A 57,671-nucleotide genomic window follows, 5' to 3' on the forward strand; every position below is an offset into this window, starting at 1 on the left:
ATGAACGAATTTTGGCAGTCTTGCGTTCAGACGCTTGAACAGGAGCTCCCGCCGCAGCAAATTAGTGCTTGGATACGCCCTTTGGTTCCTTTGGAATACGATGAAGGGCAGGCAATCTTGCGCCTGTCAGCGCCGAACCGTTTTAAATTGGATTGGGTGCGTAAGAACTTTTCGCACCGCATACAGGACTTAGCCAGCGAATGGTTCGGTCGTCCTGTTGAGCTTGCGTTAGAGCTGGCTGCTAATGCACCTGCTGCACAACCTGCTGTGCCACGTCGTATGCCATCAGCGGCATCAGCATCGGGTGCAGTTGCACCGTCTGCGATGGGCGGCGTTGAACCGGCGGCTGAAGCCGCGGTTGTGAATCCCGCTGCCGTTGTGGCTGATGCGGTACACGAACGTTCGCGTTTGAATCCTGAGCTGACTTTCGATAATTTCGTGACTGGTAAAGCCAACCAGTTGGCACGTGCTGCCGCGTTACAAGTTGCTGAAAATCCAGGTGTGTCCTACAACCCGCTGTTTTTGTATGGTGGTGTGGGCCTGGGTAAGACTCACTTGATTCACGCTATTGGTAACGCCTTGTTGGCAAATGGCACAGGTATGCGTGTACGTTACGTGCACGCTGACCAATATGTGTCCGATGTGGTGAAAGCGTATCAACGTAAAGCCTTTGATGAGTTCAAACGCTACTACCACTCGCTGGATTTATTGTTAATTGACGATATTCAGTTTTTTGCTGGTAAGAACCGTACACAAGAAGAGTTTTTCTACGCGTTTGAAGCCATGGTGGCACAGCGCAAGCAGATCATTATCACGTCGGATACCTATCCAAAAGAACTGTCTAATATCGATAGCCGACTGATTTCTCGATTTGACTCTGGTTTGACGGTGGCTATTGAGCCGCCTGAACTAGAGATGCGAGTCGCCATTTTGCTGCGTAAAGCACAGACCGAAGGCATTGTGATGCCAGAGGAAGTCGCGTTCTTTATCGCCAAGCATTTGCGCAGTAACGTGCGTGAGCTGGAAGGCGCGCTGCGTAAGGTATCGGCCTACGCCCGTTTCCATGGCCGCGATGTGCTGAGTGTAGAAGTCTGTAAAGATGCCTTGAAGGATTTACTCTCTGTTTCCAATGGGCAGATTACGGTAGAAAACATTCAGAAAACGGTAGCAGATTTCTATAAAATCAAAGTAGCGGACATGTACTCAAAACGACGTCCTGCTAATATTGCCCTGCCCCGCCAAATTGCTATGTATTTGGCCAAAGAACTCACTCAAAAAAGTCTGCCAGAAATTGGCGAGTTGTTTGGTGGGCGGGATCACACGACGGTGCTGCATGCGGTGCGTAAAATTACTGAGGCACGCAGCAAGCAGACAGAGTTGAATCACTCTTTACACGTACTTGAACAAACCCTGAAAGGATGACCATGCAACTTGTACAAGCCTCTCGTGACGCATTGCTCAAGCCATTATCGACAGTAGTAGGGATTGTCGAGCGTCGCCACACCTTGCCTATTCTTGCCAACATTCTTTTGCGCAAAGAAGGCTCTAGGGTTTCGTTTATTGCCTCCGATATGGAAGTGCAAATCACCACTCATGCTGATTTTGGTGTGGGTGATGAGAATGTGGCAACCACGGTTGCTGCACGTAAATTACTGGATATTCTGCGCGCCTTGCCTGATGTGGGTGACGTAGTGCTGTCTCTGGTAGATGGCAAACTGATTGTGCAGTCTGGTCGTAGCCGTTTTGCGTTGCAAACCATGGATGCTAACGAGTTCCCTACTTTGGCTCAGCCAGAGCAGTGGGATGTATCGTTGGCATTGCCTCAGCGCACATTGAAGCACTTGTTCAACACGGCGCACTTCGCGATGGCTCAACAAGATATCCGTTACTACTTGAACGGTATGTTGTTTGTGTTTGAACCCGGTTGGGTACGTACCGTGGCAACAGATAGCCACCGTTTGGTACACAATGGTACCGAGATCGAAGGGTTAGAAAGCCGCCAAGACGTCATTGTTCCACGTAAAACAGTGCTGGAAATGCAGCGTCTGTTGGGTGAGATTGATGATGCTGTGCAAATTCAGGTGGCAGGCGGCCAGATTCGCTTCAGCTTTGACCAAGTTGAGCTGATCTCCAAGTTGGTGGAAGGGAAATTCCCTGATTTCACCCGCGTGATTCCATCTACCTATACACGCCATTTCACGGTCAACCGTGAAGCGCTGCAAGGTAGTTTGCAACGTGCGGCTATTTTGACCACCGACAAACTGCGTGGCGTACGTGTGAACTTGGCGAACCACCAGTTGCGTATTTCTGCTTCCAACGCGGAGCAAGAAGAAGCCAACGAAGAAATTGAAATTGACTACGAATTTGAGCCACTGGATGTAGGCTTTAACGTCAGCTACTTGCTGGATGTATTGGCGAACGTCAAAACCGAACAGGTACGCTGGTCGGTGCAGCCGGATTCCAATGCATCGGTGCTGATCACTCTGCCCGATGAGGATGCATTCAAATACGTTGTCATGCCAATGCGCATTTAAGCATTGGCTTACTAAGGGTATAAACAATACATGTCAGATCAAAGCACTCCAAACACCGAGTACGGCGCCGATTCAATTCGCATGCTCAAAGGCCTGGAAGCGGTTCGTAAACGCCCAGGCATGTACATTGGCGATACCTCGGACGGTACCGGTTTGCACCATATGGTATTCGAGGTGGTGGATAACGCCATTGACGAAGCGCTGGCCGGGCATTGTGATGAAATTCTTGTCACTATCCACGCAGACAACAGTATTTCTGTCTGCGATAACGGACGTGGTATTCCTACGGACATTCACAAAGACGACGAAGAGCAACGTAGTGCTGCTGAAATCGTTATGACAGAACTGCACGCCGGCGGTAAGTTTGACCAGAACTCCTACAAGGTGTCTGGCGGCTTGCACGGGGTAGGTGTGTCGTGTGTGAACGCGTTGTCCGAGTGGTTGGATCTGACAATCTGGCGTAATGGCCATGAACACTACCTGCGTTTTCAGCGTGGTGAGCGTGTAGAGCCGTTGAAAGTGGTTGGCGATGCCAACAAAACTGGTACGCAAGTACGTTACTTGGCTGACCACGAGATTTTCAACAACGTAGAGTACACCTACGAGATCTTGGCAAAACGCCTGCGCGAATTGTCCTTCTTGAATAATGGCGTCAAAGTTAAGCTGATTGACGAGCGCCAGAACAAAGAAGAAGACTTCGCTTTCTTAGGTGGCGTCAAAGGCTTTGTGGAATACATCAACCGCGGTAAAAGCGTGTTGCACCCTAACGTGTTCTCGGTAGAAACAGAATCCGAAGCCGGTGGTGTGTTGGTAGGCGTGGAAATCGCCATGCAGTGGAATGACAGCTACGCTGAAAACGTGCTGTGTTTCACCAATAACATTCCTCAGCGTGATGGTGGTAGTCACTTAACTGGCCTGCGTGCTGCAATGACTCGCGTGCTGAACAAATACATCAGCGATAACGAGTTAGCTAAACGCGCCAAGGTAGAAACCTCCGGCGACGATATGCGCGAAGGTTTAGCCTGCGTGTTGTCGGTGAAAGTGCCTGAGCCTAAGTTCAGTAGCCAGACTAAAGACAAATTGGTATCCAGTGAAGTGCGTCCTGCCGTTGAAGAAGCGGTAAGCCGTACCTTAGAAACCTGGTTGCAAGAAAACCCAACCGACGCACGCTCAGTCTGCAACAAGATTATTGAAGCAGCGCGCGCCCGTGAGGCCGCTCGTAAGGCGCGTGAAGTAACGCGTCGTAAGAGCGTGCTGGAAGGTGCTGGTTTGCCTGGCAAACTGGCTGACTGCCAAGAAAAAGACCCAGCGAAATCCGAACTGTACATTGTGGAGGGTGACTCCGCGGGTGGTTCGGCTAAGCAAGGCCGTGACCGTAAATTCCAAGCGATTTTGCCGCTGCGAGGCAAAATTCTGAACGTGGAAAAAGCACGTTTCGACAAACTGATCAGCAGCGAACAGGTCACTGTATTGATTACCGCTTTGGGTACCAGCATTGGCCCAGATTTCGACGTCAGCAAATTGCGGTACCACCGCATCATCATCATGACTGACGCGGACGTGGATGGTGCACACATTCGTACCCTGCTGCTGACGCTGATTTACCGTCAGATGCCAGAGTTGATCGAACGTGGATACATCTACATTGCGCAACCACCACTGTACAAAGTAAAAGTGGGCCGTGATGAGCGCTATCTGAAAGACGAAGCGGAAGAAGCTCAGTTTATGCTGACCATTGCCGTGAAAGATGCGCAATTGCTGCCACGTGAAGGTGCAGAGCCTATTACAGGTAATGCGCTGGAAAGCTTGGTGCGTCAGTACGTATTGGCTGACCAAGTGATTGATAGATTGTCCCGCTTAATGGATAGCGAAGTACTGTCAGCGATTGCTGAGGGTAGCGTTATCAAGCTGGATGACGAAGCCGCTGCACAGCAATCAGCTAAAGAGCTGCTAGAACGTTTGCAAGACCCCGCTAACCCACATCTGTTTACCGTCAGCGTAGAGCAAGACGATGCAGGTCAGTGGCGCTTGCTGGCAAACCGCCTGCACCACGGTAACGTACGTGTGAGTGTGTTTGATAAAGCCTTCTTGCGTGGCTCCGACTACCTGACACTAAGCCGTGCTGGTCAAACCTTCTTGGGTCTGATTGGTGAAGGCGCGATGGTAATGCGTGGCGAAGGTGATCGCCGTAAAGAGTCGCCAATTGACGACTTCCGTGACGCGATGCACTGGCTGCGTTCCGAAGCGGAACGTGGTGTGTCCAAACAGCGCTATAAAGGTCTGGGTGAGATGAACCCCGAGCAGTTGTGGGAAACCACCATGGACCCATCTGCCCGTCGTCTGCTGCAAGTACGTATCGAAGACGCTATCGCTGCGGATCAGGTATTCACTACCTTGATGGGTGATGAAGTTGAGCCACGTCGTGCGTTTATCGAAACTCACGCCTTGCAGGCTGGCAACATTGACGTGTAATTGCTGTGGGTTTCCACATCAATGTGATCAATGAGGTTTGAAAAAAAGCGGACTACTTTTTGTGGGTCCGCTTTTTCTTTATCTGTGTTGAGTTCAGGCCGTTGTTACGTTGAACACAGCTAAAAACAGAAAATTAGTTAACAACGCTTTGTTTGGAAATGGAATGCGCCTAGATAAGTTTCTTGGTGAGAGCACCGACCTCAGCCGCTCTGATGCACGTAAAGTGCTCAAAAGCGAGGAAATCACGGTTAACGGTGAGGTGGTCACCAAAGGCACCTACATAGTGCAAGAGGGCGACGTCGTTAAGTGGGAAGATGACGTGCTCGAATTGATTGGTTTGCGTTATCTGATGCTCAACAAACCCGCTGGCTATGAGTGCAGTCTTAAGAATAGTGCTTACCCTTCAGTCATGACGCTGTTGGACATAGAAAAGCGCGATCGTTTGCACACTGTAGGTAGGCTGGATGTAGATACCACAGGGTTGATTTTGATTACGGACGACGGCCAATGGACGCACCGTATTATTTCGCCCCGCCATCAGTGCGATAAGGTCTATGTAGCAACCTTGGCTGAGCCGTTGCCCGATAATGCCGAAGCTGTATTTCAAGCAGGTATTTTGTTGAATGGTGAAGACAAAGCCACCTTACCTGCTGTGTTAGAACGCATTGACGAGCGCACGGCACGACTCACTATCCAAGAAGGCAAATACCATCAGGTTAAACGCATGTTTGCCTCGTTGGGGAACTTGGTTCTGACCTTGCATCGTGAGCGTATTGGCTCGTTGGCGTTGGATGATACGTTGGAACTGGGCGAGTCTCGCTACTTAACCCCTGCCGAAGTGCAGCAGTTTGTAGAAGAAGGCTAACGTGGTTTTCCCACTCCTACGCCACCATTTGCGTAGAGATTGGGTAAAATGGTTTAGCAATCAACGGGGCCTACGGCCCATGATGTTGACCGATTTTTTATCTTTTGATGGCCCATTACTAGCATGAAAAAAGTTGTCCGCGCCAAGCTGCACGGTATCACCATTACCGGAGCGGATCTGAACTACCATGGTTCCATTACCTTGGATCCGGAAGTCTGCGAACAAGCAGGTATTTTTCCGATGGAGTTCGTGGAAATCTGGAATAAGCAAAGCGGTGCGCGGATTTCTACTTACGTGATTTATGGTGAGCCAGGCTCACGCTGCTGCATTTTGAACGGTGCCGCAGCACGTACGTGCCAGAAAGGCGATCAGGTCATTATTTGCGCATCCGAGTATGTGCAAACGGCTGAGTTGTACGATCTGCGCCCTACCGTGTTGACCTTCACACCTGATAATCAGATTGATGAAGTCATGCACTACGAAGTGCGTAAAACGCCTGAGCGCGATTTCGATTTCCGCATCGTGCGTGACGACCGCCCTACTTCTGATCAGCGTACGTTGGTGGATGTAGATGTGGCTGCCCTGACGGCCGATCTTAAGGCGCGCGGGTTAAGCGATCATGCGATTGCTGATGTGCTGTCTTGTCATCTGTCGCAGTTTGCGCGCTAAGGTGTTTATACCTCGGTAGATAGATGTATTGCTGTATAAGTTGAATAAGCCCCTGTAGAAATGCAGGGGTTTGTTTTTTGTGGGCGCTACGTTGAAGGTTTGTAGGCTGTGACGCTCTATTCATCGCACGCGTTGGGGAACTGCAGGAATACTTTTTGTGATTTGAGACACCAAATCAAAAAAGTTTCCTCTCCGTCCCCCCCCCTACAGTTTTGATCGGCGATAGATTTACTGCCCTTTCTTGTGTGCCGTTGGCCTGTTTTTAATGAGCCAATTGAATAGCGTAATCCTCAGGGAAAAGCGGGCATAGAACACAGGCATGTCTACATTTGTGCTTAAGACGTAGTATCTATCCATGTACTACAGGCACTTTTAGTCGCTTCTGATTCCTGGTTGTAGATAAGGTTTGGCCCTCTTGATTGCGTGTTGTTATGTAGCGTGACTGGCTAGAGCAAAGCCTAAGGCTACGGCAGCCCAGTGTAGGCACGTAGCAATGATGCCCAGCTACCACTGATACTTAAGAACAGCCTCCACAACCATAAAAAAAGCCCGACGCAAGCATCGGGCTTTTTCTACAGCTTGGTGAAGAACTTACACCAAACGTACTAACCAACCGTGTGGATCTGGAGCGCGACCGTATTGCAGGTCGGTCAATGCTTGACGCAGTTCCATGGTGATTTTGCCTGCTGGGGCATCTGGGTTGCCAATCGCGAAGTCATGGCCTTTCAGTTGACCAATAGGGGTCACGACAGCGGCTGTACCACAAGCAAAGGCTTCTACGATATCGCCGGAAGCAACGCCTTCGCGCCATTCTTCAACGGTGATACGACTCTCTTCCACTTCGTGGCCGCGATCGCGTGCCAGTTGGATGATGCTAGCGCGAGTGATACCTTCCAGGATGCTGCCAGACAGTGCTGGGGTCAGCAGGCTACCGTCTTTGCGTACTAGGAACAGGTTCATACCGCCTAGCTCTTCCAAGTATTTGCCTTCTACGGAATCTAAGAACAGTACTTGTGAACAGCCGTTGTCGCTGGCTTCTTGTTGTGGCACCAAGGATGCAGCGTAGTTACCGCCACACTTGGCTGCGCCGGTACCGCCGCGGCCTGCACGGTTCAGTTCGGTGGACAACCAGATAGACACAGGTGCTACGCCTTTGGCGAAGTAGGCACCGGCTGGGCTGGCAATCACGTAGTAAGCGGCACGTTGTGCAGCGCGTACGCCTAAGAAGCTTTCGTTAGCAATGCTGAATGGACGCAGGTACAGGCTGGTCTCTGGCGCAGAAGGTACCCAGTCAGCGTCTGTCTTGACCAGTTGTTTGATGGACTCTACGAACAAGTCTGTAGGCAACTGAGGTAAGGCCAAACGGCTGGCAGAACGCTGTAAGCGTGCGGCGTTGGCTTCTGGGCGGAATGTCCAGATAGAACCGTCAGCATGACGGTAGGCTTTTAGGCCTTCAAAAATTTCCTGACCGTAGTGCAGTACCGATGAAGCAGGATCCAGTTGCAGTGGGCCGTACGGCTGAATGCGGGCATCGTGCCAACCTTGCTCGACGCTCCAATCAATGGCAGCCATGTGATCGGTGAAATACTGACCAAAACCCGGTTTAGCCAGAATGGTGGCGCGCTCTTCCGCGGAACGTGGATGAGTAGAACGGTTGATACTAAAGGCCAGCGATGGCTGAGCGGATTCGGTATTCATGTCAAAGCTCTGCTAAGAGGAAATAAACAATCCTTTAGTGTATTCCAAACTGGGCCGAATGGTGACGGCCTTGCTGGTTCTCCACGATTTTTAGGTAGGATTATGTGGTTGGTGGTGAAAACGCAAGGTAAAACATGTGCCGTGACCATCTTCAACGGGGGAAGTCACTTCTAATTGCCACGATTGCATGTGGCAAACCCGTTTCGCAATGGCTAGGCCCAAGCCAGCTTGGTGCTCTAAGTCACTGCCTGTGTTGGAAGATACAGTGGCTTGCGGGTCTATAAGTTGATCTGTGCGTCTATGGCTGAAATAGCGCTCAAAGATAGAGGTGAGTTCGTCTGCGGCGATACCCGGGCCATCATCTGTGAATTGCAAGCCGTTTTCTATAGAGGTAACGGTTAATGTCGCAGGGGCGGCGTGGGCAATAGCGTTACGCAAAATATTGCGTATGACGGTCATTAAGGCATGCTGATTCAGCGATGGGCGCTGTGCTGTGTCCACCAAATTTTTAATGATGAGCTTAGCGTTTTCAGCGTCTTGTGCTTGCCCTGCCATTGCATCTTGCAGGCAGTCATACAGGGATATCTCAGCACGGGTTTCGGTATCACTCGCATGGCAAAGGCTGTAGGTGCTTTCTAGTGATTGTTTGATGTCTTGTACGGCATGCACAATGCGTTGCAGTCGTGGACGTTCAGACTCATTCACCATCTGATGGCGCAACATCAACTCGGCATCACTGCGAATAATGCTTAGCGGCGTACGAATTTCATGGTGCAGGTTAGCGGTGAATTCACGCTGGTTGGCAATGGTGGCGTCTACTTGATCTTGCGCACGGCTAAAGATCTCCATCAAACGAGCTTCTTCGTCGGTATGGGGAATAGCACTTTTATAGTCACTGGGTAACCAGCGCGTAAGCCGTTCTGTCATGGTATTGATAGGGGTGACTAACCAACGGGCAATGGCTCTACTGAAGAACAGTGCCAGCAAGGTACAGAGCAGCACAATCCCCGCCAAAGCCAGCGCAAACTGGCGCGATTGTTCTATCAGCACAACGGAGTCATACAACACGTAAAGACGGCCATCCATCACATTGGCTACTTGCACGTGCCAGCCGGTGTTGCCCTTATCTATGTAGTGCAAACCCAGCGGCAGTTCACGTAGTTCTTCTGGCATGCTGGGGGCGAGCAAGGTATCGGTTTCACCCCACGCATACATGGACGGCCCCATGTCGCGCTCGAACGGCTGTTGCCAATGATCACCAAAGCGGGATACTCGCACCGCGATGCGCTTGGACTCAGTTTGCACCAAGGTATCCAGCATGTTTTCTTCTAGCGTGGTGTAGATGGCATAAGTGACTACCGCCGATAAACTGACCGCCAGAAAAATTAATAGGGTGAGAACTAAGGTGATGCGTCCAGACAGCGAGCGACGTAGCTTCATGGTGTATCCAGCGTGAGTCGCCAACCTATGCCATGCACGGTTTCTATGCCTTCGTACTGATGTTGCTGTAGGGTTTTACGCAATAGGTGCAATTGACTACGTAGCGCTTCAGAGGATGGTGGCTCCCCTTGCCACAAGTACTCTTCCAGTTTTTGTCTAGGTACGATGCGGCCGGAATAGCGCATTAGCATTTCTAGAATCATCAAACATTTGCGCGGCAGTTTAATGGTTTCGCCATTAATGCTAAGGCTTTTGTCGGCCACCACGTAGCACAGCGGGCCGTATTGCAACGAGAAAGCGGTATCGCACAACTGCCGTGAACGACGTATGAGCGCTTGGGCGCGCACAACGACCTCTTCGAGTGCAAAGGGTTTAGTGAGATAGTCGTCGGCACCGCAGGCAAAGCCTTGCAGTTTGTCTTCCAGTGTCGCCCTTGCTGTGAGTAAGAGTACGGGCGTAGATAGACTGAGTTTGCGGCGCATTTTTTGCAGCATGCTCAAACCGTCCATACCGGGTAGCCCTATATCCAGCAGCACCAGATCGTAGTTGCCTTGTTCTAGGCGATGCAATGCCGATGGCGCATCTCTAGAGATATCGGCAGTAAAGCCTTCGGCCTCTAACGTGAGCAGAATGTTCTCGGCAATGACGGATTCGTCTTCGACGATCAGTACGGTGTAGGGGATAGGGTTTTGTTTCTCAGTCATGAGGATGATCTTCAAGCGGCATCCTGAATACGCTTCAGGCGGGCGCAGACATTTAGGGTAGCAGAGTCAGCGTGAAATTATCATCGAATTATAAATAAGATTGATTATTGTTTTGTTTTATTGCGTGTCAGAGTTTTATTGACGAAAACTTCACGTTCCACTCTTTATTCTGAAATAAGAACAAGTCTCATTTGTTTTGATTGGCGGCTTTTACTAGGGGCAACACCTCGGCTGTAAAGGTTGGCCCTTTTTTATTTCAGGAGAGAGGTACGTGTTAAGCAATTACGCGTCAGCGCAGCAGGACAAGGCGTTGGAGGGGACAACCGTTTTGTCCATGGACAGTTTCAAGCCGGCATTTGGTACGGTAGTGTTGGCAGGCGCAATGGTCGCCATGTCGCCAGTACAAGCAGAAGAAAACAATGCTACCGCAGCCGAAGCAACTGTTCTTAAAGAAATTCGAGTGATGGGTGACGTACCTAACGATACTTACCAAACACCTAGCTCACTTTCCAGCCCTAAATTTACCGCCCCCTTATTGGACACCCCCCGCACGGTGAACATCATCACCGAGCAGCAAATGAAAGACCGTGGTGCCACATCGTTGCAAGACGTGTTGCGTACTACACCCGGGGTGACATTGGGCTCGGGTGAAGGTGGTACCCCAGTGGGTGACCGTCCATTCATTCGCGGCTACGAAGCCAGTACCGATATTTTCATTGATGGTTTGCGTGACTACGCTCGTGGTTCACACGAAACCTTCAACTTGGAAGCGGTAGAAATCATCAAAGGTCCTAGCTCTGCCTACACAGGCCGTGGTGGTACCGGCGGTAGCATCAACTTGACCACTAAAGCACCAAGGCTAGAGCCATTTGTGGAATTGAGTGCAGGCTTTGGTAATGCCAGTCAGTGGCGAACCACGGCTGATGCCAACATGCCCATTGGTGATAGTACTGCCATCCGTTTGAACGTGATGAAAATGGGTGGCGATGTACCAGGCCGTGATGGCCCAGAGATTGACCGTTGGGGCGTAGCACCTTCAATCGCGTTTGGTTTGGGTACCCCTACCCGCCTGACGCTGTCGTACTCCGAGTTGAAAAACAAGGATACGCCAGACTTGGGTATTCCATTTGCGAATGCCGTGAATGATAGGGATACACCGCCCAATGTGGATAGAGAGAACTTTTATGGTCGTATGAACGCAGACTTCCGCGAGAACACCATGAAAACCTCGACGATGTTGTTCGAGCATGATTTCTCAGATCAAACGCACTTCCGCAATATCACGCGTCATTCCGAGTCGTTGAATAACTACTTGATGACTAGGCCCAGTTTTGATAACTGCACCCCTTCTAAAACTAATCCTAACCCTGCACCTAGCTGCTATACCGAAGGCCCTGATGCACAATTCAAACGCGATAACCGTGCTCGTTGGCGCTATAACACCGCAGTGCAGAACCAAACCGACTTGTACGGTACCTTCAATACAGGTTTCATGAAGCACTCGTATAGTGCTGGTGTGGAGTTCACCTACGAGAAAGTTTATAGCCGTGCTGTGACAGGTTTGCCTGCGATAGACACTGATTCTTTGTGGAACCCTAATCCTAATAGGCCTTACAACTTCCGTCTTCAGTACGGTGATAAAACCCAAGACGGTTACATCAAAACGCGCTCCATCTACTTCATGGACACCATCGCACTTAGCGAGCAGTTCTTGCTGAACTTGGGTCTGCGTCGTGAAAGCTTTACCGTTGATGATTTCAAGACAAAGAGCAAGGATAATTTCTGGAATTACCAATTAGGTGCTGTTTATAAGCCTGCCGAAAATGGCAGTATCTACGTGTCGTATGCAACATCCTCTAACCCAGCTGGCGAAAACTTAGGCCAAGGTGGAGGGGCGGACGGTGCAGCTGGTACCGCGACTGTGCGTGATATGAAACCCGAGAAAAGCTACAGTTGGGAAATTGGTACCAAGTGGGATGTATTCGACGAACGCTTGTCACTGACGGCCGCCTACTTTGAAACTCATAAAACGGATGCACGTTCCTCTGATCCGTTAACGGGAGATGTAACTCTTAACGGTAGTAACCGTGTGCGAGGGGTGGAGCTTGGTGCTTCGGGGGCGATTACACCACGTTGGAATGTGTGGGCAGGATATACCTATCTAGCACCTAAAATTAAGGAGTACCAAAACTGTAGTGGTGACGGCATTTTGAGACCTCGTGTATGCAGCGTGTATGACGGTAACCAAACCAAGTTTATCGCACGTCACAGCGCCAGCTTGTGGACTACCTACAAGATCTTGCCTGAGCTGACTTTGGGTGGCGGTGTGACCTACTTAGGCAAACGCTATGTAGATGATGCCAACACATTAGAACTGCCTAGCTACCTGCGTTACGACGCTATGTTGCAGTACGACGTAAGTAAGAGTTTGTCCTTGCAGTTCAACGCGAATAACCTGTCTAACAATGCGCTGTATGATGCATCGCACGTAGGGGTGTTTGCAAACGTCGCTCCCGGACGTTCTTATATGTTCAGTGCCACCTATCGCTGGGAGTAAGCCATAGGACAGCAACAGAGCCTGTTCGCGACGGCTCTGTTGCTGGCACATTAGGAGAAACAGATGATTCTGGTGATTCCCGAAGTTTTCAGTGCAGAAGAGTGCCACGCCATACGTGAACGGCTGGCACAGGCATTCTGGCAAGATGGCCGTGCAACCGCAGGCTATATCGCGGTACAGCAAAAAAGTAATGAGCAATTGAATGTGCAAGACCCCGTGGCAATAGAACTTGCCCAAGCGGTGTTGCAACGCTTGTCCTCGTTGCCTAAGTTTGTGTCCTTTGCCCTGCCCCTGAAAATACTGCCGCCTATGTTTAACCGCTACCAGGGCGGGGGCGCTTACGGGTTTCATATTGATAACGCCATACGTGTGCACCCACAAACGGGTGAGCGTATACGTACAGACATTTCCACCACCGTATTCTTTAGTGACCCAGATAGCTACGAAGGTGGAGAGCTAGAAATTCAAGACAACTACGGCACACAGCGCGTCAAACTACCAGCTGGTCATGCTGTGGTGTACCCCGGCACCAGCTTGCACCGCGTCTGTCCGGTCACGCAGGGTGAACGGCTTGCGGCCTTTTTCTGGACACAAAGCATGGTGCGCGAAGACAGCGCCCGTCAGTCCTTATACGAACTGGACAATGTGGTGCAGCAATTGGCGAGCCGTGGTGATTCGGTAGATGAAGTCACACGCTTATCTGGCGTGTATCACAACCTTATACGCCAATGGGGAGAGACATGAGCCAAGCCGAGGCATCCTTGCAAGGGCTAAGCTGCTTGGCTGATTACGCACAGCGTGCCAGCGAGCTATTACCGGCGGCGACGTGGGCGTATGTAAACTCGGGGGCGGCGGATGGCATCACCCAACGTCGTAATGCGGCAGCCTTTGAACAGCGGATGCTATGGCCGCATGTATTGCGCCGTATTACCGAGGGCAACACTGAACTGGAGCTGTTCGGTAAACGTTATGCACACCCTATTTTCATCGCACCCACGGCTTTTCATGCTTTAGCGCATGCCGATGCAGAACGCGCGACTGCTATTGCCGCTGCTGCACTGCAAGCCGTGTACGTGGTCAGCACCCAAGCCAGTGTCAGCCTAGAAGACGTAGCCGCTGCTACATCCGGCCCACGTTGGTTTCAGTTGTATTGGCAGGCCGATAAAGAGGTCAATTTGGCCTTATTGCGCCGTGCTGAAGCTGCAGGTTACGAAGCCATCGTGATGACGGTAGATGCGCCCATACAAGGCAGCCGTAATGCCGAGCAACGATCTGGCTTTAGCCTGCCTGCGAGCATCAAACCTGTGAACTTGCTGCCCTATGCAGACAAGTTGCAAATACCCGGCGTATTAGAAGCTGGGCAGTCTTTATTTCAACATCCCCTCGTCACTCAAATGGCGAGTTGGGATGACGTGGCATGGTTAGTCAAACACACCACCCTACCCGTACTGGTAAAAGGCATCTTGCGCCCGGCCGATGCGCAGCTAGCCGTGCAAGCGGGGGCAGCGGGTGTGATAGTGTCTAACCACGGTGGACGTGTACTAGACAGCGTGCCTGCCGCCTTAGATGTATTGCCGCTAGTGGTAGCCGCCGTTGGTGCCCACGTACCGGTGTTGGTGGATGGCGGCATACAGCGTGGCACAGACGTACTAAAAGCCTTGGCCTTAGGTGCCAAAGCGGTATTGATTGGGCGGCCCGTATTGCACGGGTTGGCGGTTGCAGGCGCTACAGGGGTAGCACACATATTGCACCTACTACGCACCGAACTAGAAAGCAGCATGGTGTTAAGCGGAGTAGGTTCCTTGGAAGACATAGATTCTTCCTTACTTTGGCAAGGGAGTAACACATGACGAATGTATTAATGACACACAGTGTGGGCGCTGGCTTGTTGCGCCAAGCAGGTATACGCATGACACTGGCGCGTTTGGCGGTACTGAATGTGCTGCACGAACAGAAAGAAGCCATGACCGTAGAAGAAATCTTCAACCAACTACAGCACCACAACACACCGCTTAGTCTGGGTACGGTGTACGGCACCTTGAAACACCTGCACGATGCTGGCGTGATCTATGCACATATGGAACAAGGTAGGAAGCTGCTGTATTCCATGCAGGATGAACAGCCTGTGGGGAGCATGAGCTGCGTTACCTGCGGCAAAAAACAATCCATGGACGACAAACGGATATTACGCGCGGTGGAACAAGCGTGTGCGGATCAGGGCGTGAAGCTGGAGATGTATAGGCTGAACGTGTCGGTGGTGTGTGAGGAGTGTGCGGAGCAGCCTAAGGTTAGGGTTGTGGGGGGGTGATTCAAAATCCCCGCCGCATGTCAAACACTACACCCCACTTCGCCCTTCCTCCACCGCATGACAAGCCACTTGCGTTCCGCCATCGTAACTCACCAACGCCGGCGCTTCACGCTTACAGCGTTCATTCGCCAGCGGGCAGCGGGGGTGGAAGGTACAGCCTGAGGGTGGGTTTAGCGGGTTAGGTACTTCACCTGCTACTGGCGTACGTGCTTTGCCACTGCCACTCATATCCGGAATCGCCCCCAACAGCATACGTGTGTACGGGTGCTGCGGGTTGTTAAACAGTGCATCACGCTCGGCGATTTCGACGATACGCCCCAAGTACATCACACCTACACGATCAGCTACGTGGTGCACGACTGCCAAGTTGTGCGAGATGAATAGGTAGCTTAGACCCAGCTCGCGCTGTAGGTCTTTCATCAGGTTTAACACCTGCGCTTGTACGGATACGTCCAAGGCGGATGTGGGCTCGTCACAGACGATGAAGTCTGGTTTCAATGCCAAGGCGCGCGCGATAGAGATACGCTGGCGCTGTCCACCTGAAAACTGGTGTGGATAACGGTGTTGGTCGGTGGCGCTTAGGCCTACTTGTTCCAACAACTCCCCTGCACGCTTTTGTTGTTCAGCTTTGCTGAGCTGAGTATGGGTTTTGAGTGGTTCGGCAATGATGCGGCCTACGCGCCAGCGTGGGTTGAGGCTGGCGTAGGGGTCTTGGAAGATCATTTGCAGGCGTTTGCGCAGCGCGTGTTGTTGCGCAGCGTTCATGCTGTTGGGGTCTGCCCCTTCAAAGCTAATTGACCCACGTGTAAGCGGGTATAAGCCTGCCAATAGCCGCGCGACGGTGGATTTTCCACAGCCGGACTCACCCACCAAGGCCAAGGTTTCTCCACGGTTTAGGGTGAAGGATACGCCGTCTACGGCGCGCAGCATGACTTTGGGTTTGCGGTAGAGGGTACGTTCCAACCACGATGGGGAAACGTCAAACCAACGTGCGGCATCACGCACTTCTAATAGTGGCGCAGTACTCATGCTACTGGCTCCTCAACTGGGGCGTGATGCAGCCAACAGGCGACTTGGCCTTGTTCGTGCTGCTGTAATTCTGGGCGTTTCTGGATACAGACGGGCATGGCCTCGCTACAGCGCGGGTGGAAGGCACAGCCGGTAGGGATGGCGTTTAAGCGCGGCATGCTACCGGGGATTTGTTCTAGCCTTTCTGTTCCGCTGTCTAGCGTGGGAATGGAGCGCATCAACCCACGGGTATAGGGGTGTGATGGATCACGAATGATGTCGCGCACGGGGCCTATTTCTATGATGCGGCCAGCGTACATTACCGCCACACGGTCGGCAGTTTCAGCGATGACACCCATATCGTGGGTGATTAGCATGACCGCTGTGCCTTTGGATTTGCACAGGTCTTTAAGCAGGTCGATGATCTGCGCCTGAATGGAGACGTCCAAGGCGGTGGTGGGCTCATCGGCCACGATCAGTTCTGGGTCGGCCGCCAAGGCCAGCGCAATCACTACCCGTTGGCGCATGCCGCCAGAGAACTGGTGGGGGTAGTGGTTAATACGTTCACGTGCTGCAGGAATGCCGGTGGATTCTAACAAGCTGATGGCTCGCTCTTGGGCGTCATGCTTAGACAGCGGTAAGTGGGTTTGTATGGTTTCTACCAGCTGTTTGCCCACGGTGTACAAGGGGTTCAGCGAGGTGAGCGGGTCTTGGAAGATAGCGCCGATGCGGCGGCCACGTATGTTGCGCAGCTGCTTTTCTGGCAGGTTATCGATGCGCTCGTCGTGCAGGTAGATGGCACCGTGACTGACGCGCCCAGGGGGCTCTAGCAAGCCTATGATGGCCGCCCCGGTTAGGGATTTACCAGCCCCAGATTCGCCTACTACGCCTAGAATTTCACCTTTGCTGATGTGAAACGAGACGTCATCCAAGGCTTTGAGTACGCCGCGGCGGGTAGGAAACTCTACCGCCAGCTTATCAACGGTTAATAAAGCGCTCATTAGTTCAGCCTCGGGTTCAGTGCGTCGCGCAGCCAGTCACCCAATAGGTTGACGGACAGCACCAGCAATACCAGCATCACGCCGGGGAAAATGGTGATCCACCATTCGCCAGAAAACAGGAAGTCGTTACCCACCCGTATTAAGGTGCCTAATGACGGCGATGTGGGTGGAACCCCTACCCCTAAGAATGACAGGGTGGCTTCGGTAATAATGGCTGTGGCTAAGTGCACCGTGGCTAACACCAATACTGGGCCCATGACGTTAGGCAATACGTGGCTAAACATGATGCGGCTGCGGGATACGCCAATGACTTTTGCAGCCTGCACGTATTCGCGGTTTTTTTCTACCATGGTGGAGCCACGCACAGTACGGGCATATTGTGGCCAACCCGCCAAGGCGATCGCGCCGACTAAGACAGGGAAGGCTATGCTTTCTAGCATGTCGGCAGGCACAGCGGCGCGTGCTACGCCGTCAATCAGCAGTGCAATCAGAATCGCGGGGAAGGACAATTGAATGTCTGCAATACGCATAATCAGCGCATCCACACGGCCACCGGCGTAACCGGCAATAAGGCCCAAGATAATGCCTACCACCATCGCTAAGGCAACTGAGGCAAAACCAATAAGCAGCGAGATGCGTGTGCCGTATAGCAGCGCGGAAAACAGGTCGCGCCCTTGGCTGTCTGTACCCAGTAAGTAGGTGCTCTGGCCATCGGCCTCCCACACAGGGGGCAGCAAGGAATCAAGCAGGTCTATGCTGGCGAGGTCAAAGGGGTCGTGCGGGGCTACCCAGCCTGCACCTAGGGAGCCTACTAAGAGCAAAAACAAGATGATGCTGGCAACAATGGCGACAGGGGAGTGACGCCATGACCATGCCAGATCGCTATCCCAAAAACGTTTTAAGCTATCCATGATTAGTGTCCCCCTGCTTTACCAAGACTGGTGCGTAATCTGGGGTCTACGGCGAAATACAGTAAGTCCACCACCAGGTTGATGACCACAAAGACCAAGGCAATTAAACACAGGTAGGCGGCCATGACGGGTACGTCGGCAAACTGTACAGCTTGGATGAACAATAAGCCCATGCCAGGCCATTGGAAAACGGTTTCTGTGACGATGGCAAAGGCAATGATGCCGCCCAGTTGTAAGCCGGTAATGGTGATCACAGGAACCAAGGTGTTTTTTAGTGCGTGTCCGAAGTGGATGGCGCGTTGGCTTAGGCCACGGGCGCGGGCAAATTTAATGTAGTCACTGCGCAGTACTTCCAGCATTTCTGAACGCACCAAGCGCAGTATCAAGGTGAGCTGGAACAAACAGAGTGTGATGGCGGGCAGGATGAGATGCTTGATGCCATCCCACGTGAATATCCCACTGCTCCACCAGCCGAAATACACCACGTCGCCACGCCCATAACTAGGCAGCCAGCCTAGCTGTACCGAAAACACCAGTATCAGCAAAATACCGATCAAGAAGGTGGGCAGTGAGATGCCTAGCAGCGAAAAGGCCAGAATGCTTTGAGCAATGAAACCGTTACGGCGTAGCGCCGCATAAATGCCCAGTGGTAAGCCGATGACCAATGCCAGTACGGCAGCAACCACAGACAGCTCTACAGTGGCGGGAAGTCGGTCTTTAAGCAGTTCAGCGACGCTTTGCCCTTGGCGCAAGGATAATCCAAATTCACCGTGTACAGCGTTGGACACAAAGTGCCCAAACTGCACCAAGGCGGATTGATCCAGCCCTAGGCTGTGGCGTAAAGCAATGCGGTCGGCTTCGGTGGCATCTTGGCCCAGCATGGCTGTGACGGGGTCACCGATATAGCGAAATAACACAAAGGCCAGCAAGCTGACCACTAACATGACCAACACTGCCTGTATGAGGCGGCGGATGATGAATACCAGCATAATAAGCGGGTTGCGCCCGACCCTTGGTAAGAGTCAGGCGCAGTTCCTGTGATAATGGTCAGAGACCAATTATTGGATGGTGACCCATTGCGGCGTCAGACGGTTGTCGGCACGGTGGATCACGTTCACGTTTTTGCCCATGGCCCAAGGAATCACTTGGTCATGCAAAGGGATGTGACCGAATTCTTGAGCGTGAATTTTCAGCACCTCTTGAATTTGCGCCGTACGTTTGGCGTCGTCAGTTTCAACCTTGATGTTGTCGATCAGTGCATCCACTTCAGCGTTTTTGTAGCCGCCAAAGTTAAAGGAGCCGTCTGCGCCTTCGCCTTTGCTGTGAATCAGACTTTGCAGTGTGTACAGTGCGTCAAAGGTAGGTACGCCCCAGCCGAACATGTAGGCGCTGGTGTCGGAGTTTTGTACTTTAGGGAAGTACGTTGCACGTGGCATGGAGTTCAAGTTGGCTTTCACGCCCGCTTTAGCCCACATCCCTACTACGGCTTGGCAGATGGCTTCGTCGTTGATGTAGCGGTTGTTCGGGCAATCCAGTGTGAAGGTCAGCTCGTTCGGGCCGTAGCCTGCTTCCGCCAACAGCGTTTTAGCGCGTTCCACGTCATACGGTACACGTGTAGCCAGCGAGGCGTCATAACCGTTTACCTGTGGTGCAATCATGGTGCCAGTAGGCGACGATGATCCACGCATCACAGCGCGTTTGATGGCATCCATATCAATGGCGACGTACAGCGCTTCACGTACGCGAGCATCCGCAAAGGGGTTCTTGCCTTTGATAGGGCTGTAAACCAGTTCTGGGCTGCTTTGATCGAAGCCTAGGTAGATGGTGCGATATTCGTTACCTTCTACGATCTTGGCTTGTTGACGCAAGCGCTGCAAATCTTGTGCGGGTGGGTCCAGTACAAAATCCACTTCGCCAGACAGCAATGCTGCGGTACGAGTAGCGTTTTGTTTGATAGGTGTGAAGACTATACGAGTCACGTTACCCGGTTTGGTGTCTTTGCCCCACCAGTTGTCGTTTTCTACGTAGGTAGTACGAATATCTACTTCACGGCTTTCCAGCTTGTAAGGGCCAGTACCGTTAGCGTTACGCGCCGAGAAAGTTTCTTGGTTGGCGTTAAAGTCTTGTGGCTGCTGCGCATTGTGTTGCTCGGACCAGGCTTTGTTCATGATGAACAGGTTGGTCAACTGACGCAGCAAAATGGGGTTAGGGCCGTCGGTGATGATGTCTATGGTGTAGTCATCTACCTTTTTCACTTCTTTAATGCCGTTTACATAGGCTTTGTAGTTAGAAGTGGGGGCCATGGCGCGTTCTAGCGAGAACTTCGCATCATCGGCAGTAAAGGGGGCGCCATCGTGGAAGGTCACGCCTTCACGCAATTTTAGACGCCATGTTTCAGCGTCAGGCTGTTCCCAGCTTACTGCTAGGCCGGGGACCAAGTTAAAATCTTTATCGTAGTCCACCAAAGGCTCATATACATAGCTGCTGGCAGCAATGGTCATGCCTTCGTTTTGGGCGTGTGGATCTAAAGTAAGAATGTCGCCTTGGCTTGCCCAGCGCAAGGTTTTAGCATTCAACGCAACGGGGGCCAACATCAGTGCGGCCAGTGCGGAAATCAGTATTTTTTGACGCATTTTTGGTGTGTCTCCTGACAGTTTGCTGACAGATGGAATGCGGCAATAGTGCCTTAGGCTATATATCAACGTCAACGTTTATTATGGCTTAACCAAATAACCAGTTATTTGATGTACCGTAAAAGATGAGTAGCCTAAAACGCATAGCCCACCTCGATATGGATGCATTTTATGCATCCGTGGAGTTGCTGCGCTATCCGGATTTGCGTGGAGAAGCGGTAGTGATTGGCGGGCGTAGTACGGATGCTCCCAAGACGCTTCCATCGGGGGAGCGGCGCTATGCCCGTTTGGGGGATTATACCGGCAGGGGTGTAGTGACTACGTCCACCTACGAAGCGCGTGCGTTTGGGGTGTTTTCGGCGATGGGGCTAATGAAGGCGGCAGAGCTTGCCCCACAAGCTTATTTATTGCCCTCGGACTTTGATGCATACCGACGCTATTCAGCGCTGTTTAAAGCTGCTGTGGCAACGATATCGGACCGTATAGAAAACCGAGGCATAGACGAGATCTATATTGATCTTAGCCATTTACCTGAAGACAGCGCTACGTTGGCGCAGCGTCTTAAAGATACGGTGTGGGAAGCCACCGGCCTTACCTGTTCTATAGGCATTACGCCTAATAAGCTGCTGTCTAAAATTGCCTCAGAATTAAACAAGCCTAACGGCTACACCATTTTGAGCATGGACGATGTACCAGATCGCATCTGGCCCTTGGCGGTTAACAAGATTAACGGGGTGGGCCCCAAAGCACATATCAAGCTACAAGAGCTCGAGATACATACTATTGGTGAGTTGGCGGCCACGCCCCCTGCTCTGTTACAGCAGCACTTTGGCTTAAGTTATGCACAGTGGTTAAGTCGTGTGGCGCAAGGTAAGGATGATCGCGAGCTAGACCTTAGCCCCGAGCCCAAATCTATTAGCCGAGAAACCACCTTTGATCGCAATCTGCATGTGCGCCAAGATAAGCAGACCTTATCGGCGGTGTTTAAACAGTTGTGCCAACAGCTAGAAGCCGATTTGCGGCGCAAAAAAGTGCGGGCACAAACCATAGGCATCAAAGTACGTTTTCATGACTTCAGTACGGTCACACGCGACCGCAGCGTAGAGATGCCGGTGGTGGAGGCAGCGGATATTCACGCGGTGGCTGGTCAGTGTTTACGACGGGTGCCGTTTGATAAACCGGCGTTGCGTTTGTTTGGTGTCAAAGCCAGTAATTTGGTCCCCGAAGACGAAGCAAGGCGCTGGGATGAGGCGCCGCAACAATTGTCGTTGCTGGGCTGGGAAGACGAGCAAACTTCGTTTTAATGGCCGTGGTGTGGCGCATGCGTAGCGTCTGTGTGCCACATAGGCGGCAAACACGCAGTTTCTCTTGCATTTCTGCGCTGTAGCGGTAAATTATGCATAATTGCATGGTGCTTTTACCGTGCGCGCTAATGCCTTTGTTTACGTGAAACTAAACAAGGGCTTTTGTCCATTGTGGGTGCACGATTTCACCCACTACGTTTTTACCTTATAGGGTTTGCCGTTATGCAATTTGATCGGTCCGGTGCCAAGGCGCTTATGGATATTACAGCTCGCCCGGAGCTGGTTTTTGTTCGAGGTCAGGGTTCCTGGCTGGAAGACCATAATGGCAAACGATACTTGGATATGATTCAGGGTTGGGCAGTGAACGCGTTGGGCCATAGCCCTAAAGTGATCGTAGATGCGATGCACGAGCAAGCGCAGAAACTGATGAACCCATCTCCAGCGTTTTACAACGAGCCTTCCATGGCGTTGGCAAAGCGTTTGACAGCAGCATCGTGCTTTGATCGCGTGTTCTTTGCGAACAGCGGTGGCGAAGCTAACGAAGGCGCGATCAAATTGGCCCGTAAATGGGGCAAAGTGAACCGTAACGGCTCCTACAAAATCATCACATTCGACCATGGTTTCCACGGCCGTACCATTGCGACTATGTCTGCCTCTGGTAAAGAAGGTTGGGACACGATGTTTGCGCCTCAGGTGGAAGGCTTCCCTAAAGCTATCCTGAACGATATTGACTCTGTTAAAGCACTGATCGACGACAAAACCGTAGCCGTGATGCTGGAGCCCGTACAAGGCGAAGGCGGTGTGATTGCTGCTACTAAAGAGTTCATGCAGCAACTGCGTGCACTGACCCGTGAAAACAATATGCTGTTGATCGTGGATGAAGTGCAAACCGGTATGGGCCGTACAGGCAAAATGTTTGCCTACCAGCACTCCGAGATCGAACCTGACATCATGACCTTGGCTAAAGGTATTGGTGGTGGTATTCCTTTGGCAGCACTGTGTGCAACCGAGTCCGCATCGTGTTTCGCACACGGCGAACAAGGCGGTACCTACGGCGGTAACCCGGTGATGGCTGCGGCTGGTTTGGCTGTATTTGATACCTTGGCGGCTCCTGGTTTCATGGAATCCGTACAGGCACGTAGCCAACAGTTGTCTGACGGCTTGAATGCACTGAGCAAAAAATGGGGCATGAATGGCGAGCGCGGTATGGGCTTGCTACGTGCACTGAAAATGGACCGTCCTGACGGTGCAGCGATTGTATTGGCCGCGCGTAACCGTGAACCTCAAGGCATGTTGCTGAATGCTCCACGTCCAGAATTGCTGCGCTTTATGCCCGCACTGAACGTAACTGAAGACGAGTTGGCTCTGGCCTTGTCAGAGCTGGATGCGATCATCACTGAAGTACGCAGCCGCTAAGCACTAGGCCCGTGTAGGGCCTATTCCTTACTTTCTGTAGGGATAAATGAACGTTATATAGTCAACTACATATTGAGCAGTATCAAGCTTTGCTCATTCTCATGTGTAGGCAGGCATTACACCCCAAAACCCTTAATACCTGATGGCTTATAGGCTTGAAAGGATTAAGGGTTTTCTATATAGGTACTTTCATCTACTGAGGTAAGTTTTTGTAGCTATAGGTGGTGTAGGGGCCAACTCGTATTCTGACCATAACGCACTGAACCGCGCTGATTTTTACAATAAATCAAAATGTTGCGGGAAGTGTAAGCAATGATGTCAGGAGAGTTCTATGAGCCCTAGTCCAGAAGCCAACACCGGTGCTACACCGCGCCAGAGCATAATCCGTTTTTTCTCGCGCAAAGCACGGGCAGAATCACTGCAACCGGCTACACCAGCTACCAGTGTGTCTACTTCAGGCTGCCAAGGGGCCGCACGCTCCTGTGCGAGTCAGGCACAACAGCCAGACGCAGGTCGTCGCGCATTCTTGCGTGGTATTCCTGTGGTGACCGCCGCCGCAGTCGCCCTGCCCACACCGGCAATGGCAGACGAGCAAAACAAACACCGTTGGGCCATGTTGGTAGACGTACGTAAGTGCATTGGCTGTCAGGCCTGTACGGTGTCCTGTATTCAGGAAAATGCTGTACCGGAAGGCAGCTTCCGTACGGTAGTGTCCACCTACAGTGTGGCACTGGAAGGCGAAGATCAGCCCGCCGGTACCTACGTGCTTCCACGACTGTGCAACCACTGTGATAACCCACCCTGTGTGCCGGTATGTCCAGTAGGCGCTACCTTCAAACAAGAAGATGGTTTGGTGCTGGTAGACAGCGACCGCTGTGTGGGCTGTGCGTACTGTGTGCAAGCCTGCCCTTACGATGCACGTTTCATCAATCACAACACCGGTAAAGCCGACAAGTGCACCTTCTGTGCGCACCGTCTGGAAGCAGGCTTGTTGCCTGCCTGTGTAGAGACCTGTGTGGGTGGTGCTCGTATTTTTGGTGATCTGAATGATCCCGATGGCGAATTGAACCACTTGCTGCAGGCATCCAAAGATGAGCTGAAAGTGCTGAAACCTGAGGCGGGCACAGACCCACAGGTGTTCTACATAGGGCTGGATGAGAAATTCCAGGGCAAGGTAGTAGGTGAAGCTGCCTTGTGGAAACCTCGCCATACGTCCATCTAAGTTCTGGAGCCTGCTATGTATACCCAAATTGTAGAAACCATCAACGTTTCCCGCGAAGTGGCTTGGTTACCCTGGGCGGTGCAGTACTTCTTCCTGATTGGTTTGTCGTACTGCGGTTTCCTGCTGTCGTTGCCAGGAGTTATGTTTAAACGACCATCGTGGAAAGGGATTTCCAACTTAGCCTTAGCGGTGGCCGTGATCTGCGGTATCAGTGCACCCGTGGCCTTGCTGGCCGACTTGCACCAACCCGGCCGTTTCTTGAATTTCTATCTGCACTTCAATCCTAAATCGTGGATGGCATGGGGTGCGGTATTTATCCCCGTGTATGTAGGTGGTTTGTTACTGTACGGCTGGTTGGCATGGCGTCCGTTGCTGGCTAAAACTGGCGCACAACCTACACGTTACGCCCCTATCGCTAGATGGTTGTCCTTAGGTGGCCATGAAAGTCGTACCGCACTAGGCATTGCTGCTGTAGTGACCACCATTGGTGCGATTTTGGTGGCGTTGTACACCGGTGCTGAAGTGATGGTAGTGGCGTCTCGCCCCCTGTGGAACACACCGTTGTTACCCGTGCAGTTTGTGGTGACAGCTATGGCTGGCGCGCTGGGTATGGTGTTGATTTTCAACCGCATGATGTCGTGCCCTGAACCGCTGATTGTGCAAAAATCCTCACGTTGGTTAGCAGTGAGCCAGCTGTGTGCATTGTTGGTAGGTGCGGTGTGGTTGGCAATTGCGTTGAGTGGCTTGTCTCCTGTACACAGTGCCGCGTTGGCGGAAGTTGCCCCAGCAGAAAACTGGCGCTTGGCCGCTGCATGGGCAGTATTGGCGACGGTGATTACCTTCTTGCTGGCATGGAAACGCCCCGGTTCTGGTTTGTTGATTGGTTTGTTGGCCCTGCACTCTACGTGGATGATGCGTTGGAGTATTTTCATCGGCGGCCAAGAAGTGCCTAAAACCGGCGCAGGCTACTACAGCTACCAGTTGCCCTTAGGGCCAGAAGGATTACTAGGCATTGTGGGTACAGCAGGTTTGTGGGTGTTCTTGTTCATCGCCCTCACCTCTTTACTGCCCTTGAATCAGTTGGGTAATACCCGTCAGGCCTGAATTGTTGGAGTACGAATATGAAAATAGAAAGACGTGAACTCATTGCAGCGGGTGGCTTGGTCGCTTTTGTAGCCGGTTTTTCCCAGACTCTGGGGCGTATGGCCGATAGCGTATTGGGTAAACCTACCGGTGAAAAACGTTTGCACGGCCACTCTGCCGAGCCTGAATACATTGTTGATCAAAAAACTGGCGAAGTACGCTTGAACCCTAATCAGCAAGTGAGCTACACCGGCTGTTTGGGCTGTACCACCTTGTGTGGTGTTCGTGTGCGTGTGGATAAACGCACCGGTGACGTGATCCGTGTCACCGGTAACCCGTACAACCCTCTGTCTACCGAACCTCACCTGCCTATGGATGTGAGCTTTAAAGACAGCTTGGTAGGCTTGTCACGCTTCAAAGATAAAGGTCTGGCTGGGCGTTCTACTGCCTGTGGTCGTGGTAACGCAGCGCTAGATCAAATTAACTCACCTTTCCGTGTGTTGACTCCCATGAAACGTGTGGGTCCACGTAATAGCGGTCAGTGGGAAGCGATTTCCTTCGAGCAGTTGGTGCAAGAAGTGGTAGAAGGCGGCGATTTGTTTGGTGAAGGTCATGTGGATGGTTTGCGTGCGCTGCGCGATCTGGAAACCCCTATTGACCCTAACAACCCAGCATTGGGCGCTAAAGTGAACCAAGTAGGTCATATCGTGAGTGTGAACGATGGCCGTGACTTCTTGGCGCGCCGCTTCTGGCAGAATGCCTACGGTACCTTGAACTACGTGGGTCACGGTTCGTACTGTGGTGGTTCATGGCGTTCAGGCTCTGGTGCTTTGTTTGGTGACCACCGTGGTATGCCACACGCTAAGCCTGACTTGGCACACGCAGAATTTGTGATCTTCATCGGTACTGCCCCAGGTAACGCGGGTAACCCGTTTAAACGTACTGGCGGTATGTTGGCGCAAGGTCGTGCCGCAGGCCGTTTGGAATACGTGGTGGTAGACCCTGTACTGAATAACTCAGACAACCGTGCTGCTGGCGATCAAGGCCGTTGGGTACCGATTCGTCCCGGCACAGACGGTGCGCTGGTGCTGGGCATGATGCGCTGGTTGATGGAAAACGATAGAGTCAACACAGCCTATCTCTCTAACCCTAGCATTGAGGTGGCAAAAGCCAATGGTGAGCCTTCCTTCACCACCTCTAGCTGGATTGTGATTACTGAGCCTAACCACCCACGTTATGGTCGCTACTTGCGCGGCTCTAACATCGGTATGGATATTGGTGAGGCCGAAGCCTTTGGCGACGATGATCCGTACTTGGTAATGAATGCTGCCGGTGAGCTGGTGCCGGTCAAAAACATGCAAGAGTCTGCACAGTTAGAGGTGCAAACAACGGTAGAAGTGGCTGGGAAACCGTTGAAGGTCAGTTCGGCGTATGAACTGCTGAAATCCGAGGTGTTTTCGCAAGACCTAGAGACCTATGCGAACGACTGCGGGATTGGTGCAGATGTCATTGCGGGTTTGGCAGATGAGTTTTCCAGCCATGGCCGTAAAGCCTGTGCCACAGCGCACGGCGGCATGATGTCTGGCGCGGGTTTCTACAATGCGTTCTCGGTTACTACCCTGAATGCGTTGATTGGTAACTTGAACTGGAAAGGCGGCTACGTCATGAACGGCGGTGGCTACCGTGATATGTCGCCCGGCCCACGTTATGACTTGGTTAATTTCGAAGGAAAAATTCAGCCTAAAGGTATACCTCTGGGCCGTAATATTCCTTACGAACGTACTGCTGAGTTCAAGCAGAAAAAAGAACAAGGGCAGGCTTACCCTGCGCAAGACGGTTGGTTCCCTAGCGCCCCAGGTTTGGCTACCGAATGGTTCGCCAGTACCTTCCACGGCTACCCATACAGCTTGAAAGCCATGATTATGTGGATGGCTAACCCGCTGTACGGTGTGCCGGGTTTGCGTGAGCGTTTTGGTGAGGATTTGGCTGACCCCAAAAAACTGCCATTGATCGTGTCTATTGATGGCTTGATCAACGAAAGTAACGCCTTTGCTGACTACATCGTGCCAGACTCTATGATGTACGAAAGCTGGGGTTGGACATCAGCGTGGAACGGTGTACCTACCAAGATGATGACTGCACGTTGGCCGGTGATAGAGCCTAAACAGGCCAAAACTGCCGATGGTCAGCCTATCTGTATGGAAAGCTTTGTGATGGCCTTGGCTAAAGCCATGGACTTGCCAGGCTTTGGCCCTGAAGGTTTGCGCGATAAAGATGGCAACGCTGTACCTCTAGAGCGTGCGGAAGACTGGTTCTTGCGTGGTGCCGCCAACATTGCGTACTTGGGTGGCAAAGCTGTGGGCGATGCAACCGACGACGATATTGCTATGTCAGGTGTAGACCGCTTGATGCCAGCCATGAAAGCCTCTTTGAAAGACGATGAAATCCGCAAAGTGGCCTTGTTGTACAGCCGTGGTGGCCGCTACGAGCCGCCTAGTGCAGCGCAAGACGCTGATAACGATGAATGGCAGCGTCACCGCTTTAGCGACCCGCTATGGGTGTGGAGTGAGCATGTAGGGGGCGCACGTAACGCCATGACCGGTAAGCACTTCTCGGGTTGTGCAACCTGGAAAGCACCGGCTTTCTTGGACGACACCCCTATGCGCACGGTGTACAGCGAAACCGAATGGCCGCTGCTGCTGGTGAGCTATAAATCGGCACTGCAGAACTCCTACAGTATCGCGACACGTATCACTGGTTTGCATCCGCATAACCCTGTGGTGGTGCACCCTGACGATGCAGCGAAACTGGGTCTGCAAACGGGCGATAGCGCTCGTTTGGAAACCCCCGGTGGCGTGATGCCTTGCACCGTCTTGGTACATGCCGGCGTGATGCCGGGTGTGGTGGGCGTAGAGCACGGTTATGGCCACCGCGAATTGGGCGCACGTAGTCACACCATCGGCGGTGCGGCACAGCCTGATCGCTCTGATTTGGCGGCTGGGGTGAACATTAACGATCTAGGTATTGTGGATCCTACCCGCGCTAGCCGTTCGCCTTGGGTAGATTCGGTTTCGGGTGCTGCCGTACGTAACGGTTTACCCGGCAGACTACTCAATGCTTAACGTTTAGCAACATGAAACGGGGTTGCAAAGCAACCCTGTTTTGTGCGACAGTAAATTACACATGGCATCCCGATACAGGTTTACACACTAGGTTACTTGTAACGCCTGCTAAGGCTTGTCATGATGGTTACTCACGGATATTGATGAGGAGGTTCACATGGCACAAACCCTGAAAGCATTCTTGGCAGCGGCTGCGATTGCATTTGGACTATTCAGCCCGTACGCCATGGCACAGGGCTCACCTGCTGCAACTGGTACAGCCATCCCGGTGGTACAGCCTTCTGACGCCCAATTGCAGCGTTACGCGGACATTTACAAAGTCGTGGTTAAGGAAGCCGAGCCTTATCAATCTCGCTTTTCTGCAGCCAAGACTGATGAGGAGCGACAAGCTATCGTCATAGAGGCTGACCAACGTTTGGTCGATGTGGTGAAAGGCAAAGGCATGGAGCTGGACGAGTACAACGGTATCAGCTTGGCCATTCAGCAAGATCCAGCGCTACGCTCCCGCGTAGAGGCTATGGTTAAGTAAGCCAAGGATCCTGCATTAGCGCCTTAGTCTTCAGCGACCGAGGGCATAATCTGATCTAATAAATCTGGGTCGGTCAGTAGCATTAAGTGGGCAAGTTCCGCTGCACTACTGACCGATGCCTTATCCATAATACGTTGACGGTGCACATGCACCGTTTTTTCACTGATACCCAAGCTGCGCGCCACCAATTTATTGGGTTGGCCTAGCGCCAGCAGTCGGGCTACTTCATATTCACGTTGCGATAAATGCGAGAGAGCCTCTTGGGCGGCCGCACGGCGTTCAGATGTACGGCGCAGATGACTGCCTTGGCGCACGGCGTTTTCTACCGCATCTAATAAGGCTTGGTCGCGGAAAGGCTTTTCCATGAAATCACAGGCGCCACTTTTCATGGCTTGCACGGCGAGTTCTACATCGCCATGCCCGGTGATAAACACAATAGGAATAGACCAACCGCGCGCATGTAAGCGTTGTTGCAAGTGTAGGCCGCTCATGACGGGCATACGTATATCCAAAACCAAACAGCCCAGATCAATGGGCACCTCATCGTGTTCTTCCATGAAGGTGACGGCACTGTTGAAGTCGCGCACGTTCCAACCTACGGACTCCAGCAAAAACACGAGCGAGCGCCTGAACGCATCATCGTCGTCAATGAGGTAGATAGTGGATTCTTTGATGGTGAATTCTTTATCAGTCATGTGCGGGTAATAGTAACGTAAAGATCATTCCAGGCCCGTGTTCAGGTTTGGTGGCAGTGAGTTGGCCGCCGTGTGCTTCGGCAATACCAACGCAGATGGCCAAACCTAGGCCTAGCCCATTCTCTTTGGTCGTATAGAACGCGTCAAAGACATGTTGAATTGTGTCGCTTTGCAAACCATGCCCCCAGTCACGCACGGCGATGGACACCAAGTTATCTTGCAGGGTGACTTTGACCTGTAAAACGCGTTGATCAGTGGGAAGGTCGTGCATGGCATCCAGACCATTTTTCAGCAGATTCAATAACACTTGCTGTATTTGTAAGGGGTCGGCCTGTATGCAGGTTTCAGGGGAGACTTGAGCATCTAACACGATGGACGGTGGGGTGGACAGCATATTGCTGAACAGATCCAACGAGTCTTGTATCAGACTAATAATGGGCAGGTGTTCGCGCACCGGGGGGCGCTTACGTGCAAAAGAGCGCACACGGCCCAAGATGCCAGCCGCCGTTTCGGCTTGGGTGATGATCTCACTGGCGGCTTGATTCAACGCCTCAGGATCTAGCCTGCCATTAGCCTGTCTACGCAGCAAACTTTGCCCGTAGTTAATAATGCCAGCCAGTGGTTGGTTGAGCTCATGCGCCAAGTTAGCGGATAGTTCACCCAAAATAGATAAGCGCGACATATGGTCGGCTTTTTCTTGGCTGGCCTGCATACGCTCACGCATGGCTTCACCTTCGGTGAGGGCGTTTTGCAATAACAGAGTGCGCTTTTGGATGAGGTATTCCACGCGTACGGTGTACACCAGCCAACCCAGTAGTACTAACAGGGCAAAGGCTAGAATGGGCCAGTAACGCTCGGCCAAATGTTGCAGCGTGGGTTCGCGCAAGTATTGGTAGGGGCCGATTTTTAACTCTTTGAACATATCGTGTACAGACTGGTAATCAGCCGGTACCGCCCACGATAGTCCTTGTTCGTCTGTAGGCATTTGCAGCAGAGCGACGGCCACTGCACGAGCCAGTTTTGGGTTGGTATAACGCAGCGAGGCCAATGGCCAGTTGGGGTACAGCCGTGATGACACAGCACAGCCCAAAGAGGTAGTAGGCAGCGGAGACACTACGCGGAATCGTTCTTGCCAGTTCGGTAGCGTTTCCAGCAAACAGCCACGTATAGCGCCTACATCGGCCTTGCCGCTTTCCACTGCTTGCCAAACCTTATCCATGGGCAAGCCTGTGAATAGCAGTTGCACATCAGTGTCGGGCTTTATGCCTAGGGCTTCTAACTCGCGCCAGAGCACTTGATAGCTGGTGAAGCCTTCGGGGGAGGTCGCGGCGAGTTTTTGTTTTTTGAGGTCAAACAGAGTGTTTAAGTCACTGCGATCGGCGCGGGCAATGACGGTAGTCCCCAAGGAGTTTTCGGCTGAGGGGCGGCCACCTTGTTCTAGGGTAGCGATACGGCTGGCCCCTAGTAGGGTTTCCAGCGTCACATAATGACCCGGGTTGGTCAGAATAAAATCTATGTCGCCATTTTCAATCGCATGCTGCAGCGATTGGTGATCGCCCTGCTTTAAGATGAAATGGTATTCGGGCAGTGCTTGGTTGAGGTGATCAATGGTGGATTCCCACGTGTCGTGGGTGGCGTCTGAATCCCGGTAGGCCAGTACGCCAATGCGTACGTCTTGTGCTGGCACAGCAAGGCTGTCGGACGCATAACCCAGTAGCAGGGTTAGGGTCAGACATAAGCCCAAAAAGCGGGACAGCAAGACAGTCATAAGACAGGGAAGCCAGTGCGCATAGGGCTTCTATGTTAGCGCATCGTGGCACCCTGCAAAACTTACGACTAACCCCAATTACAGCCTTTGGCAGATGGCTTCGCCCATTTCTGTGGTGCTAGCTGAGCCGCCTAGATCCGCTGTGCGTGGGCCATTTTCCAGAGTGTGTTCAATTGCAGACAGAATGGCGTCGTGTGCGGCGCGATAGTTGTCTTTACCATCACCCAAAAAGTCCAGCATCAGCGCGCCAGACCAGATCATGCCTATAGGGTTGGCGATGTTCTTGCCATAAATGTCGGGTGCTGAGCCGTGTACAGGCTCAAACAAGGATGGGAATTTACGCTCGGGGTTTAGGTTGGCGGATGGTGCCAAACCGATGGTGCCAGTACATGCTGGGCCCAAGTCAGACAAAATGTCGCCAAACAAGTTAGATGCAACGACGACGTCGAACTGTTCAGGCTTCAGAACGAAGCGCGCCGCCATGATGTCGATGTGATGTTTGTCCCAACGTACATCGGGGTAGTCGGCGGCGCGAGCAGCCACGCGTTCGTCCCAGTACGGCATGCTGATCGCCAAACCGTTGGATTTGGTTGCGGCACTTAGGTGTTTAGCAGGGCGACTGCTGGCCACTTTAAAGGCGTAGTCCAGCACACGGTCTACACCGGTACGGGTAAAGATGGATTCTTGAATCACGACTTCACGGTCGGTGCCTTCAAAAATACGGCCGCCCAAGTTGGTGTATTCACCTTCGGTGTTTTCGCGTACGACTAAGAAGTCGATATCGCCCGGTTTTTTGTTGGCCAAGGGGCACGGTACGCCCGGCATCAAGCGTACAGGACGCAGATTGATGTATTGGTCAAAGCCACGGCGGAATTGCAGCAACGAACCCCACAGCGACACGTGATCAGGCACCACATCGGGCCAGCCTACCGCGCCGAAGTAAATCGCATCAAAGGGAGCCAAGTGTTCAAACCAGTTCTCTGGCAGCATGGTGCCGTTTTCTTGATAGTATTCGGCGCTGGACCAGTCCAAATGTTCAAATTCCAGCTCAATGCCATGCTGTCGTGCGGCGGCTTCTACCACTCGCAGCCCTTCGGGCATAACTTCTTTACCTATACCGTCTCCGGCGATGACGGCGATTTTATGAATGCGCATAGTTTGTCTCTGTAGAGGCTTTAATTGTTAGAACTGAAAGCCAGTATAGCGCCGGAAATTGCAAGCGGTTGGGCTGTGAACAGCGTGTTTGCTAGATGGACAGCAAACTTGGGAAAGGCTGAGGGTATAATCAGCAGTTGGGTCTTGATGTTGCGACCCTGATGGCTTTAGTGATCCTTTAAGAAGAACCTCCTGACGTGCACTATCCTGTTCCTCCTCTTACGCAACTAGACTCCTGGCAACACTTTGCAGATGCTGCTTTGCAAGCTTCTGTGCAATTGGATTCCGTACGCTGTATACGCGCGGCGGGTCTGCATGCTGACTTTAGTGGTCAACTGCATTCTGCGGAACTAGAGGCCGCCGCCAAAGCATTGCTGGCGGACAGACAGTTTGAGCAACAACGCGACATTCTACTGAGTGGTGGTGTCAGTAATGTGACGGAAGGTAGAGCAGCGTGGCATACTGCGTTGCGAGCACCTGCTGCACCTAAAGAGGAAATCACAACCGAGCGCGAACGCCTGAATGCGTTTATTCGCACGGCGGATATTAGCCGTAAATGGCGCAACATCGTGCACATAGGTATTGGGGGTAGTGACTGGGGTGTGCGCTTAAGCGTTAGCGCCTTTGGTTACTGTAAGCAGTGGCGTACGGTACGCTTTGTGGCCAATATTGATGGTCACGCGATAGCCGGTGCGCTGTCTGACTTGAATCCTATGGATACGCTGATCGTGGTGGCGAGTAAGTCATTCACCACGGTAGAAACATTAGAGAATGCCTCCCGCGCATTGGAGTGGCTAAAAGCCGCTGATGTGCCTGATCCGTACAGCAATGTGGTGGCCATTACCGCACGCCCTGACCGCGCGCATGAATGGGGCATTCCTGAGCACAATATTTTCAGTTTCTGGGACTGGGTTGGCGGCCGCTTTTCGTTGTGGTCCGCCGTGAACCTGACCACCGCCATGGCGGTGAGCAGTGATGTGGTGGCCGGTATGCTGGCCGGTGCTGCGGCAATGGATAAACACTTTGCCGAAGCCCCTATAGAGCAAAACATTCCCGTACAAATGGCCTTGGCTGGCGTGGTGAATCGCAGTGTGCTGGGCTATGGTTCGTTGAACGTGGCTCCTTACGATTTCCGCTTAGGGCATTTGGTGTCCTACATACAGCAGTTGGAAATGGAGTCGCTGGGCAAATCAGTAGACTTGAATGGCGAATTGGTAACGGTGCCTACCGGTCCTGCAGTGTGGGGGATGCCGGGTACTGATGCGCAGCATACATTTTTCCAGTGGTTGCACCAAGGCAGTGATGGCGCGCCAGTGGATTTCATCGTGTGTCAGCACGCGGATCATAGCTGGCCTACCCACCATCAAACCTTATTAGCCCACTGTTTGGCACAGCGCGAAGCGATGCTGCGCGGTAAAAGTTATGCACAGGCATTGCAAGAATGCTTGTCTAGCGGCATGGAAGCCGAAGAAGCATCTTGGTTGGCTAAACACCGCGTACACAAAGGTGGTCGTCCTAATACCTTGATTGTGTTGCCACATTTGACGCCATATAGCTTGGGGGCGTTGTTGGCAGCCTACGAACATAAAGTGTTTGTGCAAGGTCTGATCTGGGGCATCAACCCCTTTGATCAGTGGGGTGTGGAATACGGTAAGCAATTGGCCGCAGGCATCTTAGGTGAGCTGCGTCAACCTAGTGCAGAAGCGACCCACCACGATGCGTCCACCACCTATTGGGTGCAGCAATTTAGACAGTCCGACGACCAAGACTAATCAAAATAGACAGACAGTTTGTACTGAAGGTATGTGCTCTTAGGGTTTATGCCGCTATGCGCCTTGGTATAGTTAGGCTACCATTAAATGGTCTTACCACTTTACCAAATGTGAGTGCCTGATATAGCGATGGGCGTATCGTGCTGATGCGCTCTCTGTCAGGGCTACACATCTGATCCATTCGTACATGGATTGCGACAGGGGCCTTATGTCTGACCTTCATGAACACAATCTTTATGCGGAATATCAGTTTGACCCTGTGGACAGGGATGCGCTGATCGCCGCATTGCAAAAGGCTACATCTGCTGAAGCCGTTTTGCACACACCAGAACAACTTAAACCCTACGAGTGCGACGGCTTTACGCTGATTCGCAGCTTGCCGTTGTTGGTGGTGATGCCCGCTAACGAAGAACAAGTAGTGCAAGCCATTAAAGTCTGTGCGTCAATGGGCGTGCCTATTGTGGCGCGCGGTGCGGGTACAGGTTTGTCGGGGGGCGCCATGCCGCACCCACAAGGTGTACTGCTGTCATTGGCAAAGCTGAACAAAATTCTGAAAATCGACCCTTATGCGCGCACAGCCATTGTGCAGCCGGGCGTACGTAACCTGAAAATCTCTCAGGATGCCGCTCAGTACGGGTTGTATTACGCACCTGATCCATCTTCGCAGATCGCCTGTAGTATCGGCGGTAACGTAGCCGAAAACGCAGGTGGTGTGCACTGTTTGAAATATGGTCTGACTATCCACAACTTGTTGAAGTTGCGCGTCGTGACTATTGATGGTGATATTCTTGAAATCGGCAGCCATGCATTGGATGTGCCTGGTTTCGACCTGCTGTCGTTGATGACCGGTTCCGAAGGTATGTTGGCAGTGGTCACTGAAGTGACCGTGAAGCTCACCCCTACACCGCAATTGGCACAGTGTATTTTGGCCAGTTTTGATGACGTGGCCAAAGCCTGTGATGCCGTGGCAAACGTGATTGCGGCCGGTATCATCCCAGCTGGTCTGGAGATGATGGACCAGCCAGCGACAGTTGCTGTGGAAGCATTTGTGAAAGCGGGTTACCCATTGGATGCCGCCGCGATCTTGCTGTGCGAATCTGATGGTACGCCAGAAGAAGTGGCCGCCGAAGTGGCTCGCATGAAAGCGGTGTTGACCGAAAGTGGCGCAACCGAAATTCGTGTGTCGCAATCTGAAGAAGAGCGCGCCCTATTCTGGGCAGGTCGTAAAGCCGCCTTCCCGGCAGCTGGCCGTATCTCGCCTGACTACATTTGTATGGATGGCACCATCCCGCGCAAACGCTTGTCCGAGATGCTAGTGACCATGCAAGACCTAGAGAAAAAGCATAACTTGCGTTGCTTGAACGTGTTTCACGCAGGCGATGGCAACTTGCACCCTCTGATTTTGTTTGATGGCAGTATCCCTGAAGAAAAAGACCGTGCAATGGCCTTTGGTGGCGACATTCTGGAGCTTTCCGTGAAACTGGGTGGTTCTATCACCGGTGAACACGGCGTAGGCGTGGAAAAAATCGACCAAATGTGCGTGCAATTCAGCGATCAAGAACGTACCCGTTTCTTTGATGTGAAAGCCGCCTTTGATCCGAATAGATTGCTGAATCCGGGCAAGCATATTCCTACCTTGAACCGCTGTGCAGAAATGGGTTTCATGCACGTGCATCATGGTGAAGTGCCTTTCCCTGATATTCCACGCTTCTAATTTGCCATCCGGAGTGATACGTAACGATGACTACAACGAAATCTCTTATTCAGGACTGGCAGGAGCAACTTGCGCAGGCCACAGCGAACCACACGCCTTTGCAACTGTGTGGTTCGGGTAGTAAAAATTTCTACGGGCCACAGGCCCAAGGGCAGGCGCTAGACCTGCGCGGTAACCAAGGCGTGGTGGATTATGAGCCATCCGAGTTGGTGATGGTAGTAAAAGGCGGTACGCGTTTACGCGAAGTGGAAGCACTGCTTGCTGAGCGCAATCAGTGTTTGGCATTTGAGCCGCCACACTTTGGCCCTGATGCCACGATTGCAGGCTGTATTGCCGCCGGTTTGTCTGGCCCTCGTCGTGCTAATGCGGGTGGTCTCAAAGACTTCGTGTTGGGCGTGAAGATTATTGATGGTTTGGGCCAGCACCTGACCTTTGGCGGTCAGGTCATGAAAAACGTGGCGGGCTACGATGTGTCACGCGTGATCGCTGGCAGTTTCGGTAGCTTGGGCATCATCGATGAACTGTCCATCAAAGTGCTGCCTATTCCAGAGCGCACCCTCACCCTGCAATTAGATTTGCCACAAGACAAAGCTTTGGATCTGTTCAACACCTTGGGTGGTGAGCCGGTCGCTATTTCGGCTACGGCATGGTTCAACGGTAACGCCTATATTCGCTTGAGCGGTGCACCCGAAGCGTTGATAGCAGGTAAAAACCGCATTGGTGGCTCTGAGCTGTCTGAGTCTGAAGCTGCCCAACTGTGGGCCAGCATTCGCGAACAGCAGCACGAGTGGTTCCAGCGCAAAGAAGCGGGCCATTTGTGGCGCTTGTCTGTGCCTAGCACGACGCCTGTGATGGATGCGAATGCCGACGTATTCGTGGAATGGGGTGGCGCACTGCGTTGGCAGTTCAGCACCGCTAGCGAAGACGAAATGCGTGTGCAAGCGAGCAAAGTGGGTGGTACGGCTAACGTGTTCCGCGCACAAGGTGCAGTGACCTCTGCTTTCCATCCTCTGCCTGCTCCTATGCTGCGTTTGCAGCAGCGCTTGAAAAAAGCGTTTGATCCAGCAGGTATTCTGAATCCTGGCCGTCTTTATACGGGAGTTCTGTAATGCAAACCGTATTGGCAGAAGAGTTTATCGGCACCCCTGAAGGGGAAAAAGCCAAAGAAGTCATCGCTAAGTGCGTGCACTGTGGCTTTTGTAATGCGACATGCCCTACTTACCAGTTGCTAGGTAACGAGCTAGATGGCCCACGTGGGCGTATCTACATGATGAAAGAGATGTTCGAAGGTAAGACCGTAACCGGCATTACCATGGAACACTTGGATCATTGCTTGACCTGTCGCGCCTGTGAAACCACCTGTCCATCAGGTGTGCGTTACAGCGAACTGGTGGAAGTAGGTAGACGCGTTCTGGAAACCAAAGTTGAGCGCCCTATCAAAGAAAAAGTCATGCGTTGGGGGCTGAAAGAACTGACATCCAACCCAGCCGTGTTCTCTAAAGTGGCCGCAGTAGGCTACAAAGTACGCCCTCTGCTAACTGAGAGCTTGCAAGAGTTGTTGCCGGAGCGTAAAGCAGAGTCTTTACCCCTGCCTACACGCGTGCATCAGCGCAAAATGCTGCTGTTGGATGGCTGTGTACAACCCACGCTCACACCGCAAACTAACATTGCGGCGATACGCGTACTGGATGCGATGGGCATCACTTTGGTACGCATAGAGAAAGCTGGTTGTTGTGGTGCGATCAAGCATCACATGAATGATTTGGAAGGCGCTCAAGAGCAAGCACGACGCAACATTGATGCGTGGTGGCCCATGATTTCGGGGCAGCAAGTGGATGCCATTATCAGCACGGCTAGTGGTTGTGGTGTGCAGTTAGAGCACTACGGTGATTTGCTGGCTGGTGATGTGCAATACGCAGAAAAAGCCCGTACGATTTCTGGTATGGCGCGTGACATTAGTCGTGTTGTGCAAGACGAATTGGCCTTATTGGATGCTGAAGGCTTACCGCAAGCCAAGCAAGCACTGAAAATTGCCGTGCAAGAACCGTGCAGCTTCCAGCACGCATTGCAAAACAAAGGTTCTATTTCATCCTTGTTGAAAGCCTTTGGCTTCAAGCCAGTTGCCGTACGTGATGGCCATTTGTGTTGCGGCTCTGCCGGTACTTACTCGGTGCTACAGCCTGAACTGTCCGAGCAATTGCGTACCAACAAGCTGGAATCCTTACAGATCAACTCACCAGATATGATCGTGACCGCCAACGTGGGGTGTTATGGCCACTTGGCGGCTAAGTCTCCTATCCCTATCCAGCATTGGATAGAGCTGGTGGACGATGTGATCCGTGTATCAGGCCGTCAGTCGTTGGTGGCAGAAGCCGTCACAGTGTGAGGGCCGTCTACGGCGGGGATATAGCCTACTCGTAGGCCTAAGCGCAGAGTAATGTCACGCAGTATGGTGATGATCTGCTCAATATTGGGGCGACGTAAACCGTCGATGCGGGCAATATGTGGCACGTTAATGGCTGCATGAATTTTGCCCGCAACCCCAAACACTGGCATAGCAATGTTGGTGACCCCTTGAATCTGAATGCTAGGCATGGTGGCATAACCTTGCTGACGCACAGTTTGCAAAATCTGGGTGAGCGCTTCTGGGTCTTGGGCAATTTCCCCGTCAATTTTGATGTGGTGATTCAGCATGCGCGCTCGCATTGCATCATCAGCAAATGCCAACAGCACATGGCCCGATGACGTATCGGTTAGCCCTATTTGTGCCCCTGTCTTTAACCCAAATGACCAACGTTCTGGGCTGTCATTCTGGGCCGTAATCATCACCCTACCATTCTGATACAACGCCAAGTGGCTGGACTGCATGCTGCGTTCTGACAGCTCGGCTAATAGTGGTAGCGCTTCTTTGATCAGCGATTTGATGGGTTCTTGCTCATGTGCCAGCGTGAACAGTTTTAGCGTCAATGCATAGCGATCACGATCGTTGATGTGTATGTAATTACGCTGATGCAGGGTGCTAACCATGCGGAAAATTTCGTTCACGCTACGCCCTAGTACATGGCTGAGTTCATTCAGCGTGTAGCCCTGTGGGCTTTTGCTGAGAACCTCGAGAATATCCAAGCCTTTTTCTAAGGCGGGAGCGCTATAGCGAGCGTCAGTACTGGCTGTTTTTTTGGTGGAAGTGGGTTGTCGCATTACGATTATTATTTCATATGTGAGTTTTTCATTTTACATGCAAGTAAAAAAAGCAGCATTTTGAATTGGGTGCCAGTCCGACTAGGGATTTCACTAATAAGAACAGCTTTCAAATACCGTAACGTATGCCGTGAAGTATTACACAACGCATGCAATAACCTGTTTGGGTTTATTGCGATTTTTCGCACAAAGGATGCGCAGTCGATGAAAGGTCGTTTAGAAAATAAAGTGGCACTAATTACCGCTGCTGGACAAGGTATTGGCCGTGCGACGGCTGAGGCCTTCCTAGCAGAGGGCGCGAAAGTGATCGCAACCGATATTAATCCAGAATTGTTGGAAAGCTTGCAAGGTGCAACCATTGCCAAACTGGATGTGACGGACGGTCAGGCTGTCGCAGCGTTCATTGCAACGCTAGGCCCTGTAGATGTGCTGTTTAATTGTGCAGGTTATGTACATCATGGCTCCATTTTGGAGTGTGATGAAGCAGCGTGGGAACGCTCCATGGACCTGAACGTGAAATCCATGTATCACACTATTCGTGCTGTATTGCCCGGCATGATAGAACGCGGCAATGGTTCCATCATAAATGTGGCATCCGCCGCATCTAGCATCAAAGGCGTACCTAACCGCTGCGTCTATGGTGCGAGCAAAGCAGCTGTGATCGGTTTAACCAAATCGGTAGCCGCTGACTTTGTGACCCAAGGTATTCGTTGCAACACCATTTGCCCGGGTACTATTGAGTCCCCTTCCTTACGCGATCGTATTGCGACACAGGCCTCGAGTCTGAACAGCAGTACAGAAGCCGTAGAAAAAGCATTTATTTCTCGTCAGCCAGTGGGCCGATTGGGCCGTCCAGAAGAAATTGCAGCGATGGCAATTTATCTGGCCTCTGACGAATCCCGTTTTACGACCGGCACCAACATGGTTGTCGATGGTGGCTGGTCTAACTGAGTAAAGGAATTACAGCAATGAAATTAGTACGTTTTGGTCAGGTGGGACAAGAGAAGCCCGGTTTGGTAGACGCGCAAGGTAAAGTTCGTGACTTGTCTGGCGTGGTTGCTGACATTACTGCCGATATGTTGGGTGATGAAAGTTTGGCCAAATTGAAAGGCCTGGATATCAACAGCCTACCAGTAGTGCAGAACCCCGGTCGTTACGGCGTCCCTTACGCCAATCTGGGTAAATTCATTTGCGTGGGTTTGAACTACAGTGACCACGCGGCAGAGACGGGTCAAGAGGTCCCCGCTGAGCCTGTGTTGTTTAACAAATGGTCCAAACCTACTGGTGCAAACGACAACGTTGTGATGCCTAAAAACTCCGTCAAAACAGACTGGGAAGTTGAACTGGGAGTGGTGATTGGTAAAAAAGCACGCTACGTGAGCTTGGAAGAAGCCATGGAGTATGTAGCGGGTTACTGCGTGGTGAATGATGTGTCCGAGCGTGAGTACCAAGTTGAGCGTTGCGGTACATGGGATAAGGGCAAAGGCTGCGATACGTTTGGTCCAGTAGGCCCATGGTTGGTGACACGTGATGAAGTGGCTGATCCACAAAATCTGAAAATGTGGTTGGACGTGAATGGCAAGCGTTACCAAGACGGTAGTACAGCCACCATGGTGTACAACGTGGCCTTTTTGGTGCACTACATCAGTCAGTTCACCACCTTGTACCCCGGCGATCTGATCTCTACCGGTACGCCTCCAGGCGTGGGTATGGGCCAGAAACCTCATGTGTACCTAAAAGCGGGTGATGTCATGACCTTGGGCATTGAAGGTCTGGGCGAGCAGCGTCAAGACGTACACGCATGGTCGGCTGATTTGCTGGACTAAGCACTACATCATCTATCTGTTAGTACGTTCAAGCCTTGCATGGTTACCTATGCAAGGCTTGAGTCGTTTTGGGCAGTGTGGCGTTACGGTGCAGCCGGTACGTTAATGTAGCAGCGGTTTAGGCTGGCGTGCAGTGCGCACAATGGCGTCAATGATCACCGCATAGAGTTGATGCGGTAAATCGTGCCCCATACCGACGATAGGCATGAATTCGGCATTGCTAATGGAAGCTGCTGTATCCATACCGCAAGCTAACGGTATTAAGGGGTCGTCTGTGCCGTGAATCACCAAGGTAGGAGTACTCACTTTCTCTAAGTCGGGGCGTAAATCGCCAGTAGCGATGATGGCCGCTAATTGCCTACCAAATGCCGTGGGGTCATAGGCACGGTTGGTTTCTTCCAGAATCATAGTGCGTTGCGCTACGTCGTCGAAGGGGTATGCGGGGCTAGCAATACGCTTGGCAAATGCCAAACAGTGATTCAAAAAGCCTGCTGTGTCTTCTGCCAGTGTAGGAGCCGGTGTAGTGAGCAAAGCCATGACATCAGGGGCTGCCGAAGGCAGTGTAGGGTTGCCAGTGCTAGACATAATAGAGGTCAACGATAGTACCCGCTGTGGATAGTGGCAGGCCATGAGTTGAGCAATCATGCCACCCATAGATCTACCCACAACATGGGCGCGTTCTATGCCCAAGGTATCAAGTAACCCTATAGCATCAGCCGCCATGTCATGCAGGGTGTAAGGCACATTGGGTGTTTGATGAGCAGCAACGGCTTGTGCCAGTGCTGCAAAATCGGGGGCTGGGCTGTGGGTGAAGTGTGTGGAGCCGCCCGCGTCCCTATTATCAAAACGTATGACTCTAAACCCTTGTGTGGCTAAGCCTGTGCAAAATGTGTCGCTCCACCTAGTCATTTGTGTGCCTAGGCCAGAGATCAGCAAAATAGCATCGGCGTGAGCAGCGCCAAAAATGTCATAGCCCAGCGTGATGCCGTTTGCGGTGAGGTGTTGCATGATGTGGTTCCTGTGTACCGCCCGAGGGTTAGGAGTGGGCAGCACCAAATGCGAGTTTCATAGTGTGTGCTTGTACGTCTTTTGGCCAACTGCTGATTTGGATTTGCAGTGCATCGGCATCGTTCGCGAACAACGCACGTGTGGCCTCTTCATAGCCGGGCAAGTCACCGGCAATGGCCACCATAAAGTGATACGCGCGTTCATGCGCTTTACGGGTTTGGTCTTTGTCACTGTTGGCGCGTTTGGCTTCTTCTACCAGTTTGCGTAATGTGACTGAGGCACCACCCGGTTGTTGCGACAACCATTCCCAATGACGGGGTAACAGTGTGACTTCGCGTGGCACTACGCCCAATTTTGGACGCCCGCGTCCACGGGGAGCGGTGTCATCGGCTGGGTCTGCTGGGCTCGCTGTGGTTGCCGTGGTTGTGGTGGTTAGCCTGGCGAGTATGTCATCGTCAGAACCACGCGTGTCTACCTCTACAGTGCGGCCAGTAGCATCATCAAACAGCAGCACGGCATGATGGGTGCCTTGCTCTAGTGCGTGTTTAATCGCCAGTGCATTGTCGGCGAGTGAGCCAGTCGCCAGACGGCGGTGGCCGTTAAAACTGGTGTAGGTGGAGGTGTGTGCATGGCTCATGGCGATGCCTTTAGAAATGAAGATGTATTTATTTTTACCCGTATAAAATTAAACGTCAATATTACCCGGGTAATATAATAGAAACGAATGGGCGGGAATGTAGCGCGAGATCTACACGTGAGGGTCAGGCGACAGCGAAATTACGGCATTTCGCCAATAAAAAATACCTGCTAATTGTGCAGGTGTTTTAGAAGACTCAGTCTGGCAATACGGTTGTTTAGCCATTTCCATCGCGTATCGCCGCCATATAGCTAGGCAAATTCTTGGCGGGTTCGCTGGCGACGACTTGTAGGCGTTCTATGGTTTTAGCGATAGAACAGCGCAGGTGTTCATCCAAAGCCTGTGCCGCAGCGTCAGAGTCACGTTGAATTAAGGCTTGGATAATCAGTCGGTGTTCTTGTAAGAAGGGGTCCATAGAAGGCAGTTTTAAATAGCCGCCTAGCATGTGTTTGTTATTGATGAGTAAGGCTTGGGTATGCCCCAGCAGCTTGATCAATTCTGCGTTCTGGCAGTAACTCAGGCAACGAAAGTGCAGGTCTTTTTCTAGATCATCCAACTCGGCTTCGCTGACGTTGGGGTAACGTGTCGCGATAGCTTCCAGGCGCTCAAGCATGTTGCTCAATACGGTTTGCGGAATGTGCGCCACGCTATTGCGCAGTGCTGGAGGTTCTAGATAACGACGTATCTCGTATAACTGCTGAACGCGCTCTGCGGTCATGGGGACTATAGACCAGCGACCAGCAGGATCTTTTTCTACCAGCCCCACGCCTTCCAGACGCATTAAGACTTCGTGCGCTACTGTGCGGCTGACGTTAAAGCATTTAGCCAGTTCGGTTTCTACGATGCGTACAGGCCCAAACACCGAGTGATTACAGACCTCTCGTTCTACTTCGTTATAGACCTGTATCCAGGAATCCGGTGAACGAATGGCATCCCCAAATTGCTCCAACGCAGCGAGAGCATCTGGTCCTAAACGGCTGATGTGTTTGACGGCTTTAGCGGGCCCCACGATGACACCACGGCCATCGTGTTTGAGCATGATTTTTTGATCAACCAATGCCTTCAGGGCTGCTTTGACTGGAGTGCGACTAACGTTGAAGGCTTGGGCCACCATGCTTTCGTTAATCAGATCACCGGTGTTCAGCACACGCTGGGTAATGGCATTGCGTAACGCTGTGGCAATGGCTTCGTAAAGCGGTGCGGCGGCAGTTTTTTGCTGCATGTGCTGTTGCATAGACCTGAAGGAGGCCCCGATGATGGGCGGTTGGTGAAAAAGTTGTGCCACATTATGCCACTAGACCATGTGGTCACTACGTTGCGAGGCGTTACAGGTAAATAGTGCCGCGCATATACACCACGGCGGTACCGGAGATCAGCACACGATCGCCAGCCATGGCGCAGTGCAGATAACCGCGTCGTGCGCCACCTTGTCGTGCGCTTAACTGGCTTTTACCCAAGCGCTGTGCCCAATACGGCGTTAGTGCAGTGTGTGCAGAGCCGGTAACAGGGTCCTCGTTAACGCCTACGTTGGGGCCGAACCAACGTGACACAAAATCTACCTCTTTGCCGGGAGCAGTCACGGCTACGCCGCGGTTGGGCAAGCCTTTAAGGCGTGACAGATCAGGATGTAGACGTGTAATGATGCTTTCATCCTCTACCACAACAATGTAATCGTCGGCGGACAGTACCGAGGCAGCTTCAATGCCCAAAGCATCTAGCAACCCATCAGGCACAGCGCATGACTGCGGAGGGCGACAAGGGAAGTCCATTTCCAAACCGTGGGCAGAGCGTTTGACGGACAAGCGACCGCTGCGGGTAGAAAAATGAATCACGTCTTTGTCGTAATTGAGTTCGTGCATCAACACCCACGCACTGGCCAAGGTGGCGTGGCCGCACAAATCTACTTCTACTTCAGGAGTGAACCAGCGCAACTGATAGCCGTGTTCATCTGGCACAAAGAAAGCAGTTTCAGACAAGTTGTTTTCCGCCGCAATGGACTGCAATGTCTGGTCATCTAACCATGTGTCTAGCGGGCAAACAGCGGCAGGGTTACCCTCGAATGGACGGGAAGCAAAAGCATCGACTTGATAGATAGGGAGTTGCATGGTGGTTCCTGAGAAAAATACAGCCCACTGGATCACAGTAAGGCCTCATACCAGAGAATTCAACGCTAACATTGGAATAGGGGTACAGCAAGCACGCTGTACCCTACCCCTACACATCATTTCAGATTGCGGCTGGCGCGTTGGCAGATACGTTGTGTGGCCGATGACGCAGATGCCGCTACCCATTGAGCGCAAAGTTTGCGCACCCATTCGGGTTGGTCTTTGCCCGCATCATTTAACCAGTTCGCGACCGAATCTTGTACGTAAACAGAATCATCTGCACGTAGCGCTTCCAATATGGGTAAGGCCTGCTGAGGTGTTTGTTTAAGTGCTTTCAGATGTGCACACCACACTCCACGCGGGCGTATGGCTTCGCAGGCAAAACGCCGAATGCGTTCTGAGGAAGATTGCGTCCACGGTGTGAGCAGTTGGATCGCGGTATCCAGATCGTTGGCAAGGTGTGGGCGCACAGCCATCCATGCCCATTCACGCACGCCGAAGTGAGCGTCATCAGCCAAGGGCTGTATGGCTGCGAGTCGGTCTGCTAAGGACAAATCAGGTTGTGCGCCAATCATGAAGCAGGCCCAGCCGCGCACCGTGTCAGAGGGGTGTGCCAAGCAGGTAGGTAGCGCCTTGTCCCCTACTTCCTTTAGCACTAGCTCACCTAAGCCTGCCATGCGACGCAAGATGCCTTGCGTGTTGAGGGCTTGGGCGGCTTCTTGTGCAGCGGGTGACAGGGTAGGGAATACTAAGCACAGCAAGCGGTAATGATCCAAGGCCAAACATTCGGTCAGCGTCGCACTTGGGATACTGCCTGTGGATAAGGCTTCTAGAGTGTCAGCGGGGATATCAGCGATGCGGTTGGCACCTTTGCGGGCGGCGGTAGCAGTCATGGCGTGATGGTGGTTAGGCAGGTAGGTTGCGGGCCACTTTGTTCAATAGCGTACTCAGCTGTTCACGTTCCGAAGTGCTGAGATTGGCGTACAGATTGGCAATCCACGTGCTGTGTTGCGTGAAGACTTGGGCAGCGATTTCCTTACCTTTGTCAGTGAGTCGTATGCACAGTGCACGGCGATCTACGGGGTCAGCATGGCGGGCGATGAGCGTATCGCGTTCTAAGCCATCTAGTAGTCCGGTGATGGTGGCGCGGGTAACACCTGCTTGTTCTGCTAAGGCCGCAGGAGCCAAACCATCGGGGGCGTTATCCAGCAAGAACAATACAATAAAGCGCCCTTCTGACAATCCATAAGGGGCTAACTGTGTCGCGCAGTCTCTGTCTATAGCGGCAGTTAAGGACAGCATTTGAAAACACAGCCTTATGTTATCCACAAGCGGAAGCTGCCGTTGTTCGGCCACATTTAGAAGTGCTAAGTATTTTTGTTCCATGTCAAAGCCGCCATATAGTATGTTGCCTAATTATATGTGAGATGGGTCAGAAATGGGAAAAGTTACACACAGGTTTTTGGTTGAACGACATTTTCTATACGGTGCTCATAGAGGTTCAGCGTGGTTATGTAAGGCGTGGCAGTTGCGCAGGAGTGTGGATGGAAATGGTGTTTGCAGTATGTACACAGTCACGCAGAGCACAAAAGAAAACGGCGTGTATTTTTGCAAATACACGCCGTTTCTTCACTACGTTGTCGTTTACAAACCTAGTTCGTCTGCAATATGACGTGCAATAGGCATGGCGCCTGTTGCCGCAGGGGATGGCGCATTCAAAATGGCAGTTAGGCCACCAGAATGTTTGATCAGGAAGTCGTCCACCAGCGTGCCGTCTGGGCGTACGGCTTGTGCGCGGTTAGCACTGCGATAGGTACGCAGATCTGACAAGGTGACAGTAGGACAGTACTTGCGCACAGCGTCTAAGTACACCTGTTTAAACAACGAGCCTTTAAGTTCGTTCCAGGTGGCGCGTGGGTGTTTGGCCAACATTTTCCACAGGCCGCTGTAGCTTAAGGCGGACCACGCGTCGCGTACGTCTACACTGAAATGGCTGTATTTTTCTCGTGCTAATGCCAAAACAGCGTTGGGGCCTACGGTGATGGTGCCATCAATCATAGGCGTGAGGTGTACCCCTAAAAATGGCAAGGTGGGGTCGGGTACGGGGTAAATCAGGCTGTGTACAACTTTGTTCAGGTGGGTAGGCAACACAAAGTATTCGCCACGGAAGGGCAAAATTCTAATGCCGGGGTCCATGCCTAACATGCGAGCAACACGGTCAGAGGCCAAGCCGCTGCAGGCAATGATGTGCCCTGCTTCGATTTGTTGATTGCCCGCTTGCACGCGGTAAGCAGAGCCTACTTGGGTGACGGATGTGACGGGTGCATTGAAGATTACGGTGCTGCCCGCATTTTCTACATCGGCCAGCAATGCACGAGTGATGCCCGCGTAATCGGTGATGGCTGTTTCAGGAATGCGCAGCGCAGCAAGCCCGGTGATCGCGGGTTCCAAGCGACCTAAATCGGTTTGGGTAAGTTGTTCGGTGTGTACCTCGTTTTCGATGGCGCGTTGCTCAAGTTTGTATAGGTTTTCTTGTTCTTGAGGGGTAGTGGCGACCAGTAGTTTGCCGCGTGCTTCGTAGCCTATTTGTCTGGCTGCACAAAAGGCTTTGATCTCGCTTAAGCCTTCGCGGCAGAAACGAGTCTTCAAGCTACCGGGTGTGTAGTACACGCCAGAGTGCACCACGCCACTGTTGCGACCGGTTTGGTGGAAAGCAGGTTGGGCTTCTTTTTCTGCGACCAATACACGGGCTTGGGGGCGACGTTTGACGATTTCGGCCGCCAATGCTGCACCAACAATGCCAGCACCAATAATGAGGTAATCGTATTTCATGGGAAGGGTGATTCCAGTGACGTTCTGTTTGCTTTAGCTCAGGCCGCGCATGGATTCCCATCGTCGTCGAGTGGGCTGCATGTGCGCGACGACAAGGTGGGCCAAGGTGGCACGGTCTTCTTGTTCAATGGCGTTAACCATGGCGGCATGTTCTGCAATCGCTTGCTCCAGCCACTGCCGGTCGGTCATACCGTAAGAACGTATGGGGTTAGAGGCTTCGGTGTAAAACGCGATAGCCTTACACAGGGTTTCATTGCCGCACAGCGCAAAAACTTGGCGGTGAAATTCATCGTTAAATTGATGAATGAGGCGTGGGTCTGCTCCTACCGATGCGGCAGCGGCGTATTGAATGTGCAGAGTTTTTAGCGCATCCAACTCGGCAGCAGAGACCGGAAAAGGCATGATGCTCACCGCTTCTTTTTGCAGCAGTGCTCGCAGGTGGTACAGCTCTTCCACTTCTTGGGTGCTGAAGTCTTTGACGCGGGCCGAACGGGAACGTGGTTTAACCACGATTTGGCGGGCAACCAGTTCTTGAATGGCGGCACGAACGGCATGGCGTTTGGCATCAAAGCGCGCCATCAATGTGTCTTCAATCAATTCCTGATGTGGACGCAAGTGACCGAAAATAATATCGGCTTCCAGTTCTTGGGCAATCAGTTCGGCAGAGGAAGGGGCAAGAGTTTCTGTGCTCATCGGACAATCAGTTCCAGCGTCGAGGGTTGGTCCCAGATCCAGCCATGTGGTGTGCGATGTAACTCAGGGAAATGCCCCGGCACGACGATGTCGGCGTTATCGGCTATCCACTGCAGTGTGTTACTGGATTGGCGATCCGGGTCATATTCATTGGCAGCAGACAGTGTAGCGAGTTCACGGTAGGTTTTACAGGCGTCCCCTGCTAACACAACACGCTTTTTATCCGGATTGACGAAGTGCAGCAAATAGCTACCGGTGGTGTGGCCGGGTGCTTGTCTGTAGAACAGGCCAGGGGCTAATTCACCTTCTGGTGCTTGTATGAGTTGCAGGTTTTGACGCTGCAGGTACTCGTTCATACCTTGGCTGCCAAATACGTCTTCAGAAGCGGGGTGCTGTGCGTAGTCCCATTCTGCCGAGCTGACATAAATGGTGGCATTAGTGAACAGATCAATATTGTTGATGTGATCGAAATGCAGGTGCGACAGAAAAACAGTTTTGATGTCAGCAGGCGTGAGGTTGCGTTCTGCTAGCGCGTTCAGCAACAGCAGACGCGTAGAGTGGTGCCCGGTATCAAACAAGATAGGACCGTGCCCGTCTACATTGACTAGCACTACAGCTGAAAAGCCAAAAAATCCGCCTTTAAAACTTAGGCAATTTCCCTCAACGAGGATGTCATGTTGCACCGCCATGTGCGCTCCTTATTATGCAGGCTTATTAATTATTAATAATACTATCAATATAGAATTTATTGTTCGAATTTGTTGTGGTTTATTGGTCGTTCTAGGGTTTATTCTAATATAGACATTGGATTTAAAGCACTTTACACTACGTTTCATCTTATCGATACTATTATTAATAATATTGATTTCCCCCGCAGAGGAGCACATATGAACGCCTATAAAAGTATGATTGCTGGTGCAGCATTGGCACTGGCCAGCGCAACCACTTACGCAGCCACGTGGCAGATGGCCACCCCGTATCCTGAGTCCAACTTCCACACTCAGAACATTCAGCAGTTTGCTAAAGATGTAGAAGCAGCGACCAATGGTGAGTTGAAAATTAACGTGCACCCAGCGGGTTCGCTGATCAAGCACCAAGAGATCAAAAATGCCGTGCGTTCGCAGCAGATTGAAGCGGGCGAGTTCATTATTTCCAACTTGGCCAACGAGAACCCTATGTTTGCGTTGGACTCCGTGCCATTTGTAGCCGTGTCTTTTGACGACGCCGCCAAGATGTACCACGTGTCTAAACCAGACTTGGAAAAGCTGTTAGGCCGTCAAAACCTGAAAATTTTGTTCTCGGTAGCATGGCCTCCACAAGGTATGTACACCGATCGCCCTATTGAAAAGATCGAAGATCTGAAAGGCATCAAAATGCGTGCATACAGCCCGCAAACAGAGCGTTTGGCGCAATTGGCTGGTGCGGTGCCTACACAGGTAGAAGTGCCTGATTTGGCTCAAGCATTCACCACAGGTCGTGTGAACGCCATGATTACCTCCACATCTACCGGTGTGAACACTACCGCTTGGGATTACCTGACTCACTTCTATGATGTAGCGGCTTTCTTGCCTAAAAACGTGGTGGTGGTGAACCAGCGCGTGTTTGATAGCTTGGATGAAGCCACTCAAAAAGTAGTATTGGATGCTGCTGCTGCGGCTGAACTGCGTGGTTGGGAAATGGCTGAAGCCGATCACATTGCACAACGTAATGTGTTGGAGCAACACGGTATCAAAGTCAGCACAGGCTCTGATGAGTTGAACGCTGCCCTGCAGAAAGTGGGCGAGCAGATGGCTGCAGAGTGGGTGAAAGAAGCCGGCGACGACGGTGAAGTCGTGCTTGAGGCTTACCGCGCCAACTAATACCTAAAACTTAATTAACCAGTGCATATACCCATGCACTGGTGTTTCTGAAGTGGGCAAATGCCATGCGAAAAATCCTGGATAGCCTCTATTCGATCAGTGCAGGTTTAGCTGCAATATCGTTGGTGAGCATAGCCGTTATTGTTTTTGGTCAGGTGGTCTTTAATACGATCGACTATGTGGCTCTTCATTTGTTTGATCAGAGCTTTGGCTTGCTGATCCCCTCTTACTCGCTGTTCTCTGGTTATGCGTTAGGCTTTGCCACCTTTTTGTCATTAGGCTTGGGTTTACGTAAGGCCGTACACATACGCGTGACGTTGATAGAGTCCAGACTGTCGGCTCCTATTCGTCGCGGTTCGCTCACCATGATTGCGTTGGTAGGTGTAGGGATGGGTGTGCTGTTTACCTACAGTTTGGGTGTGTTGGCCTACGAGTCTTTCTTGTGGGGCGACCGTGCAAGTGGGTTGGTAAAAGTGCCTTTGTGGATACCACAAGGCGTACTGTGTGTTGGTGCTGCTGTGTTTTTGGTCGCTGCTCTGGATACGCTGGTAGAAATCCTGCGTACTGGGCGAAGCGAGGCCTTGGTGATTGAATCGGTTGCCGAGGAGGCGCTGTAATGTCTGATGTAACCATGTCATTGATTATGGTTGGGGTGCTGATGTGCGGCCTAGCCATGGGGTTGTGGGTGTCTATAGCGCTGTTTGTGACAGGCTTGGTAGGCGTGCTGTTGTTCTCTAATGCACCGTTGATGAGTGTATTGGCGACCAATATTTGGAGCTCTTCTGCTGAGTGGTCATTGGCGGCATTGCCCCTGTTTATTTGGATGGGTGAGATTCTGTTTCGCTCACGCATGTCCAAAGACTTGTTTTCGGGCTTAGCCCCGTGGATGCGCTCCTTACCTGGTGGTCTAGGCCACGTGGGGATTATGGCGTCAGGTATTTTTGCGGCGGTGTGCGGTTCGTCTGCGGCAACGTGCGCAACAGTAGCTAAAGTTGCCGTGCCAGAGTTGAAAAAACGCGGCTACGATGAGAGCTTGGTGCTGGGTACGATTGCAGGTTCGGGCACGCTAGGTTTGCTGTTGCCACCGTCTATTATTTTGATTGTTTACGGGGTTGCAGCTGAGCTGTCTATTGCACGTCTGTTTATTGCAGGTGTGATTCCTGGTTTGTTGGTGATTGTGTTGTTTATGGCGTATGTGGCCATTTGGTCCACCACGCATAAAGACAAAGTGCCGGCCAAAGATCCACCCATGAGCTTTGCGCAAAAGATCAAAGCCACACGTACCTTGTTGCCGGTCACATTGCTGATCATTGGGGTCATTGGTTCTATTTACTCCGGTTTGGCGAGCCCAACTGACTCGGCAGCCGTAGGTGTAGTGATTGCATTGCTGTTGAGCTGGTGGTTTGGTGATTTGACCTGGAAAAGCTTCAAAGAAGGCCTGATCGCGGCTACCTTATCGTCGTCCATGATTGCTTTCATTTTGGCAGGCTCAGCGTTTTTGACTATTGCTATGGGCTATTCCAACTTGCCAATGAATTTGGCCCGCTGGATTGGTGATCTGGGCTTGAATAACTACGCTTTGTTGGCAGCGTTGACGGTGTTCTTCATTGTGTTGGGCTGCTTCTTGGATGGTATTTCCATCGTGGTGCTGACCAGCGCGGTGTTGTTGCCTGCGGTGAAAATTGCTGGCATTGATCCTATCTGGTTTGGTGTGTACTTGGTGTTGGTGGTGGAAATGGGTCAGTTGACCCCGCCAGTAGGGTTGAACTTGTTTGTGCTGCAAGGCATGACAGGGCGCGATATCTTGTACTTGTCTAAAGCAGCGTTACCTTTCTTCCTGATGCTGCTGCTGACTATTGTGTTGGTGGTGACCATGCCAGACATTGTGTTGGGCTTACCCAAGATGATGTACGGCTAATCTGTTCGTGATGTTAGCCACCACACCGTGGTGGCGAATACTCCTGCTTTACTTTTCTGGCCCGGTTATTGCGCAAGCGATAGCTGGGTTTTTTTTCGTGTGGGTGGCTGTAGCGGCCACAGGTTATTCCTAATTGTGGGGGTAGGCTGAACTGTTTATCGTGGGATAGTGACCAATCGGTCACAGAGTCAGGGGGTAGGAATAAAAAGTAGAGCGTTTCACTCAAAAAAACAGTGAGGTAGACAACTATGAAGGTATTGCAATCCCGTGGGCTGAAGCCCGTGTTGCAGGCGGTGGTGTCCGGCGCTGCGCTGGTTGCGGCAGCACCTGTATTTGGCCAAACCATTACCGCGGTGATGCATTCTGGTTTGCGCATGATGGACCCCATACAAAGTACGGCGTTTATCACCCGAGAGCATGGCTACATGATCTATGACACCTTGGTGGGCATGGATTCGGACTTTACCGTCAAACCGCAAATGGCCGATTGGAGCGTGAGCGACGACGGTAAAACGTACACCTTTACCTTGCGTGACGGCTTGAAATGGCACGACGGTACACCCGTTACCGCTGAGGACTGCATCGCATCCATTAAGCGTTGGCTGGACAATGACAACACTGGCCCGGTGATCAAAGACTTTCTGGTGGGCTACAACGTCGTCAACGATCAGGTGTTTGAGGTACAGCTCAACGAACCTACCAGTTTGCTCTTGGATAGCTTGGCCAAGATCAGCTCGCGCCCTGCTTTTATGATGCCCAAACGCATCGTAGAAGCATCGGCTGATAAGGCCGTGGCTGAGATGATTGGCTCTGGCCCCTTTAAGTTTGTGGCCTCTGAATTTCGCCCCGGCGTGAAGGTGGTGTACGAGAAAAACACGGATTACGTGCCACGCAGTGAGCCTAACGACTGGACATCGGGCGGCAAAGTTGTGAACGTGGATAAGGTGGAATGGGTAAGTATGCCGGATGCCATGACAGCGGCGAATGCGCTGCTGAATGGCGAGGTGGACTACATCGAGCACTACCCGTATGACTTGCTGCCGCTGGTGCAGAGTAATCCTGACCTAGTGACCAAAGTGATTGATCCGCTGGGTAACTGGAGTTACTACCGCATGAATCACTTGTACCCGCCGTTTGATAACAAGTTGGTTAGGCAAGCGGCCATGTATGCGGTTAGCCAAGAAGACGTTATGAAAGCGTTGGTGGGAAATCCTGATTACTACTCCACCTGCCCATCGCCATTTGGTTGCGGCACGCCTAATGCCAGCGATAGCGGCAAAGATATGATCGTGCCGGGCAATATTGAAAAAGCCAAAGCATTACTGGCCGAGGCTAACTACGATGGCACACCAGTGGTGTTGCTGCACCCTACGGATCACGTGATGGCCTCACCGCAGCCCGTGGTGATTGCGGCGGCGTTACGCAACGCCGGGTTTAACGTGGATATGCAATCTATGGATTGGCAGTCAGTGGTGTCTAGACGTGCGAACCGCAGTGCGCCCAAAGACGGCGGTTGGGGGATCTTTTCTACTTACGGCATTATTGCGGCAGCAGTAGACCCGTTTGCGAACACTACCATCGCCGCCAACGGTGATAAAGCATGGTTTGGTTGGCCTGATGTACCCGCGATTGAAGACTTGCGCGTGCAATACGCTAAAGCCGTAAGCAAGGAAGAAAAGCAGAGTATCGCTGCCCAAATCCAAGAGATTGTGTTGGATGAAGGGGTGATTGTGCCGCTGGGACAGTTCCGTACACCGGCCGCGTACAGCACAGCGTTAAGTGATCTGCCTGAAGCGCCTATTACGGCATTTTGGGGCGTGAAAAAACAGTAGAAAGACAGTAAATAAACCGCACAATGCCCGCCACATTTACAGTGGCGGGCGTTCTGCTGTGTTAGCGAGCTAGGGCTTCACGCGCTAGCACCTTACCGGGGCGAGCCGCCGTGGTTTGTCCAGCTTCCCAAACTACCTTGCCGTTCACTAATACCGTTTCTATACCAATGGCTGGGGCGATGGGCCTAGCGAAACTGGAACCTTCTGCAACGGTGTCTGCATGCAGTATGACCAAATCGGCGTAGGCGCCTTCACGTATAAATCCACGATCGCGTAATCCAAATTTTTGGGCGCTTAAGCCCGTCATTTTATGAATGGCTTTTTCGAAACTGAATAAGCCTCTTTCGCGTGAGTAATGCCCCAATACACGGGGGAAACTGCCCCATAGGCGCGGGTGCGGTACAGCATCGTGCGGTAAGCCGTCTGACCCGATCATGGTGTCGTCAAAGGCCAAGATGCGTGATACGTCGGCATCGTCCATGCGGTGGTAAATAGCGCCTGCTGGTTGCAGCCTTTCTACGGCTTGCTCTAAGCTGCACTGCCATTCTTTCTGTATGTCAGCCAAGTCTCGCCCGGCCATTTCTGGGCACGATCTAGACCATGTCACCAGCACCTTCAAAGCCGATGACGCATGTTTGACGGACAGCACGGTAGACGATGCGGCGTAGGGGTAGCAGTCCAAGCAAATGTCTTGTACGCCCATTTGTTGGCGTATGCGTTCCAGCGTTTCGGTTGAGCGTCCGAAGTTGTTTTTGCCTGCGACTTTGTGGTGCGAGATCACGACGGGTAGATTAGCCTCACGGCCAATGCGGAAGGCTTCTTCTAGGGCTTCCATGACGTTGTCCGATTCGTCGCGCAGGTGGGTGCAATACACACCACCAAATTCAGCAGCGACTTTAGCCAGCTCAATCACTTCTTCGGTAGATGCTGCAATGGCCGGATCGTAGGCCAAGCCTGTAGATAAACCTATAGCACCGGCTTGCATGGCTTCACGCAACAAACTTTTCATGCGTTCTAGTTCATCTGCCGTGGCGGGTCTATCTAGCGCAGACATGGCCACGATACGCAGTGTGGTGTGCCCCACCAAGGGTGCGCAGTTTGTGGCGGCGGGTTGCTGCGCTAAGGCGTCTACATAGCTCTGGAAGGTAGGGTGTGTGAACCATTCCCCTTCTCCATCCAGCAAGTCCAGTGGTGGGGTGATGGGGGCGTGTAAGCGTTGTGGCGTGGGTGCCAGTGAAATACCGCAGTTGCCGGTGATCACGGTGGTCACGCCTTGGCTTACTTTAGGCTCCATGCTGTTATTGGACAGCAGCAGGCGGTCATCATGGGTATGAGTGTCAATAAAACCGGGGGACACTACCAACCCACTGGCATCAATGTGTTGGTCGGCTGTCCATTGGCTGCAATCGCCTACAAAGGCGATGCGATCATCCACGATGGCAATATCGGCATCAAAGCGAGGGGTGCCTGTGCCATCGGCCACTTCGGCATGTTGAATCAGTATGTGGGCATGTTTGGCCATAGTCTTTCTCACAGTCGTAGCTCAGTGGATGGCAGGTTCAAGGGGACGAAAATGCTGGAAGTCCCAATGACGTCCGGGGGCCGCTTCAATAAGTGAACGGGTGTACTCATGTTGGGGGCTCACCAGCACTTGCTCGGTAGGCCCGGCTTCCACCACGGTTCCGCGTTGCATCACAATGATTTGGTCGCAAATTTGTGCTGCCACACGTAAATCGTGCGTAATAAACAGCACCGAAATACCAATGCGTTGGCGCATTTCATCCAGTAGTTTCAACACTTGTGCTTGTACGGATACGTCTAGCGCGGATACCGCTTCGTCGGCCACCAGAATGTCTGGCTCTAACACCAGAGCGCGGGCAATACACAAGCGTTGGCGTTGGCCGCCAGAAAACTGGTGCGGATAACGGCTTAGTACACTGCGATCCATGCCTATCCATGCTAGTAGCGTATCAATGCGTTTTTCACATTCGCTGGCACTTAAACCGTAGTTTTGCATGCCTTCTAACAAGGCATCGTGTATGCGCAAACGGGGGTTAAGCGACCTATAGGGGTCTTGGAAAACGATCTGTATACGTTGACGCAACTGTCGTAGTTCTTCGCCTTTGGCTGTGGCTAAATCGGCATCACCCAAAGACACTCGGCCAGATGAAGGCTTGATTAAGCGCATGATGCAACGGGCCACCGAGGACTTCCCCGAACCGGACTCGCCCACAATGCCAATGATCTCGCCTTTGTTCAGGGTGAAAGACACATTGTTGGCGGCCACGACTTTGCGACTGGCCGAAAACAGCACGCGTTCTTCGTAGGTTTTGTTCAGCTCTTCTACCTGCAACATAGGTGCTGGCGTAATGTCGCGTGGAGCAGGAGGAATTAAGCTAGGTACGGACGACACCAAGAGGCGAGTGTAGTCTTGCGTGGGGGCACGCAAAATGGCGTCTCGGGTGCCAGTTTCTACCATGGCACCACGGTTCATCACCACAATACGGTCGGCAATCTCGGCCACCACCCCAAAGTCATGAGTGATGAACAATACGGCGGTGTTTTGCTGTTCTTGCAGCTCACGAATCAGCGCCAGAATTTGCTTTTGGGTGGTGACGTCTAGGGCAGTAGTGGGCTCGTCAGCAATCAGCAGGCGTGGCTTCAGAATCAACGCCATGCTGATGACAATGCGTTGACGCTGGCCACCTGACAATTGGTGTGGGTAAGCGCGGTAGATTTTTTCAGGGTTGGGTAAATGCACGGACTCGAACATCGCCAACACTTGCTTCTTGCGCTCAGAGGGGTTGCGTACACCGTGTACCTTCAGCACCTCTTCCACCTGTGGGCCAACGCGCTCTACGGGGTTTAGCGCAGTCATAGGCTCTTGGAAGATCATGGCCATTTTGGAGGCACGTAGCGTCCGTATGCGGCTAGGCGAGGCCTCTAACAGGTTCTCGCCATCCAACAAGATGCGGCCTTGAGTGGCTTGCAGTTCGGCTTTAGGTAGCAAGCCCATGGTGGCGAGCGAGGTTACGGATTTACCAGAGCCAGACTCGCCCACCAAGCAGACGGTTTCGCCGGGGTGTATTTCCAGCGAAATGTTGGAAATAGCGTGCTGCCCTTCTTTGCTGTTGGCGATGCGTACCCACAGGTCTTGTACCTGTAGAACTGGCTGATCACCCT

General features: G+C 52.2%; 48 protein-coding genes (1 of these 48 running past the window's edge). 25 read left to right on the plus strand and 23 right to left on the minus strand.

The features are described 5' to 3' along the window. The 5 genes from dnaA to panD all read left to right on the plus strand — a co-directional run bounded on the left by dnaA (position 1) and on the right by panD (position 6,540). Entirely contained in the window at positions 1-1,422 is a 1,422-nt protein-coding gene (gene dnaA / locus AC3QL0_RS00005; protein WP_493009490.1) for a chromosomal replication initiator protein DnaA, read from the plus strand. A 2-nt stretch (positions 1,423-1,424) separates the two neighbouring features. Then, a complete protein-coding gene (gene dnaN, locus AC3QL0_RS00010) occupies positions 1,425-2,534 on the plus strand; it encodes a DNA polymerase III subunit beta (protein WP_493009491.1) in 1,110 nt (369 codons plus the stop codon). A 30-nt stretch (positions 2,535-2,564) separates the two neighbouring features. Further along, entirely contained in the window at positions 2,565-5,006 is a 2,442-nt protein-coding gene (gyrB, locus tag AC3QL0_RS00015; RefSeq protein ID WP_493009492.1) for a DNA topoisomerase (ATP-hydrolyzing) subunit B, read from the plus strand. Between the two features lie 163 nt (positions 5,007-5,169). Further along, positions 5,170-5,871: a pseudouridine synthase gene (locus AC3QL0_RS00020; RefSeq protein ID WP_493009493.1), complete on the plus strand. Its 702-nt coding sequence runs from the start codon at positions 5,170-5,172 to the stop codon at positions 5,869-5,871. 123 nt (positions 5,872-5,994) lie between these two features. After that, complete coding sequence (gene panD / locus AC3QL0_RS00025) at positions 5,995-6,540, plus strand: aspartate 1-decarboxylase (protein WP_430221942.1); 546 nt, start codon at positions 5,995-5,997, stop codon at positions 6,538-6,540. 591 nt (positions 6,541-7,131) lie between these two features. Here the strand turns inward: panD and AC3QL0_RS00030 are convergent. The 3 genes from AC3QL0_RS00030 to AC3QL0_RS00040 all read right to left on the minus strand — a co-directional run bounded on the left by AC3QL0_RS00030 (position 7,132) and on the right by AC3QL0_RS00040 (position 10,382). Beyond that, on the minus strand, positions 7,132-8,238 hold the full coding sequence (locus AC3QL0_RS00030; RefSeq protein ID WP_493009495.1) for a branched-chain amino acid aminotransferase: 1,107 nt from the start codon (positions 8,236-8,238) through the stop codon (positions 7,132-7,134). Between the two features lie 90 nt (positions 8,239-8,328). Further along, entirely contained in the window at positions 8,329-9,678 is a 1,350-nt protein-coding gene (locus AC3QL0_RS00035; protein WP_493009496.1) for a sensor histidine kinase, read from the minus strand. After that, positions 9,675-10,382, minus strand: a complete 708-nt coding sequence (locus AC3QL0_RS00040; RefSeq protein WP_493009497.1) for a response regulator transcription factor — start codon at positions 10,380-10,382, stop codon at positions 9,675-9,677. Before AC3QL0_RS00040 ends, AC3QL0_RS00035 begins: the two co-directional genes overlap by 4 nt. A 271-nt stretch (positions 10,383-10,653) precedes the next feature. Between AC3QL0_RS00040 and AC3QL0_RS00045 the strand changes: the two genes are divergently transcribed. The 4 genes from AC3QL0_RS00045 to AC3QL0_RS00060 all read left to right on the plus strand — a co-directional run bounded on the left by AC3QL0_RS00045 (position 10,654) and on the right by AC3QL0_RS00060 (position 15,247). After that, complete coding sequence (locus tag AC3QL0_RS00045; protein ID WP_493009498.1) at positions 10,654-12,939, plus strand: TonB-dependent receptor; 2,286 nt, start codon at positions 10,654-10,656, stop codon at positions 12,937-12,939. A 63-nt stretch (positions 12,940-13,002) separates the two neighbouring features. Next, positions 13,003-13,683: a Fe2+-dependent dioxygenase gene (locus AC3QL0_RS00050; RefSeq protein ID WP_493009499.1), complete on the plus strand. Its 681-nt coding sequence runs from the start codon at positions 13,003-13,005 to the stop codon at positions 13,681-13,683. Beyond that, positions 13,680-14,789, plus strand: a complete 1,110-nt coding sequence (locus AC3QL0_RS00055; protein WP_493009500.1) for an alpha-hydroxy acid oxidase — start codon at positions 13,680-13,682, stop codon at positions 14,787-14,789. Before AC3QL0_RS00050 ends, AC3QL0_RS00055 begins: the two co-directional genes overlap by 4 nt. After that, on the plus strand, positions 14,786-15,247 hold the full coding sequence (locus AC3QL0_RS00060) for a Fur family transcriptional regulator (protein WP_493009501.1): 462 nt from the start codon (positions 14,786-14,788) through the stop codon (positions 15,245-15,247). Before AC3QL0_RS00055 ends, AC3QL0_RS00060 begins: the two co-directional genes overlap by 4 nt. Positions 15,248-15,274: 27 nt before the next feature. Here the strand turns inward: AC3QL0_RS00060 and AC3QL0_RS00065 are convergent, their stop codons facing one another. The 5 genes from AC3QL0_RS00065 to AC3QL0_RS00085 all read right to left on the minus strand — a co-directional run bounded on the left by AC3QL0_RS00065 (position 15,275) and on the right by AC3QL0_RS00085 (position 20,800). Continuing rightward, complete coding sequence (locus tag AC3QL0_RS00065; protein ID WP_493009502.1) at positions 15,275-16,276, minus strand: ABC transporter ATP-binding protein; 1,002 nt, start codon at positions 16,274-16,276, stop codon at positions 15,275-15,277. Further along, positions 16,273-17,256 carry an ABC transporter ATP-binding protein gene (locus AC3QL0_RS00070; RefSeq protein ID WP_493009503.1) on the minus strand — a complete coding sequence of 328 codons (984 nt, stop codon included), beginning with the start codon at positions 17,254-17,256 and terminating at the stop codon, positions 16,273-16,275. Before AC3QL0_RS00070 ends, AC3QL0_RS00065 begins: the two co-directional genes overlap by 4 nt. Then, complete coding sequence (locus tag AC3QL0_RS00075) at positions 17,256-18,167, minus strand: ABC transporter permease (protein ID WP_168246915.1); 912 nt, start codon at positions 18,165-18,167, stop codon at positions 17,256-17,258. The genes AC3QL0_RS00070 and AC3QL0_RS00075 overlap by 1 nt, the downstream gene beginning before the upstream one ends. Before the next feature lie 2 nt (positions 18,168-18,169). Next, positions 18,170-19,156 (minus strand): ABC transporter permease, encoded by a 987-nt coding sequence (locus AC3QL0_RS00080; RefSeq protein ID WP_493009504.1) that lies wholly within the window; start codon positions 19,154-19,156, stop codon positions 18,170-18,172. Between the two features lie 69 nt (positions 19,157-19,225). Beyond that, a complete protein-coding gene (locus AC3QL0_RS00085) occupies positions 19,226-20,800 on the minus strand; it encodes an ABC transporter substrate-binding protein (RefSeq protein ID WP_493009505.1) in 1,575 nt (524 codons plus the stop codon). A 125-nt stretch (positions 20,801-20,925) separates the two neighbouring features. Between AC3QL0_RS00085 and dinB the strand changes: the two genes are divergently transcribed. From dinB to AC3QL0_RS00115, 6 genes are all read left to right on the plus strand, one after another. Next, on the plus strand, positions 20,926-22,104 hold the full coding sequence (gene dinB / locus AC3QL0_RS00090; protein ID WP_493009506.1) for a DNA polymerase IV: 1,179 nt from the start codon (positions 20,926-20,928) through the stop codon (positions 22,102-22,104). Positions 22,105-22,326: 222 nt separating this feature from the next. Beyond that, positions 22,327-23,520, plus strand: coding sequence for an acetylornithine transaminase (locus AC3QL0_RS00095; RefSeq protein ID WP_493009507.1), 1,194 nt, complete (start codon positions 22,327-22,329; stop codon positions 23,518-23,520). 331 nt (positions 23,521-23,851) lie between these two features. After that, positions 23,852-24,742: a sulfate reduction electron transfer complex DsrMKJOP subunit DsrO gene (dsrO, locus tag AC3QL0_RS00100; RefSeq protein ID WP_493009508.1), complete on the plus strand. Its 891-nt coding sequence runs from the start codon at positions 23,852-23,854 to the stop codon at positions 24,740-24,742. Positions 24,743-24,757: 15 nt separating this feature from the next. Further along, the gene (gene nrfD, locus AC3QL0_RS00105) at positions 24,758-25,846 is read left to right on the plus strand and encodes an NrfD/PsrC family molybdoenzyme membrane anchor subunit (RefSeq protein ID WP_493009509.1); all 1,089 of its coding nucleotides are present in this window, start codon (positions 24,758-24,760) and stop codon (positions 25,844-25,846) included. Positions 25,847-25,863: 17 nt separating this feature from the next. Continuing rightward, the gene (locus tag AC3QL0_RS00110) at positions 25,864-28,947 is read left to right on the plus strand and encodes a molybdopterin dinucleotide binding domain-containing protein (RefSeq protein ID WP_493009510.1); all 3,084 of its coding nucleotides are present in this window, start codon (positions 25,864-25,866) and stop codon (positions 28,945-28,947) included. 157 nt (positions 28,948-29,104) lie between these two features. Next, entirely contained in the window at positions 29,105-29,476 is a 372-nt protein-coding gene (locus AC3QL0_RS00115; RefSeq protein WP_493009511.1) for a DUF4168 domain-containing protein, read from the plus strand. A gap of 23 nt (positions 29,477-29,499) precedes the next feature. On the opposite strand, the gene AC3QL0_RS00120 is transcribed toward AC3QL0_RS00115, so the two are convergent. The 3 genes from AC3QL0_RS00120 to AC3QL0_RS00130 all read right to left on the minus strand — a co-directional run bounded on the left by AC3QL0_RS00120 (position 29,500) and on the right by AC3QL0_RS00130 (position 33,094). Further along, positions 29,500-30,171 carry a response regulator transcription factor gene (locus tag AC3QL0_RS00120; RefSeq protein ID WP_493009512.1) on the minus strand — a complete coding sequence of 224 codons (672 nt, stop codon included), beginning with the start codon at positions 30,169-30,171 and terminating at the stop codon, positions 29,500-29,502. After that, on the minus strand, positions 30,164-31,939 hold the full coding sequence (locus tag AC3QL0_RS00125; RefSeq protein WP_493009513.1) for a sensor histidine kinase: 1,776 nt from the start codon (positions 31,937-31,939) through the stop codon (positions 30,164-30,166). Before AC3QL0_RS00125 ends, AC3QL0_RS00120 begins: the two co-directional genes overlap by 8 nt. 78 nt (positions 31,940-32,017) lie before the next feature. Beyond that, positions 32,018-33,094, minus strand: a complete 1,077-nt coding sequence (locus AC3QL0_RS00130; protein WP_493009514.1) for a tartrate dehydrogenase — start codon at positions 33,092-33,094, stop codon at positions 32,018-32,020. Positions 33,095-33,354: 260 nt separating this feature from the next. Between AC3QL0_RS00130 and pgi the strand changes: the two genes are divergently transcribed. The 4 genes from pgi (at position 33,355) to glcF (ending at position 38,966) form a co-directional block, all read left to right on the plus strand. After that, positions 33,355-34,866 (plus strand): glucose-6-phosphate isomerase, encoded by a 1,512-nt coding sequence (pgi, locus tag AC3QL0_RS00135; protein WP_493009515.1) that lies wholly within the window; start codon positions 33,355-33,357, stop codon positions 34,864-34,866. A gap of 208 nt (positions 34,867-35,074) precedes the next feature. After that, positions 35,075-36,580, plus strand: coding sequence for an FAD-linked oxidase C-terminal domain-containing protein (locus AC3QL0_RS00140; protein ID WP_493009516.1), 1,506 nt, complete (start codon positions 35,075-35,077; stop codon positions 36,578-36,580). A gap of 26 nt (positions 36,581-36,606) precedes the next feature. Next, positions 36,607-37,689, plus strand: a complete 1,083-nt coding sequence (glcE, locus tag AC3QL0_RS00145; protein ID WP_493009517.1) for a glycolate oxidase subunit GlcE — start codon at positions 36,607-36,609, stop codon at positions 37,687-37,689. Beyond that, the gene (glcF, locus tag AC3QL0_RS00150; protein WP_493009518.1) at positions 37,689-38,966 is read left to right on the plus strand and encodes a glycolate oxidase subunit GlcF; all 1,278 of its coding nucleotides are present in this window, start codon (positions 37,689-37,691) and stop codon (positions 38,964-38,966) included. The genes glcE and glcF overlap by 1 nt, the downstream gene beginning before the upstream one ends. Here the strand turns inward: glcF and AC3QL0_RS00155 are convergent. After that, entirely contained in the window at positions 38,933-39,778 is an 846-nt protein-coding gene (locus AC3QL0_RS00155; protein WP_493009519.1) for an IclR family transcriptional regulator, read from the minus strand. The genes glcF and AC3QL0_RS00155 overlap by 34 nt on opposite strands. 204 nt (positions 39,779-39,982) lie before the next feature. Between AC3QL0_RS00155 and AC3QL0_RS00160 the strand changes: the two genes are divergently transcribed. Together AC3QL0_RS00160 and AC3QL0_RS00165 are read left to right on the plus strand one after the other, a co-directional pair. After that, a complete protein-coding gene (locus tag AC3QL0_RS00160) occupies positions 39,983-40,729 on the plus strand; it encodes an SDR family oxidoreductase (protein WP_493009520.1) in 747 nt (248 codons plus the stop codon). Positions 40,730-40,746: 17 nt separating this feature from the next. Next, a complete protein-coding gene (locus AC3QL0_RS00165; RefSeq protein WP_493009521.1) occupies positions 40,747-41,604 on the plus strand; it encodes a fumarylacetoacetate hydrolase family protein in 858 nt (285 codons plus the stop codon). Positions 41,605-41,706: 102 nt separating this feature from the next. Here AC3QL0_RS00165 and AC3QL0_RS00170 read toward each other — a convergent pair whose 3' ends face one another. The 9 genes from AC3QL0_RS00170 to AC3QL0_RS00210 form a co-directional block, all read right to left on the minus strand. Beyond that, positions 41,707-42,612 (minus strand): alpha/beta fold hydrolase, encoded by a 906-nt coding sequence (locus AC3QL0_RS00170; protein ID WP_493009522.1) that lies wholly within the window; start codon positions 42,610-42,612, stop codon positions 41,707-41,709. A gap of 28 nt (positions 42,613-42,640) precedes the next feature. Further along, positions 42,641-43,249, minus strand: a complete 609-nt coding sequence (locus AC3QL0_RS00175) for a DUF2239 family protein (RefSeq protein WP_493009523.1) — start codon at positions 43,247-43,249, stop codon at positions 42,641-42,643. A 217-nt stretch (positions 43,250-43,466) separates the two neighbouring features. Next, a complete protein-coding gene (locus tag AC3QL0_RS00180; protein ID WP_493009524.1) occupies positions 43,467-44,471 on the minus strand; it encodes a GntR family transcriptional regulator in 1,005 nt (334 codons plus the stop codon). A 103-nt stretch (positions 44,472-44,574) separates the two neighbouring features. Further along, a complete protein-coding gene (locus AC3QL0_RS00185; protein ID WP_493009525.1) occupies positions 44,575-45,354 on the minus strand; it encodes a PhzF family phenazine biosynthesis protein in 780 nt (259 codons plus the stop codon). 116 nt (positions 45,355-45,470) lie between these two features. Then, on the minus strand, positions 45,471-46,247 hold the full coding sequence (locus tag AC3QL0_RS00190; RefSeq protein ID WP_493009526.1) for a DNA alkylation repair protein: 777 nt from the start codon (positions 46,245-46,247) through the stop codon (positions 45,471-45,473). 13 nt (positions 46,248-46,260) lie between these two features. Next, a complete protein-coding gene (locus AC3QL0_RS00195; RefSeq protein WP_493009527.1) occupies positions 46,261-46,740 on the minus strand; it encodes a MarR family winged helix-turn-helix transcriptional regulator in 480 nt (159 codons plus the stop codon). A 258-nt stretch (positions 46,741-46,998) separates the two neighbouring features. Further along, a complete protein-coding gene (gene lhgO, locus AC3QL0_RS00200; protein WP_493009528.1) occupies positions 46,999-48,186 on the minus strand; it encodes an L-2-hydroxyglutarate oxidase in 1,188 nt (395 codons plus the stop codon). Positions 48,187-48,219: 33 nt separating this feature from the next. After that, complete coding sequence (locus AC3QL0_RS00205; protein WP_493009529.1) at positions 48,220-48,879, minus strand: GntR family transcriptional regulator; 660 nt, start codon at positions 48,877-48,879, stop codon at positions 48,220-48,222. Next, the gene (locus AC3QL0_RS00210; protein ID WP_135866918.1) at positions 48,876-49,568 is read right to left on the minus strand and encodes an MBL fold metallo-hydrolase; all 693 of its coding nucleotides are present in this window, start codon (positions 49,566-49,568) and stop codon (positions 48,876-48,878) included. Before AC3QL0_RS00210 ends, AC3QL0_RS00205 begins: the two co-directional genes overlap by 4 nt. A gap of 198 nt (positions 49,569-49,766) precedes the next feature. Here AC3QL0_RS00210 and AC3QL0_RS00215 point away from each other — a divergent pair, with 198 nt between their 5' ends. The 4 genes from AC3QL0_RS00215 to AC3QL0_RS00230 all read left to right on the plus strand — a co-directional run bounded on the left by AC3QL0_RS00215 (position 49,767) and on the right by AC3QL0_RS00230 (position 54,488). Beyond that, on the plus strand, positions 49,767-50,738 hold the full coding sequence (locus tag AC3QL0_RS00215; RefSeq protein WP_493009530.1) for a TRAP transporter substrate-binding protein: 972 nt from the start codon (positions 49,767-49,769) through the stop codon (positions 50,736-50,738). A gap of 65 nt (positions 50,739-50,803) precedes the next feature. Continuing rightward, positions 50,804-51,355 (plus strand): TRAP transporter small permease, encoded by a 552-nt coding sequence (locus AC3QL0_RS00220; RefSeq protein ID WP_493009531.1) that lies wholly within the window; start codon positions 50,804-50,806, stop codon positions 51,353-51,355. Continuing rightward, complete coding sequence (locus AC3QL0_RS00225; protein WP_430221890.1) at positions 51,355-52,656, plus strand: TRAP transporter large permease; 1,302 nt, start codon at positions 51,355-51,357, stop codon at positions 52,654-52,656. Before AC3QL0_RS00220 ends, AC3QL0_RS00225 begins: the two co-directional genes overlap by 1 nt. A gap of 248 nt (positions 52,657-52,904) precedes the next feature. Beyond that, positions 52,905-54,488, plus strand: coding sequence for an ABC transporter substrate-binding protein (locus tag AC3QL0_RS00230; RefSeq protein ID WP_493009532.1), 1,584 nt, complete (start codon positions 52,905-52,907; stop codon positions 54,486-54,488). 61 nt (positions 54,489-54,549) lie between these two features. Here the strand turns inward: AC3QL0_RS00230 and AC3QL0_RS00235 are convergent, their stop codons facing one another. Together AC3QL0_RS00235 and AC3QL0_RS00240 are read right to left on the minus strand one after the other, a co-directional pair. After that, complete coding sequence (locus AC3QL0_RS00235; protein ID WP_493009533.1) at positions 54,550-56,010, minus strand: N-acyl-D-amino-acid deacylase family protein; 1,461 nt, start codon at positions 56,008-56,010, stop codon at positions 54,550-54,552. Between the two features lie 21 nt (positions 56,011-56,031). Continuing rightward, on the minus strand, positions 56,032-57,671 hold the 3' portion of the coding sequence (locus AC3QL0_RS00240; protein WP_493009534.1) for a dipeptide ABC transporter ATP-binding protein. The gene runs 25 nt beyond the window's last position; 1,640 of the gene's 1,665 nt are visible here — the last part of the coding sequence; its start codon lies off the right edge, out of view; it ends in the stop codon at positions 56,032-56,034.

The organism is Paenalcaligenes sp. GW821-LYS-B07-1 (assembly GCF_058803365.1).

Coding starts and splice junctions, on each gene's coding strand:
- AC3QL0_RS00125 (WP_493009513.1), bottom strand. CDS start 31,939: ATGACTGTCTTGCTGTCCCGCTTTTTGGGCTTATGTCTGACCCTAACC.
- AC3QL0_RS00220 (WP_493009531.1), top strand. CDS start 50,804: ATGCGAAAAATCCTGGATAGCCTCTATTCGATCAGTGCAGGTTTAGCT.
- AC3QL0_RS00075 (WP_168246915.1), bottom strand. CDS start 18,167: ATGGATAGCTTAAAACGTTTTTGGGATAGCGATCTGGCATGGTCATGG.
- AC3QL0_RS00175 (WP_493009523.1), bottom strand. CDS start 43,249: ATGAGCCATGCACACACCTCCACCTACACCAGTTTTAACGGCCACCGC.
- AC3QL0_RS00085 (WP_493009505.1), bottom strand. CDS start 20,800: ATGCGTCAAAAAATACTGATTTCCGCACTGGCCGCACTGATGTTGGCC.
- AC3QL0_RS00180 (WP_493009524.1), bottom strand. CDS start 44,471: ATGCAGCAAAAAACTGCCGCCGCACCGCTTTACGAAGCCATTGCCACA.
- AC3QL0_RS00070 (WP_493009503.1), bottom strand. CDS start 17,256: ATGAGCGCTTTATTAACCGTTGATAAGCTGGCGGTAGAGTTTCCTACC.
- dsrO (WP_493009508.1), top strand. CDS start 23,852: ATGAGCCCTAGTCCAGAAGCCAACACCGGTGCTACACCGCGCCAGAGC.
- lhgO (WP_493009528.1), bottom strand. CDS start 48,186: ATGAAATACGATTACCTCATTATTGGTGCTGGCATTGTTGGTGCAGCA.
- AC3QL0_RS00195 (WP_493009527.1), bottom strand. CDS start 46,740: ATGGAACAAAAATACTTAGCACTTCTAAATGTGGCCGAACAACGGCAG.
- AC3QL0_RS00230 (WP_493009532.1), top strand. CDS start 52,905: ATGAAGGTATTGCAATCCCGTGGGCTGAAGCCCGTGTTGCAGGCGGTG.
- AC3QL0_RS00030 (WP_493009495.1), bottom strand. CDS start 8,238: ATGAATACCGAATCCGCTCAGCCATCGCTGGCCTTTAGTATCAACCGT.
- dnaN (WP_493009491.1), top strand. CDS start 1,425: ATGCAACTTGTACAAGCCTCTCGTGACGCATTGCTCAAGCCATTATCG.
- AC3QL0_RS00065 (WP_493009502.1), bottom strand. CDS start 16,276: ATGAGTACTGCGCCACTATTAGAAGTGCGTGATGCCGCACGTTGGTTT.
- AC3QL0_RS00215 (WP_493009530.1), top strand. CDS start 49,767: ATGAACGCCTATAAAAGTATGATTGCTGGTGCAGCATTGGCACTGGCC.
- AC3QL0_RS00080 (WP_493009504.1), bottom strand. CDS start 19,156: ATGCTGGTATTCATCATCCGCCGCCTCATACAGGCAGTGTTGGTCATG.
- AC3QL0_RS00060 (WP_493009501.1), top strand. CDS start 14,786: ATGACGAATGTATTAATGACACACAGTGTGGGCGCTGGCTTGTTGCGC.
- dinB (WP_493009506.1), top strand. CDS start 20,926: ATGAGTAGCCTAAAACGCATAGCCCACCTCGATATGGATGCATTTTAT.
- gyrB (WP_493009492.1), top strand. CDS start 2,565: ATGTCAGATCAAAGCACTCCAAACACCGAGTACGGCGCCGATTCAATT.
- AC3QL0_RS00235 (WP_493009533.1), bottom strand. CDS start 56,010: ATGGCCAAACATGCCCACATACTGATTCAACATGCCGAAGTGGCCGAT.
- glcE (WP_493009517.1), top strand. CDS start 36,607: ATGACTACAACGAAATCTCTTATTCAGGACTGGCAGGAGCAACTTGCG.
- AC3QL0_RS00205 (WP_493009529.1), bottom strand. CDS start 48,879: ATGAGCACAGAAACTCTTGCCCCTTCCTCTGCCGAACTGATTGCCCAA.
- AC3QL0_RS00160 (WP_493009520.1), top strand. CDS start 39,983: ATGAAAGGTCGTTTAGAAAATAAAGTGGCACTAATTACCGCTGCTGGA.
- dnaA (WP_493009490.1), top strand. CDS start 1: ATGAACGAATTTTGGCAGTCTTGCGTTCAGACGCTTGAACAGGAGCTC.
- AC3QL0_RS00040 (WP_493009497.1), bottom strand. CDS start 10,382: ATGACTGAGAAACAAAACCCTATCCCCTACACCGTACTGATCGTCGAA.
- nrfD (WP_493009509.1), top strand. CDS start 24,758: ATGTATACCCAAATTGTAGAAACCATCAACGTTTCCCGCGAAGTGGCT.
- AC3QL0_RS00155 (WP_493009519.1), bottom strand. CDS start 39,778: ATGCGACAACCCACTTCCACCAAAAAAACAGCCAGTACTGACGCTCGC.
- AC3QL0_RS00120 (WP_493009512.1), bottom strand. CDS start 30,171: ATGACTGATAAAGAATTCACCATCAAAGAATCCACTATCTACCTCATT.
- AC3QL0_RS00130 (WP_493009514.1), bottom strand. CDS start 33,094: ATGCGCATTCATAAAATCGCCGTCATCGCCGGAGACGGTATAGGTAAA.
- AC3QL0_RS00185 (WP_493009525.1), bottom strand. CDS start 45,354: ATGCAACTCCCTATCTATCAAGTCGATGCTTTTGCTTCCCGTCCATTC.
- AC3QL0_RS00050 (WP_493009499.1), top strand. CDS start 13,003: ATGATTCTGGTGATTCCCGAAGTTTTCAGTGCAGAAGAGTGCCACGCC.
- AC3QL0_RS00225 (WP_430221890.1), top strand. CDS start 51,355: ATGTCTGATGTAACCATGTCATTGATTATGGTTGGGGTGCTGATGTGC.
- AC3QL0_RS00110 (WP_493009510.1), top strand. CDS start 25,864: ATGAAAATAGAAAGACGTGAACTCATTGCAGCGGGTGGCTTGGTCGCT.
- AC3QL0_RS00115 (WP_493009511.1), top strand. CDS start 29,105: ATGGCACAAACCCTGAAAGCATTCTTGGCAGCGGCTGCGATTGCATTT.
- AC3QL0_RS00190 (WP_493009526.1), bottom strand. CDS start 46,247: ATGACTGCTACCGCCGCCCGCAAAGGTGCCAACCGCATCGCTGATATC.
- AC3QL0_RS00140 (WP_493009516.1), top strand. CDS start 35,075: ATGTCTGACCTTCATGAACACAATCTTTATGCGGAATATCAGTTTGAC.
- panD (WP_430221942.1), top strand. CDS start 5,995: ATGAAAAAAGTTGTCCGCGCCAAGCTGCACGGTATCACCATTACCGGA.
- AC3QL0_RS00210 (WP_135866918.1), bottom strand. CDS start 49,568: ATGGCGGTGCAACATGACATCCTCGTTGAGGGAAATTGCCTAAGTTTT.
- AC3QL0_RS00055 (WP_493009500.1), top strand. CDS start 13,680: ATGAGCCAAGCCGAGGCATCCTTGCAAGGGCTAAGCTGCTTGGCTGAT.
- glcF (WP_493009518.1), top strand. CDS start 37,689: ATGCAAACCGTATTGGCAGAAGAGTTTATCGGCACCCCTGAAGGGGAA.
- AC3QL0_RS00165 (WP_493009521.1), top strand. CDS start 40,747: ATGAAATTAGTACGTTTTGGTCAGGTGGGACAAGAGAAGCCCGGTTTG.
- AC3QL0_RS00035 (WP_493009496.1), bottom strand. CDS start 9,678: ATGAAGCTACGTCGCTCGCTGTCTGGACGCATCACCTTAGTTCTCACC.
- AC3QL0_RS00020 (WP_493009493.1), top strand. CDS start 5,170: ATGCGCCTAGATAAGTTTCTTGGTGAGAGCACCGACCTCAGCCGCTCT.
- AC3QL0_RS00170 (WP_493009522.1), bottom strand. CDS start 42,612: ATGCAACACCTCACCGCAAACGGCATCACGCTGGGCTATGACATTTTT.
- AC3QL0_RS00095 (WP_493009507.1), top strand. CDS start 22,327: ATGCAATTTGATCGGTCCGGTGCCAAGGCGCTTATGGATATTACAGCT.